This is a genomic window from Mesorhizobium waitakense, assembly GCF_056431085.1.
In genome coordinates this window covers 1-55587 of record NZ_JBWKME010000062.1, presented here as the reverse complement: position 1 = coordinate 55587, position 55587 = coordinate 1, and the positions used below count along the sequence as shown (strand labels likewise).

The 55587-nt window shown below is 64.2% G+C and carries 57 protein-coding genes and 2 pseudogenes (1 of these 59 only partly in view); 39 read left to right on the top strand and 20 right to left on the bottom strand.

What is annotated here, in order from left to right; genetic code table 11:
- From AC07FD_RS14725 to AC07FD_RS14660, 14 genes and pseudogenes are all read left to right on the top strand, one after another.
- On the top strand, positions 1-325 hold the 3' portion of the coding sequence (locus AC07FD_RS14725) for a glycosyltransferase family 4 protein (RefSeq protein WP_478350405.1). 845 nt of this gene lie to the left of the window's left edge; the window shows 325 of its 1170 coding nt (coding positions 846-1170); its start codon lies off the left edge, out of view; it ends in the stop codon at positions 323-325.
- A gap of 41 nt (positions 326-366) precedes the next feature.
- Positions 367-1635 carry an MATE family efflux transporter gene (locus AC07FD_RS14720; RefSeq protein ID WP_478350404.1) on the top strand — a complete coding sequence of 423 codons (1269 nt, stop codon included), beginning with the start codon at positions 367-369 and terminating at the stop codon, positions 1633-1635.
- Positions 1636-1638: 3 nt separating this feature from the next.
- Positions 1639-2883 carry a GNAT family N-acetyltransferase gene (locus AC07FD_RS14715; RefSeq protein ID WP_478350403.1) on the top strand — a complete coding sequence of 415 codons (1245 nt, stop codon included), beginning with the start codon at positions 1639-1641 and terminating at the stop codon, positions 2881-2883.
- 156 nt (positions 2884-3039) lie between these two features.
- Complete coding sequence (locus AC07FD_RS14710) at positions 3040-4257, top strand: GNAT family N-acetyltransferase (protein WP_478350402.1); 1218 nt, start codon at positions 3040-3042, stop codon at positions 4255-4257.
- A gap of 176 nt (positions 4258-4433) precedes the next feature.
- Positions 4434-4609: pseudogene (locus AC07FD_RS14705) on the top strand (Flp family type IVb pilin).
- A 123-nt stretch (positions 4610-4732) separates the two neighbouring features.
- On the top strand, positions 4733-4957 hold the full coding sequence (locus tag AC07FD_RS14700; protein WP_306280573.1) for a hypothetical protein: 225 nt from the start codon (positions 4733-4735) through the stop codon (positions 4955-4957).
- Between the two features lie 69 nt (positions 4958-5026).
- Positions 5027-7519 carry a DNA ligase D gene (ligD, locus tag AC07FD_RS14695; RefSeq protein WP_478350401.1) on the top strand — a complete coding sequence of 831 codons (2493 nt, stop codon included), beginning with the start codon at positions 5027-5029 and terminating at the stop codon, positions 7517-7519.
- Between the two features lie 203 nt (positions 7520-7722).
- Positions 7723-8631, top strand: a complete 909-nt coding sequence (gene ku / locus AC07FD_RS14690; protein WP_457152560.1) for a non-homologous end joining protein Ku — start codon at positions 7723-7725, stop codon at positions 8629-8631.
- Positions 8628-9740, top strand: a complete 1113-nt coding sequence (locus AC07FD_RS14685) for a tetratricopeptide repeat protein (protein ID WP_478350400.1) — start codon at positions 8628-8630, stop codon at positions 9738-9740. The genes ku and AC07FD_RS14685 overlap by 4 nt, the downstream gene beginning before the upstream one ends.
- A gap of 89 nt (positions 9741-9829) precedes the next feature.
- Positions 9830-10168 (top strand): hypothetical protein, encoded by a 339-nt coding sequence (locus AC07FD_RS14680; RefSeq protein ID WP_478350399.1) that lies wholly within the window; start codon positions 9830-9832, stop codon positions 10166-10168.
- Positions 10158-10805: an alpha/beta hydrolase family protein gene (locus tag AC07FD_RS14675; RefSeq protein ID WP_478350398.1), complete on the top strand. Its 648-nt coding sequence runs from the start codon at positions 10158-10160 to the stop codon at positions 10803-10805. Before AC07FD_RS14680 ends, AC07FD_RS14675 begins: the two co-directional genes overlap by 11 nt.
- 4 nt (positions 10806-10809) lie before the next feature.
- A complete protein-coding gene (locus tag AC07FD_RS14670) occupies positions 10810-11586 on the top strand; it encodes an exodeoxyribonuclease III (RefSeq protein WP_478350397.1) in 777 nt (258 codons plus the stop codon).
- A 121-nt stretch (positions 11587-11707) separates the two neighbouring features.
- Complete coding sequence (locus AC07FD_RS14665) at positions 11708-13306, top strand: WD40 repeat domain-containing protein (RefSeq protein WP_478350396.1); 1599 nt, start codon at positions 11708-11710, stop codon at positions 13304-13306.
- Positions 13307-13348: 42 nt separating this feature from the next.
- Positions 13349-13900: an isochorismatase family protein gene (locus tag AC07FD_RS14660; protein ID WP_478350395.1), complete on the top strand. Its 552-nt coding sequence runs from the start codon at positions 13349-13351 to the stop codon at positions 13898-13900.
- Positions 13901-14280: 380 nt separating this feature from the next.
- Here AC07FD_RS14660 and AC07FD_RS14655 read toward each other — a convergent pair whose 3' ends face one another.
- On the bottom strand, positions 14281-14487 hold the full coding sequence (locus AC07FD_RS14655) for a hypothetical protein (RefSeq protein ID WP_477226732.1): 207 nt from the start codon (positions 14485-14487) through the stop codon (positions 14281-14283).
- Positions 14488-15307: 820 nt separating this feature from the next.
- Here AC07FD_RS14655 and AC07FD_RS14650 point away from each other — a divergent pair.
- On the top strand, positions 15308-15610 hold the full coding sequence (locus AC07FD_RS14650; RefSeq protein ID WP_477226733.1) for a DUF1236 domain-containing protein: 303 nt from the start codon (positions 15308-15310) through the stop codon (positions 15608-15610).
- A 122-nt stretch (positions 15611-15732) separates the two neighbouring features.
- Here the strand turns inward: AC07FD_RS14650 and yghU are convergent, their stop codons facing one another.
- Positions 15733-16599, bottom strand: a complete 867-nt coding sequence (gene yghU / locus AC07FD_RS14645; RefSeq protein ID WP_478350394.1) for a glutathione-dependent disulfide-bond oxidoreductase — start codon at positions 16597-16599, stop codon at positions 15733-15735.
- A 241-nt stretch (positions 16600-16840) separates the two neighbouring features.
- Here yghU and AC07FD_RS14640 point away from each other — a divergent pair, with 241 nt between their 5' ends.
- Positions 16841-17746: a S1C family serine protease gene (locus AC07FD_RS14640; RefSeq protein ID WP_095091217.1), complete on the top strand. Its 906-nt coding sequence runs from the start codon at positions 16841-16843 to the stop codon at positions 17744-17746.
- A 19-nt stretch (positions 17747-17765) separates the two neighbouring features.
- Positions 17766-18722: a LysR family transcriptional regulator gene (locus tag AC07FD_RS14635; protein WP_478350393.1), complete on the top strand. Its 957-nt coding sequence runs from the start codon at positions 17766-17768 to the stop codon at positions 18720-18722.
- A gap of 25 nt (positions 18723-18747) precedes the next feature.
- On the opposite strand, the gene AC07FD_RS14630 is transcribed toward AC07FD_RS14635, so the two are convergent.
- Together AC07FD_RS14630 and AC07FD_RS14625 are read right to left on the bottom strand one after the other, a co-directional pair.
- Positions 18748-19476, bottom strand: a complete 729-nt coding sequence (locus AC07FD_RS14630; protein ID WP_478350392.1) for an SDR family oxidoreductase — start codon at positions 19474-19476, stop codon at positions 18748-18750.
- Positions 19477-19631: 155 nt separating this feature from the next.
- A complete protein-coding gene (locus AC07FD_RS14625; RefSeq protein WP_478350391.1) occupies positions 19632-20093 on the bottom strand; it encodes a MarR family winged helix-turn-helix transcriptional regulator in 462 nt (153 codons plus the stop codon).
- Between the two features lie 65 nt (positions 20094-20158).
- Here AC07FD_RS14625 and AC07FD_RS14620 point away from each other — a divergent pair, with 65 nt between their 5' ends.
- Positions 20159-20632, top strand: coding sequence for a cupin domain-containing protein (locus tag AC07FD_RS14620; protein ID WP_478350390.1), 474 nt, complete (start codon positions 20159-20161; stop codon positions 20630-20632).
- A 21-nt stretch (positions 20633-20653) separates the two neighbouring features.
- Here AC07FD_RS14620 and AC07FD_RS14615 read toward each other — a convergent pair whose 3' ends face one another.
- Both AC07FD_RS14615 and AC07FD_RS14610 read right to left on the bottom strand, forming a co-directional pair.
- Positions 20654-21265: a hypothetical protein gene (locus tag AC07FD_RS14615; protein WP_478350389.1), complete on the bottom strand. Its 612-nt coding sequence runs from the start codon at positions 21263-21265 to the stop codon at positions 20654-20656.
- 91 nt (positions 21266-21356) lie between these two features.
- A complete protein-coding gene (locus AC07FD_RS14610; protein WP_478350466.1) occupies positions 21357-21701 on the bottom strand; it encodes a VOC family protein in 345 nt (114 codons plus the stop codon).
- 204 nt (positions 21702-21905) lie between these two features.
- Between AC07FD_RS14610 and AC07FD_RS14605 the strand changes: the two genes are divergently transcribed.
- Positions 21906-22505: a YdeI/OmpD-associated family protein gene (locus tag AC07FD_RS14605; RefSeq protein ID WP_478350463.1), complete on the top strand. Its 600-nt coding sequence runs from the start codon at positions 21906-21908 to the stop codon at positions 22503-22505.
- A 138-nt stretch (positions 22506-22643) separates the two neighbouring features.
- Here the strand turns inward: AC07FD_RS14605 and AC07FD_RS14600 are convergent.
- A pseudogene (locus AC07FD_RS14600) lies at positions 22644-22739 on the bottom strand (helix-turn-helix domain-containing protein); the annotation flags it as partial.
- Positions 22740-22858: 119 nt separating this feature from the next.
- Here AC07FD_RS14600 and AC07FD_RS14595 point away from each other — a divergent pair.
- The 3 genes from AC07FD_RS14595 (at position 22859) to AC07FD_RS14585 (ending at position 24634) form a co-directional block, all read left to right on the top strand.
- The gene (locus AC07FD_RS14595; RefSeq protein ID WP_457152168.1) at positions 22859-23338 is read left to right on the top strand and encodes a carboxymuconolactone decarboxylase family protein; all 480 of its coding nucleotides are present in this window, start codon (positions 22859-22861) and stop codon (positions 23336-23338) included.
- A gap of 67 nt (positions 23339-23405) precedes the next feature.
- Entirely contained in the window at positions 23406-24158 is a 753-nt protein-coding gene (locus tag AC07FD_RS14590; RefSeq protein WP_095091224.1) for an SDR family oxidoreductase, read from the top strand.
- Positions 24159-24214: 56 nt separating this feature from the next.
- The gene (locus tag AC07FD_RS14585; protein WP_478350388.1) at positions 24215-24634 is read left to right on the top strand and encodes a cupin domain-containing protein; all 420 of its coding nucleotides are present in this window, start codon (positions 24215-24217) and stop codon (positions 24632-24634) included.
- Between the two features lie 172 nt (positions 24635-24806).
- Here AC07FD_RS14585 and AC07FD_RS14580 read toward each other — a convergent pair whose 3' ends face one another.
- Together AC07FD_RS14580 and AC07FD_RS14575 are read right to left on the bottom strand one after the other, a co-directional pair.
- The gene (locus tag AC07FD_RS14580; RefSeq protein WP_477301524.1) at positions 24807-25295 is read right to left on the bottom strand and encodes an RrF2 family transcriptional regulator; all 489 of its coding nucleotides are present in this window, start codon (positions 25293-25295) and stop codon (positions 24807-24809) included.
- Between the two features lie 106 nt (positions 25296-25401).
- A complete protein-coding gene (locus AC07FD_RS14575; protein WP_478350387.1) occupies positions 25402-26031 on the bottom strand; it encodes a glutathione S-transferase family protein in 630 nt (209 codons plus the stop codon).
- 161 nt (positions 26032-26192) lie between these two features.
- On the opposite strand from AC07FD_RS14575, the gene AC07FD_RS14570 reads away from it, so the two are divergent.
- Positions 26193-26891: an SDR family NAD(P)-dependent oxidoreductase gene (locus AC07FD_RS14570; protein WP_478350386.1), complete on the top strand. Its 699-nt coding sequence runs from the start codon at positions 26193-26195 to the stop codon at positions 26889-26891.
- 314 nt (positions 26892-27205) lie between these two features.
- Here AC07FD_RS14570 and AC07FD_RS14565 read toward each other — a convergent pair whose 3' ends face one another.
- Positions 27206-27505 carry a hypothetical protein gene (locus AC07FD_RS14565; protein ID WP_095091227.1) on the bottom strand — a complete coding sequence of 100 codons (300 nt, stop codon included), beginning with the start codon at positions 27503-27505 and terminating at the stop codon, positions 27206-27208.
- Positions 27506-27760: 255 nt separating this feature from the next.
- On the opposite strand from AC07FD_RS14565, the gene AC07FD_RS14560 reads away from it, so the two are divergent.
- On the top strand, positions 27761-29383 hold the full coding sequence (locus AC07FD_RS14560) for an ABC-F family ATP-binding cassette domain-containing protein (protein ID WP_478350385.1): 1623 nt from the start codon (positions 27761-27763) through the stop codon (positions 29381-29383).
- A gap of 12 nt (positions 29384-29395) precedes the next feature.
- Here AC07FD_RS14560 and AC07FD_RS14555 read toward each other — a convergent pair whose 3' ends face one another.
- Positions 29396-31936: a bifunctional diguanylate cyclase/phosphodiesterase gene (locus AC07FD_RS14555; protein ID WP_478350384.1), complete on the bottom strand. Its 2541-nt coding sequence runs from the start codon at positions 31934-31936 to the stop codon at positions 29396-29398.
- On the opposite strand from AC07FD_RS14555, the gene AC07FD_RS14550 reads away from it, so the two are divergent.
- Positions 31935-32216 carry a hypothetical protein gene (locus AC07FD_RS14550; protein WP_478350383.1) on the top strand — a complete coding sequence of 94 codons (282 nt, stop codon included), beginning with the start codon at positions 31935-31937 and terminating at the stop codon, positions 32214-32216. The genes AC07FD_RS14555 and AC07FD_RS14550 overlap by 2 nt on opposite strands.
- Here the strand turns inward: AC07FD_RS14550 and AC07FD_RS14545 are convergent.
- Entirely contained in the window at positions 32213-33106 is an 894-nt protein-coding gene (locus AC07FD_RS14545; protein WP_478350382.1) for a LysR family transcriptional regulator, read from the bottom strand. The two genes, AC07FD_RS14550 and AC07FD_RS14545, sit on opposite strands and share 4 nt — an antisense overlap.
- A gap of 103 nt (positions 33107-33209) precedes the next feature.
- Here AC07FD_RS14545 and AC07FD_RS14540 point away from each other — a divergent pair, with 103 nt between their 5' ends.
- The 3 genes from AC07FD_RS14540 to AC07FD_RS14530 are packed head-to-tail and all read left to right on the top strand — an operon-like array spanning position 33210 to position 35116.
- Positions 33210-33968 (top strand): SDR family oxidoreductase, encoded by a 759-nt coding sequence (locus tag AC07FD_RS14540; protein ID WP_478350381.1) that lies wholly within the window; start codon positions 33210-33212, stop codon positions 33966-33968.
- A 7-nt stretch (positions 33969-33975) separates the two neighbouring features.
- Positions 33976-34872, top strand: a complete 897-nt coding sequence (locus AC07FD_RS14535; RefSeq protein WP_478350462.1) for an SDR family oxidoreductase — start codon at positions 33976-33978, stop codon at positions 34870-34872.
- A 31-nt stretch (positions 34873-34903) separates the two neighbouring features.
- On the top strand, positions 34904-35116 hold the full coding sequence (locus AC07FD_RS14530; protein ID WP_127263805.1) for a tautomerase family protein: 213 nt from the start codon (positions 34904-34906) through the stop codon (positions 35114-35116).
- A 111-nt stretch (positions 35117-35227) separates the two neighbouring features.
- Here the strand turns inward: AC07FD_RS14530 and AC07FD_RS14525 are convergent, their stop codons facing one another.
- The 4 genes from AC07FD_RS14525 to AC07FD_RS14510 form a co-directional block, all read right to left on the bottom strand.
- Positions 35228-36121, bottom strand: coding sequence for a hypothetical protein (locus tag AC07FD_RS14525; protein WP_478350380.1), 894 nt, complete (start codon positions 36119-36121; stop codon positions 35228-35230).
- Positions 36122-36193: 72 nt separating this feature from the next.
- A complete protein-coding gene (locus tag AC07FD_RS14520) occupies positions 36194-37852 on the bottom strand; it encodes an acyl-CoA synthetase (protein WP_478350379.1) in 1659 nt (552 codons plus the stop codon).
- 194 nt (positions 37853-38046) lie between these two features.
- Positions 38047-39189: an NAD(P)/FAD-dependent oxidoreductase gene (locus AC07FD_RS14515; protein ID WP_478350378.1), complete on the bottom strand. Its 1143-nt coding sequence runs from the start codon at positions 39187-39189 to the stop codon at positions 38047-38049.
- Between the two features lie 116 nt (positions 39190-39305).
- Entirely contained in the window at positions 39306-39971 is a 666-nt protein-coding gene (locus tag AC07FD_RS14510; RefSeq protein ID WP_478350377.1) for a peroxiredoxin, read from the bottom strand.
- A 136-nt stretch (positions 39972-40107) separates the two neighbouring features.
- Here AC07FD_RS14510 and AC07FD_RS14505 point away from each other — a divergent pair, with 136 nt between their 5' ends.
- Together AC07FD_RS14505 and AC07FD_RS14500 are read left to right on the top strand one after the other, a co-directional pair.
- A complete protein-coding gene (locus AC07FD_RS14505) occupies positions 40108-41811 on the top strand; it encodes a BTAD domain-containing putative transcriptional regulator (protein WP_478350376.1) in 1704 nt (567 codons plus the stop codon).
- Between the two features lie 105 nt (positions 41812-41916).
- Positions 41917-43473: a serine hydrolase gene (locus AC07FD_RS14500; RefSeq protein WP_478350375.1), complete on the top strand. Its 1557-nt coding sequence runs from the start codon at positions 41917-41919 to the stop codon at positions 43471-43473.
- A 29-nt stretch (positions 43474-43502) separates the two neighbouring features.
- On the opposite strand, the gene AC07FD_RS14495 is transcribed toward AC07FD_RS14500, so the two are convergent.
- Positions 43503-44438, bottom strand: coding sequence for a hypothetical protein (locus tag AC07FD_RS14495; RefSeq protein ID WP_478350374.1), 936 nt, complete (start codon positions 44436-44438; stop codon positions 43503-43505).
- A gap of 163 nt (positions 44439-44601) precedes the next feature.
- Here AC07FD_RS14495 and AC07FD_RS14490 point away from each other — a divergent pair, with 163 nt between their 5' ends.
- The 8 genes from AC07FD_RS14490 (at position 44602) to AC07FD_RS14455 (ending at position 50031) form a co-directional block, all read left to right on the top strand.
- Positions 44602-45723, top strand: coding sequence for a KamA family radical SAM protein (locus AC07FD_RS14490; RefSeq protein WP_478350373.1), 1122 nt, complete (start codon positions 44602-44604; stop codon positions 45721-45723).
- A gap of 311 nt (positions 45724-46034) precedes the next feature.
- On the top strand, positions 46035-46277 hold the full coding sequence (locus AC07FD_RS14485) for a DUF680 domain-containing protein (RefSeq protein WP_478350372.1): 243 nt from the start codon (positions 46035-46037) through the stop codon (positions 46275-46277).
- 113 nt (positions 46278-46390) lie between these two features.
- Entirely contained in the window at positions 46391-47362 is a 972-nt protein-coding gene (locus AC07FD_RS14480; protein WP_478350371.1) for an MBL fold metallo-hydrolase, read from the top strand.
- A 174-nt stretch (positions 47363-47536) separates the two neighbouring features.
- Positions 47537-48016, top strand: a complete 480-nt coding sequence (locus tag AC07FD_RS14475) for a tetratricopeptide repeat protein (RefSeq protein ID WP_478350370.1) — start codon at positions 47537-47539, stop codon at positions 48014-48016.
- A gap of 257 nt (positions 48017-48273) precedes the next feature.
- Complete coding sequence (locus AC07FD_RS14470; RefSeq protein ID WP_478350369.1) at positions 48274-48792, top strand: DoxX family protein; 519 nt, start codon at positions 48274-48276, stop codon at positions 48790-48792.
- A gap of 244 nt (positions 48793-49036) precedes the next feature.
- Positions 49037-49531, top strand: a complete 495-nt coding sequence (locus AC07FD_RS14465; RefSeq protein ID WP_478350368.1) for a vWA domain-containing protein — start codon at positions 49037-49039, stop codon at positions 49529-49531.
- Between the two features lie 18 nt (positions 49532-49549).
- Positions 49550-49867, top strand: coding sequence for a DUF2934 domain-containing protein (locus tag AC07FD_RS14460; protein WP_478350367.1), 318 nt, complete (start codon positions 49550-49552; stop codon positions 49865-49867).
- A 14-nt stretch (positions 49868-49881) separates the two neighbouring features.
- Complete coding sequence (locus tag AC07FD_RS14455) at positions 49882-50031, top strand: hypothetical protein (RefSeq protein WP_023677295.1); 150 nt, start codon at positions 49882-49884, stop codon at positions 50029-50031.
- Between the two features lie 20 nt (positions 50032-50051).
- Here AC07FD_RS14455 and AC07FD_RS14450 read toward each other — a convergent pair whose 3' ends face one another.
- From AC07FD_RS14450 to AC07FD_RS14440, 3 genes are read right to left on the bottom strand one after another with little or no spacing between them, the layout of a single operon-like run.
- Positions 50052-50741 (bottom strand): 4'-phosphopantetheinyl transferase family protein, encoded by a 690-nt coding sequence (locus tag AC07FD_RS14450; protein WP_478350366.1) that lies wholly within the window; start codon positions 50739-50741, stop codon positions 50052-50054.
- Positions 50738-51199 carry a GNAT family N-acetyltransferase gene (locus AC07FD_RS14445; RefSeq protein WP_478350365.1) on the bottom strand — a complete coding sequence of 154 codons (462 nt, stop codon included), beginning with the start codon at positions 51197-51199 and terminating at the stop codon, positions 50738-50740. Before AC07FD_RS14445 ends, AC07FD_RS14450 begins: the two co-directional genes overlap by 4 nt.
- Positions 51196-55320 (bottom strand): Pls/PosA family non-ribosomal peptide synthetase, encoded by a 4125-nt coding sequence (locus AC07FD_RS14440; protein WP_478350364.1) that lies wholly within the window; start codon positions 55318-55320, stop codon positions 51196-51198. The genes AC07FD_RS14445 and AC07FD_RS14440 overlap by 4 nt, the downstream gene beginning before the upstream one ends.
- 62 nt (positions 55321-55382) lie before the next feature.
- On the opposite strand from AC07FD_RS14440, the gene AC07FD_RS14435 reads away from it, so the two are divergent.
- Positions 55383-55587: hypothetical protein (locus tag AC07FD_RS14435; protein ID WP_478350363.1), on the top strand; the 205-nt coding region annotated here is incomplete at its 3' end.

The window sequence follows — 55587 nt, the reverse complement described above, 5'->3', positions numbered from 1 at the left end:
CGTCGCCATCGAGGCGATGGCCTATGGCCGTCCGCCGCTGGTGTCTGCCATCGGCGGCCTGGTCGAAGTGGTCAGCGATGGCGAGACCGGCTGGCATGTTCCGCCCGGCGACCCGGCCGCCCTGGCCGACAAATTGCGGGAGATCGTCTTGCGGCCAGATGCCTGGCGTGGGTTCGTCGCCGCCGGACGGTTGCGATACGAGGAGATTTTCAGCGAGCCGGTGGCGGCGACGGCGATCGCGGCGATCGCTACCGACAAGTTGAGGGCGGCGCTGGCGAAGCCTGGCCGGGCGCATGCCGCCCGCGAAGCGGAGACCAGTCCGTGAAGTTCGTGTTTCCAGGCCATCTGCTGCGGCGCCTTGTGCTGATGATCGGCGGCGAGGCCATACAGAGCGGCTTTCACTTCGCGCTGAACATCGCCCTGCTGCACGAGCTGTCGGCGGAAGGCTACGGCATCTTCGCCATCGCGATGGTGATGGGGGGCGTTGGCCTGTCCTACATCAGATCACTGACCGCCGTCCCGGCCAGCATTTGGATGGGCAAGAGCACCAACAGGGCCGGCGTCGACGCGCACGACGTGACGTTTGGAGGGGCCGCGGTGGTCGTCGCGTCGATCATGGGCGCCGCGACCGCGCTGCTGATGCTGCTGTGGGGTGACGCGGGCAGTATCGCCGCCGGTTGCTTCATCGGGGCGTGGTCGCTGCGCAGCCATATGCGCACGGCATTCTTCGCGCGTCGCCAACAGATGGTCGTCAGCATAAGCGATTTCGCCTTCACGGTTGCCGGTGCCGCAATGGCCGCGCTGGCGATCTGGACGGCGCCGAACGTGCTGCAAATGGTGTTTTATGCCCTTGCAGCGGCCAATGTGATCGGCATGGCGGTGCTTGCTCGCCTGGCGCCCCGTCCGCTTCGCGTCAGTTTCCGAGCGCCCGTGCGGCGGCGCTATGCCAGGCTCTGGCGCCAACTGCGCTGGTCGGGATTCAGCGCGACGACCACCAACATCCAGGGTCAGTGCCTGGCGCTGCTGGTCGCGGGCATCGCCGGTCCGGCGGCCTATGCGCCCATCGCGGCGGTTATCGTCCTGTTTGCCCCACTGCGCATCGTCAGCCTGGCCTTTGTGAACATGCTGCAGCCCGAGCTTGCGAAGATGATGGGGAACAATGAAGTCAGGCGCGTGTGGATGCATGCCAAGCTATGGTCGCTTGTCATGGGGCTCGGCAGCCTGGTTTACGGAGCCTGCATCCTGTTTGTCCTGCCGACGATAAAATCCCAGTCGCTCGCGGGAGCTTCGGTCAGCGTCATTGGGCTTCTCGCCGTGGCGAACTTCGTACCGATCATGCTCTACATCATGCCGCGCATCGTCCTCGAGATACTCGGCGAATTCCGGGTCGTGGCGTTCATCACAACGGCCGGCGCGGTCGTTGGTCTGGTCTTGATCGCAATCCTGCTCGCTATCGCTTCCCCGTCATGGTCGCTTGCAGGTGCCGCGGTCTCCGAGACCGTCGTGCTCGTGGCCTCATGGTATTTCGCTCACCGCCACATACTCGCGCTTGAGGGCGCGGATGGCCGGCATGACAGCCAGCCGAAATCGTGGCGACGCACCGAACCCGCCCCGCTCGCCACGGGAAAAAGGTAGGAGATGGACGTGTCGATCCAGACGTTGACGACTGCGCCGCCCGATGCGCCGACCGCTGGAGCGCCAGTACCGGCCGGGCAAGCTATCGATGCTTCCCGAAGCATTGCGGGGGGAACCTACACGGCGCGGCTGCACACCAGTCTCGAGACCGTTAAGCCGCTCTGGCTTCAATGCCAGGCGAATGGGACGTGCTCCGCCCATCAGCTCCATGCATGGGTCGAGGGGATCGTCAAACGGCTGGTGCCCGACGGCGCAGAGCTGCTCATCGTCGAGGTGACCGACGCCGGGACCGGCGAATTCAAGATGCTGGTGCCGCTGATGCGGCGATCGAGGCTCGGACATCGGGTCATCGAATGGTTGAGCTGCGGCGTCTGCGATTATTCAGCGCCGCTTCTCTCGGACAGGAGCCAGTGGACCCCGCAGGCTGCCGAAGCCGCGTGGGCGGCGGTCCGATCCATCCTGCCGCGCGCGGACCGCATCCACATCACCGGAATTCCACGGCAAGTCTATGGAGTGCCCAATCCACTGGCGCTGCTGGCGGTCGCGCAAGAATCCAGCCTGATCACATCCGGCCTCGTGCTTGATGGCGACCCGGCGACCCTCATCAAGCGCCATGGCAGACCGTCCTTCGTCAAAACCTACTACAAGGACTGGCGCCGGCTCGAACGGCACGGCACCGTGGATATGATCGAGGCCAACACGCCGGCCTTGATAGAGCTCGTCTTCGGCGCCCTGGTCGAGATGCGGCTCAAGCGGTTTCGCCAACTGGGGCGTTTCGATCTCCTGGCGCAGCCGGCGGTTGTCGATTTCTACCGAAATGCAGCGCTCCAGGGCCTGTCCGACGGATCGGTGCGGATCTTCGGACTGCGGGTCGGCGAGGATTGGGTCTCTGTCCAGTATATGCTGGTCCGGCAAGGCACATTGCATGCCCTGCTGATCGGAATGGACCTGGAGGTGGTGCCCAACGCCTCACCGGGCCTGGGGCTCATGGGCGAACTGATGGGGTGGGGACTGCGGCAGGGGTTCGACTATTTCGACCTATCGGTGGGCAGCCAGCCTTATAAGGAACAGTTCGGCGCCGTGAGTTCGGTTTTGGCCAAGATCGACGAAACGCTGACGCCGCTCGGCAAGGGCGTAGCAGCCGTCGCTTCGCTTCGCGATCGGGCCGAGCTTTTCGTGCGGTCTCATCCGCGGCTGCTCAAAACCGCCCAGGGCGTAGTGCGTGGCTTGCGAAGGTCGAAGGGCTGAGGGCGGCCGCATTTTGAGCTTGTTCCATATCAACGAGGCTCGCGTTGATGCGCCTGTCTGGTCTGGAAGAACGCGGGTGGGCGGGGTCCATGCGGCTGAAAACAGGATCGCCGGCGACCGCGTCCGATCGCGGCGGGAGAAAGGTGGGAGGCAAATATGTCGAGCCAGGCAATGCGGATGGCACCGATATCGGCGGCGCAGCCTTCTGCTCCCGCCGCCAGCGCCGATACCTCCGAACGTGTCTACACGGCGCGGCTGCACACCAGCCTCGAGGCGGTCAAGCCGCTTTGGCTAGAGTGGCAGGCCAACGGCATCTGCACCGCCCATCAGCATTACGCCTGGGCCGAAGGGATCGCCACGCGGCTGATGCCCAAGAGTGCGGAACTGCTCGTCGTCGAGGTGAGCGATGCCGCGACCGGCGAGCCCAGAATGCTGGTGCCGCTGATGCGGCGCCGGGCCTACCGCCACTATGTGGTCGAATGGCTGAGCTGCGGCGTCTGCGACTATTCCGCGCCGCTGCTGGCGGATGCCAGCCCGTGGACCAGGCAGGGCGCTGAAGCCGCCTGGGCGGCGGTGTGTTCGGTGCTGCCGCCGGTGGATCGCATCCACATCGCCGGTATCCCGCAGCAGGTCTTTGGCGTGGCCAATCCGCTGGCTCTGCTTTCGGCGACGCGCGATTCCATCCAGGTTACCTCCGGCCTGGTCTTGCACGGCGACCCCGAGGGTCTCATCAAGCGCATCTGCAGGCCGTCCTTCGCCAAGGACTTCCGCAAGCACTGCCGCCGCTTTGAACAACTGGGCGGCCTCAGCCTGGTAGAGGCCGACACGCCCGCCCTGACGGAGGAGCTCTTCGGCACGCTGCTTGAGCTGCGGCTGAAGCGCTTTCGCGAGCTTGCGCGTTTCGATCTCCTGACGCGGCAATCGGCCGTCGATTTCTACCTGAACGCGGCCCTCCAGGGCCTGTCCGACGGATCGGTACGGCTCTTTGGACTGCGCGTCGGGCAAGCCTGGCTTGCCTCCATGCTCGTGCTGGCCAGAAAAGGCACTCTTCATGGCATCCTGCTTGCGATCGACAAGGATGCGGTCGCCAATGTGTCACCCGGCCTGACGACGATTGGCAAGCTGATGATGTGGGGGCGCGAGCGGGGATTCGATTACTTCGACCTGTCGGTCGGCGGTCAGGGCTACAAGGAACATATCGGTGCCGCGAATTCGGTTCTGTCCGAGATCTGCGAGCCGATGACACTGCGGGGCAGGGGGGCGAATGCCGCCATCCTGTTTCGCAGCCGGGCCGAGCGCTACGTGCGCTCGAGACCGCGGCTGCTCAAGACCATCCAAGGCGTGGCGCGCCGCCTGCGGCGATTGAAGGACTGAAGGCGGTTCTCCCGGGCGAGGGTTCGAGCGATGCCGTCTCCGGCAGCAGGCAGCCCACGGCCTGAGCCTTGATTCAAGCTGGGGTCCGAGCACCTTCGAAAGCTCGGTCAAATTTTAACCGAACTGCAATGTGTGGGGTTTATTAGATGCGGGAGGGATTAGAAGACAGGAATAATATACCGAAATTATTTTCCCGTTTCATCCGCGTTGAATCCGGGCGACCGCCATCGAGTATGGCCTGATCGCCGCGTTGATCGCGCTTGCCATCATCGCCGGCGCCGGCGCGCTCGGCAATGCGGTCAACACCAAATTCAAGGTGATCGGCAACGCGGTCAACAGCAGCGGGTCATAAGCCTCGGGCCAAGTCCCCGTCCCCGCCAAATTGACAGGACGGCGGGTCTCCATCATCCTTGAGCCCAGTCGCCAGGCTGCGGACCGCGGTCATGTGAGTGTCGGGGCGACCGAGGGCAGCGTCATGTTCAGTCCCGTCATTGGCCAGAATTCAAAGCGCGCCGCGGTGCGCAAGGCGCTCGACCGCCACAAGGTCTACATCACCGCGCAGAGTTTTTCGGCCGGCGCCTACCAGGCGCGCGTGCTGGTCGACGGCGAAGCCTACTGGGTCGACGAATTCCGGCTCGCCCAACTGCAGCAAGGTCTGTCGCCGGCCGAGCTCGAGTTGACGCCGGCCACCGACGATTGAGGGCGTGAGACTCAAAAGCAGCGCTTTGTCGGGACGCTTGCACTCGGCTGCCGCCCTTCGATCCACGCCATGACAACCCCACCCAAGCTCAAAGCATATCGCGCCAAGCGCGAGTTCTCGAAAACGCCGGAACCCGCCGGCGGGCTCGTCGCCGGCGAAGGCAACCGTTTCGTCGTCCACAAGCATCACGCCACAGCCGATCACTATGATCTCAGGCTGCAGGTCGGCGGCGTGCTGAAGAGCTGGGCGGTGCCGCGTGGGCCGTCACTCAATCCGGCAGATAAGCGGCTGGCGGTCGAGACCGAAGATCATCCGCTGGAATATATCGACTTCGAGGGCGTCATCCCAGAGGGCGAATATGGCGGCGGCCCCATGATCGTCTGGGACACCGGCAGCTGGGCGCCGATGGACGACGTCGAGAAGAGCCTGCGGACCGGCGCCTTCAAGTTTCGGCTGGCCGGTGAGAAGCTGAATGGCGGCTGGATGCTGACCAGGCTCAAACCAAAGCCCGGCGAGGACGAGAACAAGAAGAACTGGCTGCTGTTCAAGGAGCGCGACCTTGCCGCCGACGCCGCGCTCGACATTCTGGAAGCTCGGCCGGAAAGCGTGAAGTCCGGCAAGCGCATCGAGGAGCTGGTGGCGGCCGTTAAACCGGCGGCCAAGCCCAAGCCGGGTTCGCTGAAGCCGGGCACGCTGCCGGGCGCATTCAAGGCGCCGGCACTCGGCCGCATCGAGCCGCAGCTGGCTACGCAGGTGCCAAAGCCGCCCGATGGCGAGGACACCGGAGAGGTCTGGCTGCACGAGATCAAATTCGACGGCTACCGCACCATGGCGCATCTCACAGACGGCGTGGTCAGACTGATCACGCGCGGTGGCATCGACTGGACGAAGCGCTATGGCGACCTGCCACAGGCTTTCGCCAAACTGCCGTGCCGCGACGCCATCATCGACGGCGAAATCGTCGTGCTTGATGCCAAGGGCATCAGCCGCTTCGCGCTGTTGCAGGAAGCGCTGGCCGGAGGCGCCGGCAGCAGACTGCATTTCTATGCCTTCGATCTGCTTCATCTCGACGGCTGGGACCTGACCAAGGCGCCGCTGGTCCGGCGCAAGGCGCTGCTGGCACAGATGTTGTCCGGCCTCGGCGCCAATTCCGCCATCCAGTTCTCCGACCATGTCGAAGGCTCGGGCCAGGGGCTTTACGACCAGGCGTCGGAACTCGGGTTGGAGGGCGTGGTCTCCAAGCGCGCCACCGCGATCTACCAGAGCGGCCGCACCAAAAGCTGGACCAAGACCAAGGCGCTGGCGACCGGCGACTTCGTCATCGCCGGCTACACCACCTCCGCCGCGGCCGGGGGGCTGGCAGCCCTGGGGCTTGCCGAGTTCGAGGACGGCGAACTGCACTATCGCGGCAAGGTCGGCACCGGCTTCGATACCGGGACCGCCGCCGAATTGCTCGCCAGGCTGGGGCCGCTCACATCAGGCGCGACGGCGCCCGAAGGGGTGCCGCGCGAGATCATGCGCGAGATGCACTGGGTGCGTCCGCTGTTTTCGGCGCATATCCACTATGCCAACCGCACCGCGGACAATGCGCTGCGCCACGCGGTGTTTCGCGGCTTGAGGGATGTCGGCCTGTCGACGCCGGTATCGGCCAAACGCAAGCGGCTGATCTCGGAGGCCGACCTCGCCACCATCTGGGTGACCAACCCGACGCGGCGGCTGTTCGGCAAGACCGGGCCGACCAAGCTCGACATCGCCGTCTACTACGCGCTGGTCGGCGACTTCATGCTGCCGCACATTCTGGGCCGGCCGGTGTCGCTGGTGCGCTGCCCGACCGGCCTGCCGAAGGACTGCTTCTTCCAGCGCCATGCCTTCACCGGCATGCCGCCCTCGGTGGTGACCTTCGAGGCGACCAATTCCGAGGGCGAGACAAAGTCCTATCTCTCGGTCGAAGGCGCCAAGGGCTATCTGGCGCTGGCGCAGTTCGGCGTCGTCGAATTCCACACCTGGGGCACGCATCGCACCAGCCTCGACAAGCCCGACCAGATCGTCTTCGACCTCGACCCGGGCGAGGGGATTTCGTGGCGCGAGGTGGTCGAGGCGGCGGTGCATATCAAGGGCGAGCTCGAGGGGCTCGGGCTGGTGCCCTTCGCCAAGACCTCGGGCGGCAGCGGCATCCACATCACCGTGCCGGTGACGGGCAAGCAGAACTGGAAGAAGCTGCACCAGGCGACCAGCGCCATCGCCACGCATCTTGCGGCAACCGCGCCCGACACCTTCACCACCACCATGGGCAAGGACAACCGCAAGAAGCGCATCTTCATCGACTATCACCGCAATGCGCGCGGCCACACCTCGGCCGCTCCCTATTCGCTGCGAGCCCGCACCAATCTGCCGGCCTCGACACCGGTGAGCTGGGCGGATCTGGAGTCGATCGATGCACCGCAGGATTTGAACTATTCTTCGCTGCCGGGGCTCTTGGCGACATCCGGCGATCCATGGGCGGAGATCGATGAGTTCGCGCGGGATTTGCCCCTTCAGAAGTTGGGTTCCTCGCGCCCATGAAACGGGGCGAGGCACCCAAGTCCATCGACGGTCCCGACAATTTGAATTATTCTCCGCCCTCGACCCTGTGCCGACCTAAAAGAATTCGTCAGGGATTTGCCTGTATTGTGCGGGGTCGGTGTAGGATTTCAGTGGCGTCGCTCGTCCTTCGGACGAACAGCGCTGCACCGGTGTGACAGTGCATGGCCGCGTAGGAGTGTTTCATGGCGCCCAGGGCAAGTTGGAAAGGTTACCTCAAGCTCAGCCTCGTCAGCTGTCCGGTGCGGCTATACCCCGCCACCAGCGCGAGCGAACGCATCAGTTTCAACCAGCTGCACAAGAAGACCCACAACCGCATCAACATGAAGCCGGTCGATCCCGAACTGGGGCTGGTCGAGCGTTCGGATCTGGTCAAGGGCTACGAATACGAGGACAAGCAGTACATCATCATCGATGACGCAGACCTCGACGCGGTGCGCATCGAATCCAACCACACGATGAACATCGAGGCTTTTGTCGACGAGGGCGAGGTCGACGTCATCTATCAGGACGCGCCCTATTATCTGGCGCCGGATGGTGCGATGGCGGAGGAAACCTTCGCTGTGTTGCGCGAAGCGATGCGCAAATCCGGCAAGCTGGCGATCGCCCGGCTTGTGCTGTCCAGCCGCGAGCGCGTGGTCACGATCGGCGCGCGCGAGAACGGCATGTTCGTGTGTACCTTGAGAAACCCGAACGAAGTGCGTGGAACAGCTGAGTATTTCGGCAACATCCCGGCCGGAAAACCCGATGCGGAAATGCTGCAGCTGGCCGAGGCGCTGATCAAGCAGAAGGAAACCACCTTCGACCCGAAGAACTATGAGGATCGCTACGAGATCGCGCTGATGGCGATGATCCGCGAGAAGCTGAAGGGCCACAAGCCGATCATTGCGGCGGCTCCCGAGCGTGGCAATGTCATCAATTTGATGGACGCGCTGAAGGCCAGCCTGTCGCAGTCGAAGCCGCCCGCCAAGTCGAAGAGCAAGGCCGACGAGGTCGCCAAGCCGGCGGCCAAGGTCAAGGCGGCAGCGGGCGGTGCTGTTGAAAATCCGCTGAAGGCCAATCTGCTGAAGGCGGTCGGCAAGAGCAAGAAATGACGGCACAGGCCGGTTTGGTCCCGGGGGCCGTCTTCGGCACAATCGGCGCGCTGGCGGCGTTTCCGCTCAGGCTCGCGGCACGCGAGGTCGAGCGCCAGCACGGCCAGTTGCGGCGCGGGGTCACCAGGCGCACCACGCATGTCGTGTTCGGCCGGACCCATCTGGCAAAGACCGGCGATGCCGAGATCGAGCGCCGCGTCGCCGCCGAGCGCGCCGCCGGGCGCACGCCGATCAGCGAGAACGGATTCTTGCGCCTGCTCGGTCTGATGAAGGCGCCGGAGGCGTCCTCGCTCTCCAGGCAATCGCTGATCGAGCAGTCGCGGCTGGCCGGCGCCGACCTCGACCTGTTGTCGCTGTTCGATGCCTTCGAGCATGACGGCGAACCCTATTCCTTCCGCGACCTGATCCTGGCGCGCAAATATGCCGGGCTGGTGGCCGGGGGCGCGATCTGGGGCGCGATTGCGCGCTCCGTCCATCGCTCCGGCCCGGTGGCTTCGCTGACCGCCAAGTCGCTCAATGTCGGCTCGCAGCATGGGCGGCCCGACGCGATCTATCTCGAAGGCGGCCAGAGCGAGCTCGACGGGCAATTGCTGTTCGATCTGGGTAACGCCGGTTCAGAGGGCGACGACACACTGGAAGAGCTGTTCGCTGAGGCCGAAGCGGCGGAGGAGGGCGGCGACCATGACGCGGCGGCCGCGCTCTACCAGCGCTGTCTCGCCATCGACCCGAGCGATGCCATTGCCGCCTTCAACCGCGCCAACTGCCTGCGCGCCAGTGGCCACGGGAGGGAAGCGGTGCACGACTATGCCCGTGCGATAAAACTCGATCCGGCCTTCGTCGAGGCGTGGTTCAACCTCGCCGGGCTGATGAGCGAGCAAGGTCGCGAGGCTTCGGCGCGAAGGCACCTGCAGAAGGCGATCGCGCTCGACAAGACCTATGCCGATCCGGTGTTCAACCTCGCCCGTCTGGAATTCGACGCCGGCAATCTGCTGGAGGCGCGCCGCAACTGGGCGCGCTATCTCGAACTCGACGCGGATTCCGAATGGGCGCGCGTGGCGGCCAAGGGGGTGCAGTTCGTGGATCTGCAACTGGCGCGGACGGCGGGATAACAGGAGTTTGGTTGCTTGCCGAACTGTCTGGCTTGTCGGGTTGTCAAGAGCTATGAATTGCTGAAATTGGCAATAGGGAAGTATCTTCCGTGTGGGCATTGCTGGTCGCTTTTGTCGCGCTTCTCGTTTTCCTGCTGGCCGAACAGGCCCGCGAATTGCTTTTCTATGGGCGTTCTGGCTGGGATTTTTCGCGGGATATTAATATCCGCTGGCCAAATTATTATTGGGGAGAAGGATCGGATCCCGAAGACATGATGTCAAACAAGGAACGAGTCTTGTTTGGTAGGCCGTTGATCATCTTCGTTGTAGCGATCTTTTCTGTCGGTCTCACCTCCATCGTTCTTTACCCAGAGAACTGGGCGAAGGAGGCAAGCGGTAGCGGCATCACGTACCACTATCTTGGGAGCCCTAAGCCTGATGCCCACTAGCTTCCTCTTCGACGGCGACGACACTGCACCCACCACCATCCTGCTCGCGCATGGCGCCGGCGCGTCCATGGATTCTCCTTCGATGACCGCCACCGCCAAGGCGCTGGCCGCCGCGGGCTTCCAGGTAGCGCGCTTCGAATTCCACTATATGGCAGCCCGCCGCTACGGCCATCGCAAACCGCCGCCGCGGGCCGAGACGGTGAACCCGGAATACATCAAGGCGATCGCCGACCTCAGGGCGAAGGGCGTGACCGGACCGCTCATCATCGGCGGCAAGTCGATGGGTGGGCGCGTCGCCTCGATGATTGCCGACGAGATGTTTTCCAAGGGCGAGATTTCGGGCCTGCTTTGTCTGGGCTATCCCTTCCATCCGCCGGCCAAGCCTGAGCAGTTGCGGACCAAACACCTGGCCGATCTCAAGACGCCAACGCTGATCTTCCAAGGAACGCGCGACGAGTTTGGGACCAGGGACGAGGTTGCCGGTTATGCGCTCTCCGACAGCATCGAGATCCTGTGGCTGGAGGACGGCGATCATGACCTCAGGCCCCGCAAGAGCATTTCCGGCTTTTCCACCGCCGAACATTTGAAGACGCTGGCCGAAACGGTGAAGGCGTGGGCGGGCCGGGTCGTTTCCTGAGCCGATGAAGATCGCCTCCTTCAACATCAACAACATCAACAGCCGGCTGGACAATTTGCTGGCGTGGCTGGCGACGGCAAAACCCGATGTCGTGTGCGTGCAGGAGCTGAAGGCGCGCGACACGCAGTTTCCGCGTTCCGCATTGGCCGCGGCGGGCTATGGCGCGGTGTGGAAGGGCGAGCCGACCTGGAACGGCGTCGCCATCCTGGCGCGAGGCTCGGAACCGGTGCTGACCCGCGACGTGCTGCCCGGCGACGATACCGACAAACAGAGCCGTTACATCGAGGCGGCGGTGAACGGCATCGTCATCGCCTGCCTCTATGCGCCGAACGGCAACCCCCAGCCCGGCCCGAAATTCGCCTACAAGCTCGCCTGGCACGAACGGCTGGAGGCACACGCCGAACAGCTGCTCGACACCGGCCTGCCGGTGGTGCTGGCCGGCGACTACAACATCGTTCCCGAGCCGCGCGACATCTACGCCACCCGCTCCTATGACGACAATGCGCTGGTGCAGCCGGAAAGCCGGGCGTCCTTCGCCCGCCTCATCGAGCAGGGCTGGACGGATGCACTGCGCAAGAAGCACCCGAAGGAGACGCTCTACACATTCTGGGATTATCGCCGCAACCGCTGGCCGCGCGACGCGGGTTTGAGGCTCGACCACATCCTGCTGTCGAAGACACTGTCGCGCCGTCTCACCGCCGCCGGCATCGACCGCGAGGTGCGCGGGGGGGACGGCGCCAGCGACCACGCGCCGGTCTGGGTGGAGTTCAAGTCAGCTTGACGGGAGCCTCGACGCCGCCGCTTTCGCATGCGCCATTTTGCGAACACCTTTTCCACTGGTAATCTCGGGAACTGAACTTTGCGGCGTGGGGCGAAGCCTGCGATGGCGCCGAGGGGGGCCGATGAACAGAGTCGTCGACAGGCTGATTGCAATCATCCTGCTGGTGGTGGCCGTGGCTTGCGTCTGGCGCGCCTATCTGGTGCTTGGCGATGCCGTCGTCGTCTGGCGCGGTGTCTCGCCTTCCGCCGGGGCTTCCGCCTCCATCCGGTTGGCCGCATTGCTGGTGGTGGCACTCGCTTGCCTGATTGGCGCTCTGCTGTTCTGGGCAGGTCGTCTGCCGGGGCGCCCGAACCATCAGGCCGGCGCGCCGCTGTTCGGTCGGGCGGCGGAAGTGCAGGACACCGGCAGGCCCGGCCTGCGCAAGGTGTTTCTCGCCCTGCCATTGGTTGTGCTTGCGGTGCTGGCCGTCGACAGGTTCGGCCCCTGGCATGATCGCGGTGGCGAAATTGCCAGCCAGCCCGGCGAGCCCAAGCTCGCCGAGCCCAAGCAGAATGAACTCAAGCCTGCCGAGCCGAAGGGGCAGGACGTCGCCAGCGCGCCGCCGGTCCAGGAACCGGCAGTTCCACCGGCAGCCGCGCCGCCGGCCCCATCTCCGCCCGCCCCACCACTGGAAGCGGTCAACCCGCCGCCGACACCGCCTGCGCTCGCGCCGCCGACACTGCCTACGCCCGCCGTTCCGACACCGCCGGAGGTCGCTGTGATCCCGCCACCGACCGTCGCGCCTCTGCCCCCGCCTCCGCCACCGCTGCCGACCGAGCCCGAGGGTCATCGCGACGCTGTCGTCTGGCTGGCCGTGGCGACCGACGGGCACTCGATCATGAGCGCTTCCACCGACCACACGATCAAGCTCTGGGACATCGCCGGCAAGCATCTGATCCGCACCCTCGGCGCCCACAAGGATATGGTGCGCACGGCGCTGTTCATGCCCGATGGCGTCAGCGCGCTGACCGCCGGCGACGACGGCGAGATGGTGCAGCGGAAACTTTCCGATGGCGCTGTGCTGCATGTCTTTTCGGCGGGCGAGAATGGCGGTGTCAACAAGCTGGCGATCAGCCCCGACGGCAAGCGCGCTGTGACCGGCCACGAGACCGGCAACGTCATCGTCTGGGACCTGGAAAAGGGCACCGTGCTGCATGTGATGAGCGGGCACGACTGGTCGGTCAGCGCTGTCGCCGTCTCGCCCGACGGCACTCGCGCCGTCTCGGGCAGCATCGATGGCACGCTCAAACTCTGGGACATCGACAGCGGCAAGCAGCTGCGCAGCTGGCACGGGCATGAGCAAGGCACCTATGGCGCCGTGTTCACCGCCGACGGCCATCATCTGATCACCGGCAGTGGAGACTACACGATCAAGCTGTGGGATCTCGACAGCGGCCGCGAAGTGCGCCGCTTCGAGGGCCATGAGGGCACCGTCTACACGCTGGCGCTGTCGGTCGACGGCAAGCGCCTGGTCTCCGGTTCGCTCGACGGCACGGCGCGCCTGTGGGACATGGAAACGGGCAATCAGGTCGCCATGTTCGACAGCCAGACGGGCCCGATCTATGCGGTGGCCTTCGCCGCCGACGGCACGGTGCTGACCGGCGGCTACGACCGTACCATCCGCGACTGGCCGGCCGCAGGCGGCGACGGCGTGGTGCTGTTTGCAGGGGCGCCGGGGTGAATGGAATCTTGATCACCTTGCCCGCCGTGCTATGTAAAAACCATGTCAGCATCCAGCCTCGCGGACAAAGCGCCGCTCATCGTGATCGACCTGCAGACCGGCATGTTCGACGGCGTGCACGAGCCGCCGATCCATGACGCGTCAGCCATTGCCGAGCGTGCCCGGGCGGTGATCGACTGGGCGCGGCGCGGCGAGCGCAAGGTCGCCTTTGTCAGGCATGACGGACCGGCGGGCGATCCGCTGGCGCCGGGTGAACCGGGTTGGCCGGTGTGGCCCGCTCTCGGCCAGGCCGTGGACGAGCCGACTTTCGCCAAGAGCGTCGGCAATGCCTTCAGCAATGCAGCCCTTGGCGACTGGGTAGCCGGGCAGGGCGCCGGTGCTGTCGTGCTGCTGGGCGCGCAGACCGATTTTTGCGTGGCTGCGACCGTCAAGGGCGCGATGGCCAGAGGGCTCGGCGTCACCGTGGTCTCCGATGCGCACAGCACATTGGACAGCGCCAGTGAGAGCGCCCAGCAGATCATCGACCGCCACAATGATGAATTCGCCGAGGCCGGCGTCAATCTGGTGACGACCAAGGCGCTGGTCGGCGGCTGAAGCTGTAAGGAATTTGGCGGCAGGCTGATCGTCACTTCGCGCGACAACTTGTCCAGCACTGCGGACCGGACGAGACCGCCAAGCGCCTGCCGTGGTCGACGCGGACGGGGGGGCGCATTGTTGGGATGGCTCGGGCGCCCGCGTCAACCAGGGCGGCTCGTACCGCCGCATTGACATCATTGCACATCGCCCGCCGGCCGACACTTCCGCGAAAGCGGAATAGGCCGGGACTAAAGTGCAGATTCGGCGTCCTGGTCATCACGGCGCGAAACAGTTTTCTCTTTCGCCGCATCGGACGATTTTCCTCAACGCCAAACTGGCCGGCGGGTCGCTGTCGATTCGAAAAGGCGGCTGGATGTTCCGCCGAGCGCGCAGTCCGATCAGTTTGCCGCGTTGCGATCGGTCGCCTGAATCGATCGGGCGGGAAGGGACGACAGCGCACGTTGATCCGACGGCTGCTCGTTGAGGTAGAGCGCGCCGCCCAGGACGAGAAACACCATCCCCACCGCCATCAATCCCACCATCAGCACTGCAATCGCCGTGACCGGGCCGTTGCCTGTTTTGACGACGGTGGATCGATGCGGCATCGTTCTGTCCTCCCGATATGGATCCGGCGGCGCCGGCGACATCGCGACAAACGACAGCCAAAGCGAGATGTTCCCTTCTCCGGACGTCAATCCGGGCCACATCGGCCGTTTGCGTTTTCGTCTAGGACCAAGGTCTTAGGTGCCGGCCGCAAAGGTCCGGGGGGCCCTGTTCGGTTCCGGCAATGTGCATTGGACGTTCCGGTATTTTAGTCAAACGCGATATAATGACGCGGTCGTTTCGCGGGGTCAGGATCGGGAAAAAACTTAGCCGGCCAAGCGTCTTCGCCGCAATCGCGGCACCAAAAATAGCCCGCGCTGGCAGCCCTGACGTCGCAGGCACAGCGCGGCAACGGCCGCCACCACCGCCGCCACGGGGGCGCAGTATGCCAAGGCTGGAACCAAGCGCCAGCGCTTCGCGTTTTGAGTGTGACCTGTGAGGACTGCCACCTCCGGCCACACCGTCTAAGGCCCGCTTTGCTCCCAGCAAGGCGGGCCTCTTTCGTGCTTTCGGCGAAAACAAGCGGCTGGAACGACACGGTGCGCTCTACGTTGGCTAGGCAACGAAAATATTGAGGCCATGCGGCGTTCTCCGGTGACCCGTGTAGCTGTCGGCAGTTCTGTGTGCGATTCAGCACCGATCTGCATAATTTATCTACGAACTCCGGAAGCTTTTGTGCCTCTTAGACCGATAGCTAGGTCAACAAGCGTTAATATCAGGCGATTTCGTGATGCTTTCAATTCGGGAATTGAAATGGAACCTCACGGTGGCGGCGGAGTTTTCATCCAGGGCGGAGTTCCGATGAATACAATGGAGGTTATGATGAAACATTATCTTTCGAGTGCTGCGGCCGCGATCGTCCTGATGGGCGGCATTGGCGTGGCGATGGCGGAAAACGTCGTCGTCGTCCAGCCGGAGCAGGAGACTGTCGTTCGCCAATACATCAAGAAGGAGCCGCTTGCGTCGGTGAACCTGCTGGGCGTCGAACTCAAGCTTGGCTCGTCGGTGCCCGACACGGTCGAATTGCGTCAGGTGCCCGACGTCAAATATCGCGTCGCCGTGATCAATGACCAGACCGTTCTGGTCGATCCAGAGACACGCCAGATCGTCGAAGTCCTGCACTGAGTGGGGCCCGACGCATGGGCCGACACACCGGGATTGCCCGCGTTGGGTTGTCTTGGGAGGAGCCCGTCACCCGACATTCGCGTCGGTGGCGGGCTTTCCTTTGAGGCAGGCTTTGCCGTGGTCTATTCGGCGGCCAGCTTGTCCTGCGTGTTCGTCTCAAAGTCGCGGGCGTCGTGGCGCTCATGCAGCTGCATGGCGGGTTCACCGAAGGCGCGATTGACCATGCGGCCGCGCTTGACCGCCGGGCGTGCGTCGATCGCCTTGGCCCAGCGCTGAACGTGCTTATACGCCTGCACGGACAGAAACTCGCCGGAATCATTGTACATGCGGCCGAGCGCCAGCCCGCCATACCAGGGCCAAACCGCCATGTCGGCGATGCTGTAGTCCTTGCCACCGAGATATTCGGACTCGGCCAGCCGACGGTCGAGCACGTCCATCTGGCGCTTTACCTCCATCGAGAAGCGGTCGATGGCATATTCGAACTTCTCCGGCGCATAGGCGTAGAAATGGCCGAAGCCGCCGCCCAGATAAGGTGCCGAACCCATCTGCCAGAATAGCCAGGACAGCACCTCGGCGCGGGCCGGCTGTTCGGTCGGCAGGAATTCGCCGAATTTTTCGGCGAGATAGACGAGGATCGAGCCGGATTCGAAGATGCGCACCGGGGTCTTGCCACTGCGGTCCATCAAGGCGGGAATCTTTGAATTGGGATTGACCTCGACGAAGCCGCTGCCGAACTGGTCGCCATCGTTGATGCGGATCAGCCAGGCATCATATTCGGCGCCCTGGTGGCCGCGGGCCAGAAGTTCCTCCAGCATGACGGTCACCTTGACGCCGTTCGGCGTCGCCAGTGAATAGAGCTGTAGCGGGTGCTTGCCGACTGGCAGGTCCTTGTCGTGCGTCGGCCCGGCGATCGGCCGGTTGATGCTGGCAAAGGCGCCGCCATTCGCCTTGCTCCAGGTCCATACTTTCGGCGGGGTGTAGTCGGTCATCTCGGGGCCTCGTGGGGAAGGATGGGCAGGTCGCCCTACAACTAGGGTTTCAGAGGGGGAAGTTCAACTTGCGTTGAACTATTGTTGACGGAGGCTCCGTTTTCCCTTCCCCTGGTGGGGTGATCAGCCGGATCGCGAAGCGAATTCATCATGCCAGTGGCCGCGCGAACCGCTTCTCACCCCTTGCACCATCTCCCTTGCGGCATACCTATAGAATTATCACCTATCCAGGAATGACAGCATGACCATCAATCCCAATCCGCGCTCGGTCGTTGCCGTGCGGGCCACCGTTCCGGAGGATGCCTTTACGGCGGGTGCTCTGGGCACGCTCAGGGAAGGCAGCGGTGTCGTCATCCGCAACGACGGGCTGGTGCTGACCATCGGCTATCTCATCACCGAAGCGGAAGAGGTCTGGCTGACCAGTCATGACGGCCGCGTCATCCCGGCGCACGCGCTGGCCTATGACCAGGAATCGGGCTTCGGCCTGGTGCAGGCGCTGGCGCCGCTCGGCCTGCCGGCGGTGGCGCTCGGCGATGCCGGCAAGGCCAGGATCGGCGACGCAGTCGTGCTGGCCGACGGCGTCGGCCAGTCGGTGCAGGCCAGGATCGTCACCAAGCAGGAATTCGCGGGCTATTGGGAGTATCTGCTCGACGAGGCGATCTTCATCGCGCCCGCGCATCCGTCCTGGGGTGGCGCCGGGTTGTTCGGCGCCGACGGCTCGCTGCTCGGCATCGGTTCGCTGCGCCTGCAGATGAGCCGCAACGGCGAGGTCGCCGACATCAATATGGTGGTGCCGATCGACCTTTTGCCGCCCATTCTCGACGATCTCTTGACGCGCGGCCATGTGGCCAGGCCGCCGCGCCCGTGGCTCGGCGCCTTGTCGGCCGAAAGCGACGGCAAGGTGGTGGTGATGAGCGTTACCGAAGGCGGCCCGGCCGCCAAAGCCGGCCTGCGGCAGGGCGACATCATTTCCGACATCCGTGACGGCGCGGTCGATGGGCTGGCCGATTTCTATCGCAAGCTGTGGGAGAGCGGCTCGGCCGGCGCGGAGATCCCGATGCGGGTGCTGCGCGATGGCCGCGAAACCTGGCTGCGCGTCAAATCGGCCGACCGCGGCAGTTTCCTCAAGAAGCCGCAGCTGCAGTAGGCATCGGCCGGGGCAATTCGTGCATCCCAGATTGCTCAAGACCTTCCTCGCGGTGGCGCGGAGCCGCAACGTCACGCGCGCCGCCGAGGCGGTTCATCTGGCGCAATCGAGTGTCAGCGACCAGATCCAGTCGCTCGAGGCCGAGCTTGGCGCTGCCCTGTTCACGCGCTCGAAATCGGGTCTCGACCTGACATTGGCGGGACTGGCGCTGAAGCCCATTGCCGAAGACCTGTTGCGGCTCGATGGCGAGGCGCGCGCGGCCGTGCAGGCGGCGGCCGGACAGACCAGCGGGGCACTGACCATTGGCGCGCTGGAGACGATTGCGTCGGCCCGGCTGTCGCCATGGCTGGCCGGGTTTCAGGCCCGCCATCCCGACATCGCCGTGCGGATGAAGGTGGCGGACAGCGGCGCGCTCCGGCATTTGCTGGAGGATGGCGACATCGACGTCGCCTTCTGCTTCGACCGTCGCGACGCGGGCGGCTCCAGTGACCATTTCGTCAGACGCACGATCGTGGCCGAACCGCTGGTGCTTGTCGCGGCCCCGGGGCAGGGTCCAGCGCCATGCGACCTGGCCGCGCTTGCGACGTTGCGCTTCGTGGCAACGGAGCCCGGCTGCATCTACCGGCACATGTTCGACACCGCCTTCGCCGAGGCGAACATCGCCGCGCCCAGGCTTGCCGCAGAGGTCGGCAGCATCGGCACCATCGCACGGCTTGTGGCGGCCGGCGCGGGGCTGGGCCTCGTGCCGCGCCTTGCCGTGAGCGAGGCGCTGGCGCGTGGCGACCTCGTCGAAATGTCGTGGCCCGGCCAGATGCGGACGGCGCCGCTGGCGATGATCTGGCGGCGTCGGCGCGTTCAGCCGCCGGCGCTCAGGCAGCTTCTTGCCGCCGCGCGGGACACGCTAGCGCCTGCTACGGAACGCTCTCAAATCAGTTCAGAGCCTGAATCGGCGAACTGCTTCAAAGCCTTGCTTTAAAAGAAATTCCTCGCACTGGGCCATCCTAGACAAGACGGTGGCCGCCCTCGACATGCAGCGTCGTTCCCGTGGTGAAACCATTGCCGATCAGGAAGAAGATGGCGTCGGCGATATCGGCGGGTTGGCCGACCCTGCCGACCGGCAGCCGTTCGGCCATCGCGGCCAGCGTCTCGGCCTTTCTGTCACCGGCGACCTGCGCCCAGATCGTGGTGTCGACCCAGCCGGGTGACACGGCGTTGACGCGGATTGGCGCCAGCTCCACGGCGAGCGCCCGCACCAGCCCTTCGAGCGCCGCGTTGACGGCGGCAACAACGGAGCCGCGTGCTGCCGGCCGATAGGCGGCGATGCCGGAGACGAAGGTCATCGACCCTGTGGGGCCAAGCCGTGGTGCGCCATGCTTGGCGAGCAGCAGCGGGCCGTAAAGCTTGCTCTCCACCACCCTTTGCGCTGCCTTCAGGTCAAGCGCCGGCAACAGCCGGTAGGCGCCTTCGATGTCGGCGGCGGTGCTGACGACGTGGTCGAGCCCGCCGATCCGCGCGAACAGCCCAGCCACCTGGTCTTCCCGCGCGATGTCGACAGCGGCCACCTCAAGGCCGGCAGGGTTGCCCAGCGCCTTGCATGCCTGCCGCAGCCGGTCCTCGTCGCGCCCGGCGATGACGATCTCGGCACCGGCCTCGACGCATCGCCGCGCCAGCGCCAGACCCATGCCGGAGCCGCCGCCGACGATCAGGATTTTCTGATTTGAAATGCTCATTTCGCTCTGCCTTTGTTTGGATGGACAAGGGCAGGGATTGGCAGTTCGGTGAGGCGCGGGGAAACGGAAGAACCCGATGGCGCTATCGGAAATGCCGATGGACCTTAGTCCGTGAGCAATGGAAGCTCGACCACGCAGAGTCGGCTGGTGGCCGCTCACCGCGCCAGCGGGCTGTCCCAGACGACAAACAACAGCGCTTTCAGCTGGGCAAAGCGTTCCGGTCCGAGCTCGGTGCGCCACTCTTCCTCGATGTCGCGCAGGATATCGACCATTTTCCAGAATGCGGCGTGTCCGCGTTCGGTGGACCGCACCACGCGCGCACTGCCTTCGCCCGGAATGTCGGAGCGCATGAGATAACCGTAACCTTCGAGACTGCTGAGCAGCTGGTTGATGGCCTGCTTGCTCATGCCTGCGCGCTCGGCGATGGTGCCCGGGCGCGCGCCGTCCGGCCCGGGAAACTGCAGCACCGCCATATGCGGCAGGCGCAATTCGTCGAAGCCGGCGGCGTTGAGCTCCTTGATCAGCCGGCGCTGGATCGCCTGCGCCGGCACGCGCAGCAGCGCGCCGATCAGCAGGTCCTCGGTCCTGGTCTGCAAAACTTCAGCGGATGTGGCCATTGACGATCCGGTAAATTCAGTTTACTCATAGGTGGTAAATGTAATTTACTCCGGGAGCTTATGCAATGCCAGCCTTGGATCTTCAGGTCAATCCAGCCAACGAAACCATCGGTACCAAGGGGCTGTCGGTTCGCTTCCTGGTGTCAGGCGACAGTTCGAACGGCAGCGTCGCCGCCTTCGAATTGATGGTGCCCGGCGCGCAGCGGCTGCCGGCGCCGGCGCACAGCCACGACCACTACGAAGAGACGATCTACGGCGTAGACGGGGTGTTGACCTGGACCGTCGACGGCAAGGCGATCGAGGTCGGGCCAGGGGAGGCGCTGTGCATTCCACGCGGCGCCGTACACCGGTTTGACAACAATGGCACCAGGGATGCCAAGGCGCTTTGCGTCATCACGCCGGCGGCGATCGGCCCGGACTATTTTCGCGAGGCCTTTGCGGTGCTCAACGCTGCCGCCGGCGGCCCGCCGGACAAGCTCAAAATGATGGACATCATGCGCCGGCACGGATTGACGCCGACAGCGCCGCCACCGAACTGAAGCCGGTCAAAGAGACGCCGGTCACCCGTCGCAAGCGCTGAAATCAGCACCCGGGTTCCAGTCCTTGAAGGCGACGGTCCGGCCTTCCACCGAGACAGTCCTGTGCTTCGAGCTGCCGTCAGGCTGCGTCTTGCTGCTGGTGCCCTTGCCGGTCAGCACGTTGTACTCACAGGCGCTGGCGACATTATCCTGCTGGAAGTCCTCGTAGTCATAGGCAAAACCGGCGACGATGAAGGCACCGTTGCGCCAGGCGATGGTCAGCGTCATGTTGGTCCGCTGGCCGCCGATCGGCATCGCCGGCAGATAGAACTTGATCGACCCGTTCGGCAGCATCGTCAGTTCCGGCTCGGTGTCTGAATTTTCGTAGCCCGGCCGGTCGTAACCGTTCCATTCGCCGAGGATCTGCTCGTGCACGATTTCGACGGGCTTGAGGTAATTGTGCTCCTTGTCCCTGAGGAAGAAGTGGATGTCCATCGGATTGCCGGGCTGGGTCTCGACGACCATGGCAAGGTCGACGGCGCCGTCGCCGTTGAAGTCGCCGGTCACCGCCGTGATGATTTTCAGGGTGTCGATCGGTTCGCCGAGGGCAGCTGTGGGCAACAGCATCGCCAGGGCGAAGAGCAGAGATTTCATGATGTGTTCCCAAGCGTGTGGAACAGGACCATCGCAGGTCTGCGAGATTTCGACAGCGGGTGGAGGAAAATATTTTCGGCCGAGGGGCGGCCTAGTCGCGTTGCGCACTCGCAAACACCACCAGGTTCCCGTCGGGGTCGCGCAGGCGCATGATGTAGAAATCGTCGGCTTCCTCGATCGGGCCGGGCTCGAGGCCTGCATCCATCAGCCGCTGCCGCTCGGGCGCCAGCGGCAGCACGCCGAGCGTCAGCGTGCTGGTACCGGCCTTGTCCCTGTCCTCGAAGAGCTGCACCTCAGCGCTGTCGCTGAACTGCCATTCGGCCAAGCCCGGCATCGGCCGGCGCAACGGCGCCTTGCCGAACAGCTTTGCATACCAGCCGATGCTCGATTCGAGGTCGGCGCAGCTGACATGGGCGAAAATGGTCTGGATTGTCATCGGGAACCTCCATCCGGCGGTTGCACTGAAGCCGGAACGCGGCGATGGGTGGTGCGTTCCATCGTCATCCGCCAGCAGGCTTTGCTGCTGCCGAAAACTGACAGGGGCCCATATCACGATGCTGACGGATGATGTTTGGCACGATGCTGGAGGCAAGATGAGGGTGATCCGAGCGACAAGCGCAGCGAGCGGGCAGGCCGGCTGATGGCGCCGGTCAAGGTCGATCCCGACAAGGTCAGGGAGTTCCCGGACGCGGCCAGCTTCCACGCCTGGCTCGGCAAGCACCACGCTGCGGAAACCGAGGTGTGGATCAAGATCCACAAGGTGGGGTCGGGGCTGAAGTCGATCACGCCGAAGGAGGCCATCGACGTGGTGCTGTGCTTCGGCTGGATCGACGCGGTGCGCAAGGGGCTCGACGACAACAGTTTCTTGCAGCGCTACACGCCGCGCGGCAGGAAGAGCATCTGGAGCCTGATCAACATCGACAATGTCGCGCGGCTGGTCGAGGAGGGTCGCATGACCGAGCATGGGCTGAGACAGGTCGAGGGAGCCAAGGCCGATGGCCGCTGGGCGCGCGCCTACGGCAGCGGCAAGGAGATGAAAATCCCCGATGACCTGCAGGCAGCCATAGATGCCGAACCCAAGGCGAAAGAGATGCTGGCAAAGCTCAGCGCACAGAACCGCTTCGCGCTTGCCTTCCGGACCCACAACATGAAGACCGAAGCTGGCCGCAAGAAGAAGATCGAGACCTTCGTCGCGATGCTGAAGCGCGGCGAGACGATCCATCCGCAGGGCAAGAAGTAATCCTTTCAGGCGCCGCACTGCCGGCGCTTTGCGTTTAGCCGCACCCGTTTCGCACTTTCTCGGAATTGCTCCAGCCACGGTGGGTATTGGCCGCCTCGGGCTTTCGGGTGCCATGCAGTCGATCAAGGCGCTGATTAAGGCCGGCTGCGTCAGATCGAGATCATTCGCCGCCGCCGAGAAGGACCCTGTCTCCGCCACTCGCGGGAACGTTCGCAATCCCGATACGATGTCCACTCTCACCCATACTATTCGACATAAACCTTATGTCCCGCATCCCAGGCGGGAGGCGCTTTACAGGATTATGGATATCATATATCCTTAAGGATATTAAATGTCCTCAAAAGGAGAGAGCAGTGACACAGCGCCTGAACGTCGCCCAACAATCGCCTGAGCTATTCAAGAAGTTTCTCGACTTCAGCATGGCCGAGGCGCGCAGCGTGATCGAAGAGAAGATCCGCGATCTGGTCCATATCCGGGCGTCCCAGATCAATGGCTGCGCCTTCTGCCTCGACATGCATGTCAAGGAAGCAAAGATCCACGGCGAGAGCGAGTTGCGGCTCTACCATGTCGCCATCTGGCGTGAATCAAACCTTTTCATTCCTCGTGAACGCGCCGCCCTTGCCTGGACTGAAGCCGTCACGAAGCTCCCCGAGGGCGGTATTCCGGACGAACTCTACGAGCGGGTGCGTGGGCAGCTTTCGGAAAAGGAAATCTCCGACCTGACCTTCTCGATCATGGCCATCAACGCCTGGAACCGTGCTAACGTCGCCTTCAAGACCGTGCCCGGCTCTGCGGATAAACTCTACCGCCTCGACAAGGCAGGCCTGAACTAACCCCGCCCTTCTGGCATTCCCATCAATCGATGCGGCGCGACGTGGCGGCCGCTAACGGAGAAGTCTTATGAAAATCGTCATCATCGGGGGCACCGGCCTCATCGGTTCCAAGACAGTCGAACGCCTGCGCAAGCAGGGCTGCGAGGTGATCGCCGCCTCCCCGAATACCGGTGTCAACACCATCACCGGCGAAGGTCTGAAGGAAGCGCTCGCGGGCGCCGAGGTCGTGATCGACCTCGCCAACTCACCCTCTTTCGAGGACAAGGCCGCGATGGAGTTCTTCGAGACGTCGGGCCGCAATCTGCTCGCGGCGGACAAGGCTGCCGGCGTCAAGCATCACATCGCGCTCTCGGTCGTCGGAACCGAACGCCTGCAGGACGTCGGCTATTTCCGTGCCAAACTCGCCCAGGAAAAGCTGATCAAGGCGTCCGGCATTCCCTACACCATCGTTCACTCCACGCAGTTCATGGAGTTCCTGGCTGGCATCGCCCAATCGGGTACGGTCGGCGACGCCGTGCATCTGTCGCCGGCCTATGTACAACCCATCGCGTCCGATGACGTCGCCGACGTCATGGCCGGTATCGCGCTCGCCGCGCCGATCAACGGCATGATCGAGATTTCCGGTCCGGAGCGTGTGCGAATGAGCGAGCTCGTCGCCCGCTACCTGAAGGCTGCCGGCGATCCTCGCACGGTCGTGACTGATCCGGATGCGCTCTATTTCGGCGCGAGGCTGAACGACACGTCGCTCGTCTCCGACAACAATCCCCGTCTCGGCCGCATCACCTTCGAGCAGTGGTTTGCCACCTCGGCGCGGAAATGACCGTCACGATGCGCCGCAGCGCAGCGTTCCACTCAACGCATGAAAGGAGTTTCGAAATGATCAAATCAATCGTCGCCGCCCTTATCGTCACGGCTGCCTTGGCAAGCCCGGCCGCAGCCGAGGAGACAGGCGGGAAGGCCGCGAAAGTCACGCTCGTCTATGAGCATGAACTGCCGAATGTCCCCGGCAAGAGCATCAAGGGCATTCTGGTCGAATATGGTCCCGGCGGTCACTCGGAAGCGCACACCCATCCGACCTCCGCCTTCATCTATGCGACGGTTCTGGAAGGCTCCATCCGCAGCCAGGTCAATGATGGCCCGGTCAAGGTCTACAAGGCCGGCGAGAGCTTTTCGGAGCTGCCGGGTGACCGCCACAGTGTGAGCGAGAACGGCAGCAAGACCAAGCCAGCGAAACTACTGGCAGTCTTCGTGGTCGACACCAACCAGAAAGAACTGACCTATCCGGTCAAGAAGTAGACCGACCAGACAAGTAGGCCGAAGAGGCCGGGCACCTGGTGTCCGGCCGTTCCGGTAGACGGAAATCATGTCGGCGAGGCCATGTTGGGTGCGTGGCATCCTCAGGGTGCCCGATGGCCCGCCTGTTGTCTGTAAGAAGGACTAGCCATCCGTCACGATCTGCCATTTCCATTCATCCGGCGCGCTCCAGCACCCATTCAAAGCTGCTCTTCCAGAGTTCGGCTGGGATCTCCTGCGCCAGGGCCTCGGTGAGATCGGAAAGCTTGACGCTGCGCAATTTTGCACGCCATGCCTCGTCGGCTTCCCACATGATGCGCGACACCGCGCAAGGGCTGCTTTCGCAATAGCCCTGCGGACGACACGGGTTGTTTGCTCGGATGTTGTTGCACACGAACGTCGGCGACTTGCCCTCTACCGCTTCGACAATATCCAGGAAGGTCAGTTCGGCCGGTGTCCGCGCCAATCGATATCCACCTGACGGACCCAGCGTCGTATGCACCAGGCCCGCCTGCGACAGGCTTTGCAGGGCCTTGGATAGATACTCCTTGGGAAGGCCGTGGAACTCGGCAAGAGCTTTTGTCGAGAGATAGCGGCCGGCAGGCAGGCCTGCGAGAATAGCGCAGCAGTGCAGCGCCCATTCGACTTGGCTTTTCAGGATCATCAATGAATTCCGGGGTCGATACTGACCGAGCTTTATTAAGGATATAAAATATCCCTATTCTACTGCGGTGTAAACAGACAGGTCCCCGGCTCCGCCGGAGTGGCTTTCAGGCCCCGGAATATGGGTCAACGCTGTAGGGATGGACCGGATAGCCGGGACCGATGGCGTCGCGCACGCGGCCAACCCACCCCATGAGCGCTGGATAGTCGCCCAGTGAGAAGCCGCAATCCTCGGCGCGATGGCTGTAGGCATAGACAGCGATATCGGCGATCTTGAAATCGTTTCCGATGAGAAACGGGCTGTCGCCAAGGCTGCGGTTCAAGGCGGCGAGTGTCCGGGCTCCGGCTTCGCGCTTGCCTGCAACCATGCCCTGGTTGCGCTCGAGGCGTCCGGTCAAGGTCCAGAAGCGCAGCGAGCCGATGACCGGTTCGACGTTGTACTGTTCGAAGAACAGCCACTGCATGACTTTGGCGCGCTGATAGCGGTCCGCCGGCAGAAGGGGCGTCCCTTCGGCGAGGTAAGTCAGGATCGAATTGGATTCGGCGATGGCGCTGCCGTCTTCGAGCTGAAGCACCGGTACGGCACCGGCAGGATTGAGTTCAAGGAAGGCGTCGGTGTGGCTCTCGCCCTCGAAAATCGAGACCATGCGTCTGTCATAGGGGATATTGAGCAGCCCGAGCAGAACCCGGACCTTCCAGCCATTCTGCGATGGCAGATAATCATGAAGCGTGAGCATGGCTGGTCCTCGTGATGGATCAACCATCGCATGGCGCGCCGCCAGGCCACCACCCGATTCCTGCACGCCATCGCATGAAGACTGCGATCCCCGCCACCTAATAGATCACTTCCGCTCGTGCCATCTTTCTCGCGAAGCAATCGAGATCCCGGGAGCAGCACGTGAACACGCAATCCAACAAAGTCGCGCTGGTTACCGGCGCCAATCGCGGCATCGGGCTCGAGACCGGGCGCCAGTTGGCGAAGCTCGGCTTCACCGTTCTGCTCGGCGTGCGCGACCTCGCCAAAGGCGAAGCGGCGGCACGAGGGCTCGATGGCCATGTCGAGGCTATCGCGTTCGATGTCGCGGCGCCCGACGCGGCAGTACGGGCGGCGGCGGATGTCGAGCGCCGGTTCGGCCGTCTCGACGTGCTGATCAACAACGCCGCGATCCATTACGACGCCGGTTCGCGGGCCTTGCTGCCGGACTGGACTGACATCCGCGAAGCGTTTGAGACCAATGTCTTTGGCGCCTGGCGGGCCGCGTCCGCCTTCGCGCCGCTGCTCAAGGCCGGTGGCCATGGCAGGCTGGTCAACGTTTCTTCCGAGGGTGGTTCGCTGGCCTCGATGGGGGCGGGGGCGCCGGCCTATTCGACATCGAAGGCCACCCTCAACGCGCTGACCTGCGTGCTGGCGGCCGAACTGCGCGGCGCCGGCGTGCTGGTCAACGCCGTCTGCCCGGGCTGGGTCGCCACCGACATGGGCGGGCCGGGCGGGCGCCCGGTGGCGCAAGGAGCAGCGGGCATCGTCTGGGCGGCGACCTTGGCGGATGACGGTCCGACCGGCGGTTTCTTTCGCGACGGCAAAAGGCTGCCGTGGTGAGGATCCCGGACGCGGGCATGATCGGCGGAGCACAGATTCAACCGCTGTCTGGTTTCGGACGGCTCACTTGTTGAATCGTTGAACCGCTGTAAGGTCTTGATTTCACGCAGTTCTGGGCGGAATGCCAGCTTTCGAAAAACCGCGCAAGAAAAAAGCCGCCCTCGCTTTTGCGAGTGGCGGCCTTTCCCTGGGAGGAAGTCAGAGAGAAGGGCGATCAATAAGCCTTGGCGAGCTTGCTGCCGTCCTTCTTGTGGGGGGTGCTTCTTGACGTGTTGAAAGCCTGGGCTTCAAAAACTGGTTTCATAGATCTGGTCTCACTCAGCCTCATCGTCCGGCGTCACCCCAAGCAGCTCCAGAGCGTTGGCCAGCGTCCTGATGCCTTGCGCCTGCTTGCGCTCGGCACAGAAGCGGATGGCTGTCTTCTGCAGTGTCGTTGCCTCGGCGACCTCGGCTGTCTCGGCTTTGGTCTGGATGACTTCGTCGAGTTGATGACTGAGCCGGTCGCAGTGCTCGCTGCGGGTGATGGCGGCTTTTGCTTCCGACGGTCCGATCGCGGTGACGGCAAGCGACATGCCGAGCAGGGCACCCGTCCATCCGTTCAAACCTCGTTGCATTGCCGGTGACATCCGTTGGCGTTGTGCCGCGACCATTCCGGCCGCCGCGGGATGCTTATGCCAGCCGATCTTTTCGCCAGTTTTTCCGAACTGTTGAATCTTGTTTCTGGATTGTGTCCGGGGACGGTCTTGGTTTCTCCCACAAGAAGGAGGGAAGTGCTGCCGCTGCGGCGCTTGCGCCTCTTCCTCTGGCGCCCGCCATCGCGTATGGCCCCGGGGAAAATCCTTCCAAGTTCCAAGCCCCCCGGAAATCGCATGATCAGACTGGAAAGCATCAGCAAGCAGAATGGCCGTCAGCTTGTCTTCATCGAAGCGTCGGCGGCGCTGCAGAAGGGCGAGAAGGTCGGCCTCGTCGGCCCCAACGGCGCCGGCAAGACGACGCTGTTTCGCATGATCACCGGGCAGGAACAGCCCGACGAAGGCCAGGTGCAGGTCGATCGCGGTGTCACCATCGGTTATTTCAGCCAGGATGTCGGCGACATGGAAGGCCACAGCGCTGTGGCCGAAGTGATGAACGGCGCCGGGCCGGTGAGCGACGTGGCGGCCGAGATGGCCGCACTCGAGGCCGCCATGGCCGACCCCGACCAGGCCGACCAGATGGACGACATCATCGCCAGATATGGCGAGGCGCAGCACCGTTTCGAGGAGCTCGATGGCTATGCGCTGGACGGCCGCGCGCGTGAGGTGCTCGATGGCCTGGGTTTCAGCCAGGAGATGATGGACGGCGATGTCGGCAAACTCTCCGGCGGCTGGAAGATGCGCGTGGCGCTGGCCCGCATTCTTCTGATGCGGCCCGACGCCATGCTGCTCGACGAGCCGAGCAACCATCTCGACCTCGAAAGCCTGATCTGGCTGGAATCTTTCCTGAAGAACTATGATGGCGCATTGCTGATGACCTCGCACGACCGCGAGTTCATGAACCGCATCGTCAACAAGGTGGTCGAGATCGACGCCGGTTCGCTGACCGCCTATTCCGGCAATTACGAATTCTACCAGCAGCAGCGGGCGATCGCCGACAAACAGCAGCTGGCGCAGTTCGAGCGCCAGCAGGCGATGCTGGCCAAGGAGATCGCCTTCATCGAGCGCTTCAAGGCGCGAGCCTCGCACGCCGCCCAGGTGCAGAGCCGGGTGAAGAAGCTCGACAAGATCGACCGCGTCGAGCCGCCCAAGCGCCGCCAGACGGTGTCGTTCGACTTCCAGCCGGCGCCCCGCTGTGGCGAGGATGTCGTGACGCTGAAGAGCGTCCACAAGGGTTATGGCAGCCGCAGCATCTATGAAGGGCTGGATTTCCAGGTCCGCCGCCGCGAGCGCTGGTGCATCATGGGCGTCAATGGCGCCGGCAAGTCGACGCTGTTGAAGCTCGTTGCCGGTGCTTCCGAGCCCGACGCCGGCACCGTGGCGCGCGGCCCAAGCGTCAAGATGGGCTATTTCGCCCAGCACGCCATGGAATTGCTGGAAGGCGAGCGCACCGTGTTCCAGACGCTGGAGGACGCGTTCCCGCAGGCCGGCCAGGCGCCGCTCAGGGCACTCGCCGGCTGCTTCGGCTTTTCCGGCGACGAAATCGAGAAGAAATGCCGGGTGCTGTCAGGCGGCGAGAAGGCACGGCTGGTGATGGCTTTGATGCTGTTCGACCCGCCCAATCTCCTGGTGCTGGATGAGCCGACCAACCACCTCGACATCGCCACCAAGGAGATGCTGATCACGGCGCTTTCGCAGTACGAAGGCACCATGCTGTTCGTCTCGCACGACCGGCATTTCCTGGCGGCACTTTCCAACCGCGTGCTGGAGCTGACGCCAGAAGGCATCCACACCTATGGCGGCGGCTATACCGAATATGTCGAGCGGACGGGGCATGAGGCGCCGGGGCTAAGGAGCTAGGGCGCCTGGGCACTACCCCGCGGCCAGCCATTTGCGCGACTGGGCAAAGGTCTTGAAGGCCTTCGCCTCCATCGGGCGGCCAAGAAAGTAGCCTTGCAGGATATCGCAGCCGAGCTCCTTCAGGATGCGCGCATGCTCCATCGTCTCGACGCCCTCGGCAACCACTTCGATGCCGAGCGATTTGCCGATTTCGATGATCGACGACACCAGCTGTCGCTGCGCCGTTGAGCCGGTAATGGGCGTGACCAGTTGGCGGTCGATCTTGAGGCGACGCGGCTGCAGCTTGAGCAGGGAGACGATCGAGGCATAGCCGGTGCCAAAATCGTCGATCTCGATGTCGATGCCGAGCTCCTTGATGTGCTCGATGTTCCAGGTGACCAGATCGTCGTTCTCGTCGAGGAAGATGGACTCCACCAGTTCGAACGACACGGTTCCTTGCTTGATGGCGAGCTCGCGCAAACCCTTGATCAGGTCCTTGTCCTCCAGGCGCCTGGCCGAGACGTTGACCGAGACGCGCGGGATGTTGAGATGGCTGTGCGACCAGCGCTCGAAATTCTCCAGCGCATCTTTGAGTACGATGCGGTCGATCAGCGCCACGACATTGAGCTCTTCGGCCACCTTGAGATAGGCGTCGGGGGTCAGGATGCCGCGTCGCGGATGCTTCCAGCGCGACAACGCTTCGACGCCGACGATCTCGAGCGTCTTGGCGTCGAACTGCGGCTGGTAGTAGGCGACGAATTCATCCCGCTCCAGCCCGCCCAGGATCTCGTCGGCGACCTGCTTGGTCCGCACGATCTCGCTCTGCAGTTCCTCGTTGAAGAACTCGTAGCGGTTGCGGCCACGGCCTTTCGCCCGGTAAAGCGCGAGATCGGCGTTGACGAGCAACTGCTTTGCGTCGACGCCGCTGTTGGCGGCAATGCCGATGCTGACGCCGAACCGGCACTGATGGCCCCGATAATAAACAGGCTGGCGCATCTCCTCGATGATGCGGTCGGCGAGTGCCGCGAGTTCGTCATCGTCACGCCCATGGCTCACCACAATGAACTCGTCGCCGCCGATGCGCGCAACGAAATCCGCTGAGCCGGCATTGGCCGTGATGACCCTCGAGGCATGCATCAGCATGGCGTCGCCCGCTGCGTGGCCGAGCGTGTCATTGATCTGCTTGAAGCGGTCGAGGTCGAGATGCAGCAGCGCCATGCGGTCGTGTTGGCCGGCTTCAGCCAGCATCTCGTCGAGATAGCGGCGGTTGGGCAGGCCGGTGAGCGAATCGTGCAGCGCCACATGCTCGATACGCGCCTTGGCGAGCTTCAGCTCGGCGTTCTTCGATTCCGACAGCTGGCGCTCGCGAATGAGGTTCTCATTGAGCAGGACGTCGCTGGTCACGTCCCATTCGGCGCCGATCAGCTTGGGCGTGCCGCCGATGTCCTGGAAGAAACTTGCGCGCGTGCGCACATGACGGATGGCGCCGTCGGGGCGCAGGAGCCGGTATTGCGAGAAGTAGGGGCCTTTTGTCGCGGCCGCCGAATCGAAGTCCTGCTTTGCCCGCTCGATGTCCTCGGGGTGGATCGCCAGCGCCCAGTCGCTATAGCCGCGTGGCTTGCCGTCGGCTGGCTTGCCATAGATTTCGTTGACGCGGTCGTCCCACAGCAGTTCGTTGGTGACGAGATCGTGCTCCCAAACGCCGATGCCCGAGGCTTCCAGGGCCAGCTCCAGGCGGCCGGACAGGCGCCTCAACTCGGCGTAGTTCCTTTGCCTTTCGCCAAATAGCCGGCCGGCCACCAGGATCGGCAACACCACCAGCGCGCCGGCAAGTGCCATGAGCGCGCGCAAGGTCCATTGATTTTTCGGAGCCGCTGGCCAGCCACCCTTGGGAATGGCAGAAATCTGCCAGGAACCCGAAGGCAGCTGCACATCGGCCGACACGGGATTGCCGGCGACGACCGTGGCGTTGCCGAAGAAACGTTCGCCCCCGCCGCCCAGCGCATCCTTGCCGGTGAGCGCGACATCGATATCGAGATCGGGGTCGGCCAGACCGCTCGCCGCGTAGAGCCGGTCGACATCGACGACTGCCGAGACAATGCCCCAGAAGCGCTCGCCGCCTCCCGCCGTCGGCACGAAGACCGGGATGCGGCCGATGAAGCCGCGCCCGCCTTGCGCCAGCTTGACCGGCCCGGCAAATACCAGCACGCGCTGGTCGCGCGCCCGAAGCGCTGCCAGGCGTTGCTCCTCGTTCTTGCGGTAATCGAGCCCGATTGCCTTCTCGTTGCCTTCCATCGGGTACATCAGTGAGATGACCAGGTCGGGCGCGCCGGCGATGTTGTGCAATTGCGATTTCTGCTCGAACAGATTGCCTGCGAGCGACGCAAATCTCTGCTGGCCCATGTAGGGCTCTGTAACGATGGCCGAGACGAGCCCCTGAACAAGCTGAAGATTGCCGTTTATGTTGCCTTCGAGCTTGGCGCGGATGACGTTGACCTTGGCCAGCACATCGGCGCGCGCCAGCTGATCGGAGACCTTCCTGTTCTGCTGGTCGGCAACGACGGCGCAGACCATGAGCACAACAAAGGCTATTACCGCCGGCAAGTTGGCGGAAGAAAAAACGGCCTGTCTCAAGCGGCCGAGACTGTATCGCGTTGTGGCCAATTCGACCCGGGTACCTTTGCTGGACAATAGCTCGTTGGTCGATCCTAGTAGCAAACGCTTAAATTTAACCTTCCAGACCAGCCTGAAGTTTCAGCATCGTGCCGATGCCGGCATTTCAGCCCGCAGGCTGAACCAATGCATAGCGGGCTGGCGCCGTTTGGACTTCTTCACAGTCGATGCCGGCCGCTAAAGGTTCGCATCTGCGAAGATGCGCGATGCCCAGTCGAGGAAGACGCGAAGCCGCGGCGAGAGCTGCCTGTTTTGCGGGTAAAGCGCTGACAGCGGTGTCGGCGAGGGCGGGTAGTCGGCCAGCACCTCGACGAGCGTCCCATCGGCAAGGTCCTTCTCGAAGCGATAGCGCGGTGCCTGGATGAGGCCAAGTCCAAGCCGTGCCAGATCGGCGGCGGTGTCGGAATTGTTGGCCGCAACGCGGCCCGGCAACCGGACCTCGCGGGCCTTGCCGGCGACGGTGAATTCGAATGGCAGGGTCTCGCCTGTGCGCGACGAGACGAAGCCCACTGCCTGGTGACCATCCAACGCATCGGGGGAGATCGGCATGCCGTGGCGTTCGAGATAGGCCGGACTGGCGCAGGTGATCTCGCGGATCATCGCCAGGCGCCGCATGATCATGCCGCTGTCGGGCGGCTCGCCGACGCGTATCACGCAGTCGACGCCCTCGCGCACGAGATCGACCAGCCTGTCGCTCTGGCCGATCTGCAGGTCGATGCGGGAATAGCGCGCGAGAAACTCGGGCAGGCGCGGCAACAGGAATGTGCGGGTGAGCAGCGTGCTGGCGTCGATGCGCAGCAGCCCGTAGGGCTCGGCATTGCGGAAGGCGGCCTCGGCATCCTCGATCTCGGCGAGGATGGACAGGCAGCGCCGATAATAGGCCTCGCCGTCCTGCGTGGCGTTCACCTGCCGCGTCGTTCGCTCCAGCAGGCGCGCGCCGAGATGCTCTTCGAGCCGCCGGATCGCTTCCGTCGCGGTTGAGCGCGGCAGGCCGAGATCTGCCGCGGCGGCGGTGAAGCTGCGCCGCTCCAGAACGCGAACGAAGAGCCGCATGGTGTCCAGACGATCCATGGTCTTTGTTCGCAGTTTCCGAATAGTCATGTCAATAGGCGGCTGATTATCCGGAAGATGGCTTGGCCTATATCCGTGTCACCAACAACGCGGAGACACTTCCATGACAAATCAGCAGACAGATACAGGCACTCAAACCAGAACGGCGATCGTGACCGGCGCCTCCAAGGGCATCGGTGCCGCCATCGCGCGGCGGCTCGCCGGCGACGGTGTCGCTGTCGTCGTCAACTATGCGCGGGGACGCGCGGAGGCCGAAGAGCTTGTCCGGGCGATCGAAGCCGGCGGCGGCAAGGCGATCGCCGTGCAGGCCGATATCGCCGATCCGGCGGGCCTCACCGGGCTGTTCGATGCCGGCGAGAAGGCGTTCGGCGGCATCGACATCCTCGTCAACAATGCCGGCATCATGAAGACGTCGCCGATCGCCGAGACCGATGATGCCTTGTTCGACATGCAGGTCGCGATCAATCTCGGCGGTGTGTTCTGCGGCATGCGGGAAGGTGCTCGTCGACTTCGCGACGGCGGTCGTATCATCAACTTCTCAAGCAGCGTCGTCGGCCTCTACCAGCCGGGTTACGGCGTCTACGCCGCCACCAAGGCGGGCGTCGAGGCGATGACCCACATCCTGGCCAAGGAGCTTGGCGCGCGCCGCGTCACCGTCAACGCGGTGGCGCCCGGACCGATCGAGACCGCCCTGTTCACGGACGGCAAGAGCCAGGCGCAAATCGAGGCCATCGGCAAGATGATCCCGCTCGGCCGGCTCGGCCAGCCCGAAGACATCGCCGGGCTGGTGTCGTTCCTGGCCGGGCCGGATAGCGGTTGGGTCAACGGGCAAATCATCCGCGCCAATGGCGGCGTGGTCTGAGGAGGCAATCATGCAACAGACAATCTTGATCACAGGTGCTTCCAGCGGCTTCGGCGCGATGACCGCGCGGGCGCTCGCAAGGGTGGGCCACACGGTCTACGCATCGATGCGCGACCCGGCGGCGCGCGGCGGTACTGCGGCCGCCGAGATGGAAAAATTTGCTCGTGATGAGGGCGTGGCGCTCTACCCCATCGCTCTCGATGTGACCTCAGACGCCTCGGCAGAGGCGGCGGTCCGGCTGATCGTCGGCGAGGCCGGCCGGCTCGACGTGCTGATCCACAATGCCGGACATATGGGGTTCGGACCGACCGAGGCTTTCGCGCCCGAACAGCTGGCGCAGCTCTATGATGTCAACGTCGTCGGCACACAGCGCGTCAACCGTGCGGCCTTGCCGCATATGCGCTCTCTTGGCAGGGGCCAGATGATCTGGGTCGGCTCGAGCAGCACGCGGGGCGGCACGCCGCCCTTCCTCGCGGCCTATTTCGCGGCTAAGGCCGGCATGGATGCACTGGCGCAGAGCTATGCGCTGGAACTCGCCCGCTTCGGCATCGAGACGACCATCGTCGTGCCGGGCGCCTTCACCAAGGGCACCGAGCACTTTCATCATGCGGCAGCGCCGGCGGATGCAGAGCGCGCCGCGCTCTACTGGTCCGGCCCTTACGCCGGCGTCGATCAGCAGGTGCTGAAGGGGCTGACCGCACTTGAGCCGGCGGATGCCGACCCGGCTGATATCGCGGCGGCCATCGTCGACCTCGTGGCGATGCCGCACGGAAGGCGCCCGCTGCGCGTGCACATCGACCCCGCGGACGATGGTGCGGCGGTCGTCAATGGGGTCGCCGATCGCGTTCGCGCGCAACTCATGGAACGGATCGGGCTTGCCGACCTGCTCCATCCCCAAGCCTGAAATCCACCCTCAAAGACCAAGGAAAACGATCATGCCATTCGCCAACATCAAGATGCCGCAAGCGGCTCTTTCCAAGGCGCAGAAGGAAGACCTCATCCATCGAACCACGGCAATGTTCGTCGACTTTTTCGGCGAAGGCGTCCGGCCCTACACGATGGTGCTGGTGGAGGAAGTCGCCGACGGCGGCTATGGCCGGGCCGACGAAGTGTTCGTCGTGCCGGAGGCCTATCGCGCGAAGGAGTAGCGCCCGAACCGAGCCTTACCTTGGGCACGTGCCCGGGTCACGGTTGAAGCCATGGCCGGCGCAACGGGCCGGCGGGCCTGGGGAGGCGCTGGCCCGACGCGTCGGGTGGGCCTACTTGCCAGCCATGTGATCGGCAAGCTCCTGGGCTTGGGCGAGAAGCGCCGGGAAGACCGGCTCGCCCGGCAGGTGCTGGCCCATGCAGGCACGATAGTCGGCGTCACCTTTCTCCCAGGCGGCATTGGCGGCATCATAAGCCTTTTGGTCCTTGAGGTCCGAGGCTTGGTAGGCCTCCTGGAACTTCTGGGCGGCGGCATCCGCCGAGGCCCACAAGGCGTCGCAGGCTGCGATCTTTGGAACAGGCGGTGCTGCGGGGGCCGAGGCGATCATGACGCTGTTGCCCCTGACGAGCGTGACGATGACCTGCTGGTCGGGGTTCGGTCCTATGTCCTGCGCCCAGCCGCCGAGCCGCGCAAAGGCGATGTCGGCGCCTTCAGGCTTCTTCAGCGGGAAGTCGAGCGTCCCCGTGAACGCGGCGTCGCTGTTGATCGCCTGGGTGTAGAAGGCATCGAGCTTCAGTGCCGCATCGATACCCGTGGGCAGTCTGAAGCTCGCGTCCATCTCGGCGGCTTTGGACTGGAGCCAGCGCGCGAGAAGCCCCCGCGTCGTTGCCACAAGGCTCGGGCCGTCGTCGCCTTTGGTGTAGCGCAACCCGTCCAGCATGCCGAACCCGATATCGGCATCGCTAAGGCTTTCGAGATTGATCGTGCCGGTTGCCGGAAAACCTGAAACCGCCAAGGGGCCGAGAAGGGCTGAAAGCCGCTTTTCGAGATCGGCCAGCGCTTTCGTCCCGGCGGCATCGAGCGTTTCCACGGGTTCGTTCGCGCTTTCCAGCGCTGCGATAGCGGAAATCGCCTTATCGCGTGCGGCGATATAGTCGTCCTCCGGCGAGGCGGCGAAAGCCGCTCCGGTCGCGAGTGCGAACACGATCATCCAGACCAACCGCATGACATAACCCCCTGTGGCGATCGACAAGATTGGGAGCCATCAAGCAGCTTTGCGGCTATTGCGCGGCACGCCTCACCCCTTCCGCTTCTCCACCTCCGCCTTCCGAAGCAAGAAGCGCTGGATCTTGCCGCTCGGCGTCTTCGGCAATTCGGTGACGAAGTCGATTTCGCGCGGATAGGCGTGGGCCGAGAGCCGCTTGCGGACATGCTGCGCCAGTTCCTCGGCCAGTTCCGGGCTGCCGCGAAACGAAGATGCCAGGATGACGAAGGCCTTGACGATCTCGGTGCGCTGCGGGTCGGGCACGCCGACAACCGCTGCCTCGTTGACCGCCGGGTGTTCAATGAGCGCGCTTTCGACGTCGAACGGGCCGATGCGATAGCCCGACGAGGTGATGACGTCGTCGGCGCGGCCGATGAAGCTGATCGAGCCGTCCGGCTCGAACTCGACCGTGTCGCCGCTGCGGTAATAGCCGCCCGAAATCGCCGGAGTTTCCGCCTGGTGATAACCGTCGAACCAGCGCAGCGGCGAGTTGGCGATGTCGACGGCGAGAATGCCGGGCTGGTTGGGGCCGAGCTCCCGGCCAGCGTCGTCCAGCACGACGATGCGGTAGCCCGGCATGGCAAAGCCGGCCGAGCCGGGGCGCACCGGGTGCGACAGGCCGTGATGGTTGTTGACCATCATGCCGTTCTCGGTCTGGCCGTAGTGGTCATGGATCGGCACGCCAAGATGGGCGTCGAACCAGCGGATGACTTCCGGGTTGAGCGGCTCGCCGGCGCTGCTCACCACGCGCAGCCGGCCCTTGATGCGGGCGGCGGGCGCCGCGCCTTCGGCCAGCAGCAGGCGGAAGGCGGTCGGCGAACCGGCGAGGCTGGTGACACCGAGGCGCTCGATGATGTCGTAGGTGCTTTTGGCGGTGAAGGCGCCCTCGTTGAAGGTGGTGGCGATGCCGAGCAGCAAGGGGCCGGTGATCGCGTAATACAGGCCGTAGGCCCAGCCGGGATCGGCGATGTTCCAGAAGACGTCGTCGGGCCGCAAACCGATCGCATCGCGCATATAGGCGCCGAAGGCCAGCAGAGCGCGAAGCGGCACCGGCACGCCCTTGGGCAGGCCCGTCGTGCCCGAAGTCGACATCATCATGAACAGGTCGTCGCCTTTGCGCAGGATCGGCTCGCAGGACGTCGAGGCGGCGGCAAACGCGGCGCGGAAATCGATGTCGCCCGCCGGCAAGGCTTCGCCCGGGGCAAGGATGGTCGCCACGCGGGGGCAGTCCTCCACCTCGTCGAGCTTGCCGCGATTGGCGGTGTTGGTGACGACGAGTTTTGCGCCGCTGGTCTTCAGCCGGTGCTCGATAGCTTTCGGGCCGAAGGCGGTGAAGAGAGGCTGGTAGACCGCGCCGATGCGCCAGGTGCCGAGGATAAGCGCCACCAGTTCGGGAATGCGCGGCAGCATGCCGGCGACGACATCACCGGGGCCGACGCCGGCCACCTTCAGCATATTGCCGACGCGCGCCGACATATCGCGAAGATCATCGAAGCTGAATTCCCGCAGCTCGCCATTGGCGGAGATCGCGCGCAGCGCCAGTCGGTTTTGCCCGGCGTGGCGATCGCAGCATTCGACGCAGGCATTGATGCCGGTCGAGGGGTCGCCATGAAGGCGCGCGAATTCATCCTCGATACGAAAGCGCTGAACGGCATCCGCGTAGCGCGGCAAGCCGGCCGAAGCTCCAACCATCGCAGCATCCCTCCGTGGCGGCGTCCTCGTGGACCATCGTCATTGCCGACAGGATAGCCAAGATCGCAGTCACGGTCGATGAGGTGATCGCCGCGAGGCTTGGTGCAAACGGGGTAGGGCCTCGCCTGCCCGCTTCGGACGCCAGGACCGCGCCGGGGGGTATCCGGCCCCCAAGCGCTCTTCATCCTCTGGCCCTAGAGGCCGAACCAGCGCGAGCGGCGGCTCGATCCAAAAGTCTCCTTGTCAGCGCGCAGCGCGACCGAGGGCTCGTAGTAGGTGCCGGTTGGTGCTGGGCCTGAGAAGAAATCGACCTCGACCTTGCCAATGAGGCCGCCGCCGAACTCGATATAGCAGGTGCCGAAGCCGTCATAGAGCGAGCCGCTGCCGCTCTGGCGTAGTTTTGCGATGAGCGCGGTAGCAACGGCGCGCGCCGCGCCCTCGGCGAACACACCGGCCTTGGGCGTGCCGGTGTTGGCGCCGTCGCCTACGGCATAGACATTCTCGTATCTTGTTTCGAGCGTACGCGGATTGACCGGGATCCAGCCGTTCTCGGCCATGCCGCTTTCCAGCACCACTGGAGGCACGCGATGCTTGGGAACACCCAGGAAGAGATCGAACGGCATTTCCGTGCCGTCGTCGAGCACCGCCACATTGCGGGCATTGTCGACGGAGGCGACGCGCCTGCCGGGGACGAACTTGATGTCGCGTTCGGCAAAGGCCGCCAGCAGCGCTCGCGAGGTGTCGGGCGAGGGTGGTACCGGGCTGCCAAGCGGCAGCACCAGGGCGATCTCGCAGGCCTCGCGCACGCCCTGACTGACCAGATAGTCGTGCAGCATCAGCACACATTCGCTGGGCGCCGGTGGGCACTTGTAGGGCGCCCCGCAGACGCCGACCATCGCCTTGCCTTTTCTGAAGGTTGGCAGGACGTCGCGCAGCCGCTCCGCTCCCGCCACGGTGTAGAACTCGTTGGTTCTCGAAAGCCCTGGCGTGGCGTCGAAATCATATTCGGCACCCAGCGTGACGACGAGGTGGTCGGCGTCGAACACGCCGTCATTGGTGGTCACCCGGCGCCTTTCGGGGTCGATCGAGGTTATCGTGCGCTTCAGCATCCTGACGCCGGGCTTGGCGTAGCTTTTGTAGGGCAGGCGCACGGCCTGCGGCGTCTTCAGGCCGAACATCACGTCCAGCTTGGAAAAGCCGAACACGAAGGAATCGCTCTGGTCGATCAGCGTCACGTCGATGCTGTCGCCCATCGCTTCGGAAAGCAGCGTCGTCAGTTCCAGGCCGCCGAAACCAGCTCCCAGCACGACGATACGCGGTTTGCTTGCAGTGCTCATCTTTGTTCCCCACCAATATTTCCCGGTTGATCGATCATTCCCGTCGTGGCGGCGGGACTTCCCGTGTCCTCGCCGCCCAAATGTTGGCCGTCCAAGTCCAGGTAGGTTGGTCGAAGTCAGGTCAGGACTGGCTGCGGCACGATGCGGATGTAGGGCTTCGGCTCCTTCCAACCCTGAGGGTAGAGTTGCTTCGCTTCGTCGTTCGACACCGATCCTGCGATGATGACGTCGTCGCCTGGCTTCCAGTTGACCGGCGTCGCCAGGCGGTGCTTGGCCGTCAGCTGCAGGGAGTCCACCACGCGCAGTACCTCGTCGAAGTTGCGGCCCGTCGTCATCGGGTAGGATATCACCAGCTTGATCTTCTTGTCCGGGCCGATGACATAGACGTTGCGCACCGTCTGGTTGTCGGCGGCGGTGCGTCCGTCGGCGCTGTTGCCGGCCGACGCCGGCAACATGTCGTAGAGCTGCGAGATGGCGAGCGTCGGGTCGCCGATCATCGGGAAGTTCGGCGCCATGCCTTGCGTCTCGGCGATGTCCTTGGCCCAGCCGGCGTGCTTCTCGACCGGGTCGACGGAGAGACCGATGACCTTGACGCCGCGCTTGTCGAACTCGGGCTTGAGGCGCGCCATGTAGCCGAGTTCGGTCGTGCACACGGGCGTGTAGTCCTTGGGGTGGGAGAACAGGATGCCCCAGCTTTTGCCCAGCCATTCGTGGAAGCTGATCGTGCCTTCGGTGGTCTCGGCGGTGAAGTCGGGGGCGATGTCTGCGATACGGAGTGACATGGTTGCTTTCCTTTCCGGTTGGAATTCGATTGCGGGGACAAATTAGGAAATCTATGTTCCGCGAGCGTTCCCCGACGCTCCCTGGCTGGTGACGGCTCTGGCGCTCCCAGGGTCCGGTTTTCCTGATGGTGCCCGTATGCGCGTTTCGATCCATCTGCTCGGCCGCTTCGCCGTCAGCGTCGATGGCCGCCCGATCCCGGCGGCCGACTGGCGGCGCGACCGCGCCTCGGCCCTGGTCAAGCTGCTGGCGCTCAGGTCTGCGCACCGCATCCACCGCGAGCAGGCCATGGAAATTTTCTGGCCCGACGCCGATCCCGAGGCGGCCGGCGCCAATCTGCGCAAGGCCATTCATTTCGCGCGCCGCGCGCTGGGGGCCCACGACCTGATCGAGGTGAGCAACGACATCGTCTCGCTTGCCCCGCATGCCGAGCTCGAGATCGACGCCGAAGCCTTCGAGGCCGCCGCGAAGGCGGCGCTACGCGGTGGTGACCGGATCGCCTATGAGCGCGCCGCCGACCTTTATGGTGGCAGGCTTTTGCCGGACGATCTTTTCGTCGAGTGGCTCGACACACCGCGCGCGCAATCGCAGCAGCGCTACAGCGATCTTTTGCGTGCCGGCGGCCTATGGCAGCGCCTGATCGCGCTCGACCCCGCCGACGAGCAGGCCCAGTGCGCGCTGATGCAGGCGGCACTCGATGCCGGCAACCGTGTCGAGGCCATCCGCCAGTTCAACCAGCTGCGCGACAACCTGCACGCCGAACTCGGCGTTGGGCCGAGTGCGGCGACCATTGCCCTTTACGAGAAGGCGCTGGCACTCTCCGGCGCCGCGACCGTCAACCCGTCGGAGCGCATCCGCACGTCGCTCGCCTGGGGCCTGGTGCATTTGCAAAGCGGCGAGTTCGACAAGGCAAGCGAGATCGCCAGGCACACCCGCGACCTGGCGCTCGGCGCCGACCTGCCGCGCGAAGTCGGCGAGGCGAGCGCGCTGCTCGGCCTCGCCTCGATGATGCGGGCGCAGTGGCCGCAACTGTTCCGCTCCGAATTCATCGAATGGGTTCGCGCCAAACCGGCTTTCGTGCAGCATGTCTTCGATGGCCACCTTTGCCTGTCCGAATTCTGCCTCTGCAGCGCCTCGGGCCATGCCGAAGTCGCAGGCCTTGCCCGCGAACTGCTCACCGTCGCCGAGGAGGCCGGATCGAGTGCCGGTCGCGGGCTTGCCTGCCTGCTTCTGGGTGAGGCGGCGCTGTTTTCGGGCGACCTCGACGAGGCCGAGCGCCACCTGACCGAGGCCGAGCGGCTGCTGCTTGAGGCGGACGCGGTGGCCGGGCGCGTGCTCGCCATAGAGCGGCTGGCCGAGATCGCGCTGGAGCGCGGCCAGAAATGGCGCGCCAGCCGACTCATCCAACGCGGTCTCACCGACGCCGAACGCTCATGGCTGTCGCCGCACCTGATCATGCGCATGCAGGCGCTGGCCGTGCGGGCGGCGGCGACACCCAAGATGGTGGCGCAGGAGATCCTCGCCGGCGACCGGCTGTTGACCCACGGCGCCTGCCAGCCCTGTTCGATGGCGCTGCGCACGGCCTCTGCGATCGCGCTTGCCGAGGCGGGCGAACTGGACCAGGTCGACCGCCGCCTGAACGACGCCGAGCGCATCGCCGGCATGTGGCATGGCGGCCCCTGGGCGGCCGCCCTCTGGGAAGCGCGCGGTGTGCAGCGGCGGGCGCAGAACCACGAGATCCGCGCGCTCGCCGCCTTCGACGAGGCGGCCTCGCGCTATCAGGAACTCGGCCGCCCGCGCGACCAGGCCCGCTGCCTTGCCCGCATGGGCTCCGAGGGTTGACGGCAAGGAATCGGTTCCTCGCCCCATGACGGATGGCGCCTGGGCTGGTCTCACCCGCGCGGGCCTGTATGATCGCAACGGGAATGCGTGGGAGGAGGCTCGCTCATGCGGCTGGATCGGATTCTCCGCCATAGGTGGATTTGGGCACTCATCGCCGCCATGGTGCTTTGGCCCCAGGCGGCGCCGGCCGACGGCATCACGCCGGAGCGGATCACGGCTGCCCTGCCCAAGCTTGAAGCGCTCGCCGAAGCGGCCGTCGCGGAGGGTGCCGTACCCGGCCTCGCCATCGCCGTCGTGCACGATGACCAGGTGATCTTCCTTAAGGGGTTCGGCCATCGCGAGGCCGGCAAGCCCGAGGTCGTCGACACCGACACGGTGTTCCAGATCGCATCGCTTTCCAAGCCGGTCTCCGGCACCGTCGTGGCGGCGTTGGTCAGCGACGGGATCGTGTCCTGGGATTCGAAGATCGCCGACCTCGATCCGGCCTTCCGGCTGGCCGATCCCTATCCAACCAGCCAACTCACCGTCCGCGACCTGTTTTCGCATCGCAGCGGGCTCCCGGGCACCGCCGGCGACGACCTCGAGGACATTGGCTACGACCGCGCCGAAATCCTGCATCGCCTGCGGTTCGTGCCGCCATCGTCGAGCTTTCGCGCCGGGTATTCCTACAGCAATTTCGGATTGACGGAGGGTGCCGTGGCGGCCGCGACGCCGACAGGCAAGCCGTGGGAGGAGGTCGCCGAGGAGAAGCTCTACCGTCCGCTTGGCACGGCCTCGACCAGTTCGCGCCATTCGGACTTCGTCAAGCACGCGAACCGCGCGGCGCTTCATGTCAAGGTCGATGGCGCCTGGGCCGCGAAGATAGAGCGCGATCCGGATGCGCAGGCGCCCGCCGGCGGCGTCAGTTCCACGGCACGTGACCTCTCGCAATGGGTGCGCCTCATCATCGGCAACGGCGTCTATGCCGGCAAGACACTGATTGCCGCCGATGCGCTGGACCAGACGCATGTTCCGCTGATGGCGCGTGGCAACAATCCCGTCTCTGGGGGTGCCTCGTTCTACGGCCTCGGCTGGAATGTCGAATTCGGCCGGCACGGCCTGAGCTGGGGCCACGCCGGCGCCTTCAGCGTCGGCGCGCGCACCCTGGTTACAGTCTTCCCGAAGGAGAAGCTTGGCATCGTCATCATCACCAACGCCTTTCCGACAGGCCTGCCGGAGGGATTGTCCGACAGCTTCGCCGATCTCGTCTTCGACGGCACGGTCGAGAAGGACTGGGTCAAGGCGTGGGACGATATCTATGCAGGCCTGTTCGGCCCAGCGGTGGCGGCAGCCAAGGCCACCTATGCAGCGCCACCTTCCCCGGCGAGACCGGCCGGACCGGCCAGCGCCTATGCCGGCCGCTACGCCAACGACTTCATCGGCGACGCAATCGTATCGAAAGCGGGAGACGACCTCGTGCTGAAGGTGGGCCCGGCTGCAGCCCGGTCCTACTCATTGACCCATTTCGACGGCGACATTTTCCTGACCTTTCCAGATGCCGAGACCCCGGACAGACCAACCGGCGTGAGCTTCGTCGTCGGCCCGGACGGCAAGGCGTCGGCCATGACCATAGGCTTCCTCGACGACAATCATCTCGGCACGCTGCGGCGCGTGGGCGACTGACCGTCAAATCGAACAGTGCCGGCGACAGCTCAAGGCGACGGGCCGTACTGGAGCAGTTTGAAGCAATCACCGTTGCCCGACTTCGCCTGCATCAGGAACGGTTTCGACCGGTCTATCCATTCCTGATGCGAGCTCGCATCGGCTTCGATCGCATCGACCGGTGCAAGGCCAACGAAGCTGCGCCCGTGGCTGAAGAGCCAGCACGCACGGCCGAGAAACCGCCTGCTGCGCTGGCGCAGGAGATCGGCATCGTAGAAGACGTCAAGCACCTCGTGCTTGATCTTGCGCCCCGTTTCAGGATTGGCCATCGCAAGCTCGACCGGCTGGCCGCCGATCGCATCCTGCAGGTCCTTGTAGTCGAGGGCGAGCTGGGTGGTGGCATATTTGATCTCGCTCTCGTCGCGCACGATGTCGAACCATAGTGTCGGATCGAGTTCGTTGACGACGAACGACGATTCGAAATCGCGCGACAGGTTGAGGACGTCGAAGTCCCGGACGTCGATGTCACGCTCGACCAGCGCGATCTCGCCGACCTGCTTGCCGAGCTCCGTCCCCTGCGCGCCGGTCGCGGCGTTGGTTCCACCAAGTTCGGGGCTGACATAGGCCCCGCCTTCATCCAGCAGAGCGTCGAATTGGCCAAGCGATCCGACGATGGGGGCGCCGTGGGCGATGCGTGCCGCCAGCTTGGCCAGAACTTGCTGGAGTTCCGCTTCGCGTTTGCGCTGGTCCTGGTAATTCTGCTGGAAAAAGAAGATGAACAGCGACACGCCGATGCCGATCAGGATCACGCCCAGCTGCGAAAAGATGTTGCGGTAGTATTCCAGCAGCTTTTCGCGGTGGCGCACGTCGTCGCGCACGCTGTGGGCGACGCGCAGATTGACGATCAGCGACAGGATCAGCAGGCCGGCGCCAACCAGGATGAGGCCGCCGATGAGCAGGTAGCCATGGCCCGTATTGAAGTCCATCTGTTTTCCCTGAAACCCCCGGACTGCGCAGAATACCGCGCAGAATAGTGCCATTTTGCTTAAATACCTATGGGCTCGCTTCGACGGGCCTGCGGCATGCAGGTGGTTGACCCGCCTGGCCATCCGGCCGATAGCTCCGCCAGAAATTACCCCGAGATATCAGATGACTTCAGACGCCAACCTCTCCGATGCAATCGAGCGCATCGACACCTCCGACGCCACTTGGCAGACCGACGTCCGCGCCGGCGTGCGCCATGTGCGCGACCTCGCGTCCCTGCCGCTGTCGCCGGGCGAACGCGCGGCGGCGCAAGCCGCGGCCGCGAACCACAAGGTGCGCATCCCCAAAACCTATCTCGACCTGATCGATTGGAACGACCCCGCCGATCCGATCCGGGCGCAGGTCATCCCGTCGCCGGACGAACTCGTGGAGCAGGAGGGCGAGCTCGACGATCCGATCGCCGACCACGCGTTCAGCCCGGTGCTGCGGCTGACGCATCGCCATGCCGACCGGGTGCTGTTGTTCCCGACCTATCAATGCGCGGTCTATTGCCGGTTCTGCTTTCGCAAGGAGTCGCTGACCTCGATCGGCCGCGGCTATACGCGCGAGGCGCTGGAGCCGGCCTTGGCCTACATCGCCGATCACCCCGAAATCCGCGAGGTCATCCTGACCGGCGGCGATCCGCTGTCGCTGCCGGACAAGGCGCTGGCTGAAATCCGCGCCCGCATCGAGGCCATCGCTCATGTGCGGCTGTTGCGCATCCACACGCGCGTGCCGGTGGCGCTGCCCTCGCGCATCACGTCAGGGCTGGTCACGGCCCTGCAGGGCCGGCTGATGGTCACGGTCGTCACCCATTTCAACCATCCCCGGGAGATCACCGAGGCCACCGAAGCTGCCTGCCGCACCTTGCGGCAAGCCGGCTTCGTGCTGCTCAACCAGAGCGTACTCTTGAAAGGCGTCAACGACACGGTCGAGGTGCTGGAGGAGCTCTGCCGCGAGCTGATGTACCGGCTCGGCGTCAAACCCTACTACCTGCACCATGGCGACCTCGCGCGCGGCATGGCCCACCGCCGCACCACCATCGCGCAAGGCCAGGCGCTGGCCGCCGCGCTGCGCGCCCGCCTGTCGGGCATCTGCAACCCCGTCTATGTGCTCGACCTGCCGGAAGGTGGTGGCAAGGTGCCGATCGGGCCGTGTTATGTCGAGGGACGCGACGGGGAGAGCTGGCGGCTGCGCGGGCTGGATGGCGAGGTGAGGGGCTATGCGGAGGTGGTTGGCGGCCCCTAAGCTTGGGTTCCTCGCCCCCCACGGAGCGGGGGGGAAAGGTGGCCGCGAAGCGGCCGGTGAGGAGGCCTGGTGGAGCCCTGCCTTCTCAAGTCGACACCATTCCCCTCTGCGGTTCGGCTTCGCCGAGCCACCTCTCACCCATGACATGGGGGCGAGGAACCCAAGCCTTGTGGCCACTGAGCACTTGAATTCGATTCTTTCATAAAAATCTTGCCGCACCGGGAATAAAGGCCCGCCCTGCCGGGTCTTCCCTTCAGCGAGGCCATTCGCCCGGCCCGCAACCCGAAGAAACGAAACAAGGACCTACGATAATGACCAAGCTCGCTCTCAGCGTGGCTGCCATGCTGCTTGCCTCGAGCGCTGCCTTTGCCGGCAGTGACCACGGCGCAAACAACGCCAATTCACTGGTCGCTTCCGTCGACACCAACGCCACCGCCTCGATCCCCTACATCGCACCTACAGACGGCGTCGACACCAAGGTCACGACAGGGCCGCGGCACGCGACGACGCAATCGAATGCGAGCGAACCAGGCCAAGGCATCTGGGGCCGTTGAGTTCGCCAGGGGTCAAGACCCGAATCCCAACGGTCGGACCTCAACCGCATCGGGATGGCCCCGGACTTGGCCCTCCATCATCCCTTCCGCACCCACCAACAGAGGAGACCACCATGTTCAGCATGACACGACGCACACTGCTTGGATCCGCCGCTGCCGCTGCCGCCTTCGGCATTACCGGCAAGCTCGAATTCACCCGGCCGGCCTTTGCAGAAACGCCGGTGGAGCCGACAGTCGGCTTCTACAAATACAAGGTCGGCGACATTGAGATCACCGCCATCTACGATGGCATCTGGCGCAAGCCGCATGACCCGGCCTTCATCAAGGATGTTTCGGTCGACGATACCAAGGCAGTACTCGCCAAGGCGGGGCTGCCCACCGACTTCATGCCCATCCCGCTCACCGTCGTCGTGCTCAAGATGAACGGTAAGCTGATCATGATGGATGCCGGCTCTGGCGTCGGCCAGTGGCAGACCAACGCCACCCACCTGCCGGCCAACATGGCCGCAGCCGGTATCGACTACAAGGCGATCGACACCATCATGATTTCGCATTTCCACCCCGACCATGTCTGGGGCCTGATGGAAAAGGGCACCAACGCGCCGGTTTTCCCGAATGCCGAGCTCATCGTAAACGCCACCGAATACAATTGGTGGACCGATCCCAGCCGGTTGGCCAAGCTGCCCGAGGGCCGCAAGCCGGCGGGCAAGCGCATCGCCGAAACCTTCCCGAAATGGAAAAACTGGAAGCTGGTCGAGGACGGCGCCGAGGTGGCGCCCGGCATCCACATCATCGCCGCGCCCGGCCATACGCCCGGCCACTCGGTCTACCTGGCCAACTCCGGCAAGGAGCAGATCATGATCTCGGCCGACACCATGTATGTGCCCGCCCTTCTGGCGCCGCATCCAGAATGGCAGGGCAGCTACGACCAGGACGGGCCGACGGCAATCACTACGCGCCACAAGATCATCGACCGCGTGATTGCCGACAACATCCGCATCTCGGGCTCGCACTTTCCATTCCCGGGCACCGGCGTCTTCGTCAAGGACGGCAACGCCTACGGCTTCACTCCGGTCCAGATCTGAGGCCGTTTGGAAACTCTACTCTGGCGGCCATCTGAAGGCGTTTTCTGCACTTCCGTTGCTCACGGACGGACGTCCGCTGCGCTACGGTTCTCGAAACCACCATCAGCTGACTCGCCAGAGCGAATTTCGAAACGGTCTTCTCAACGCTAGCACTCAACCCAAGCGAGAAAGACAATGAAACATTCTGTTTTTGGCAAACATGCCCTGTTCGGCCTGCTCGGCGCCGTTGCGGTGCTGACCGTGGTTCCGGTCGCGACCATCATGCCCGCCTATGCCGTCGACGACATCGAGGGCGCTGACGCGCCTGACCTCACCGCCGTCAAGGCCAAGATCGAGGCCAAGGACTATACTGGCGCGCTGGCCCAGCTGCGCGACCTGGCGCAGGACACACAGCAGCCCGACGTCTACAATCTGCTCGGCTTCACGCTGCGCAAGACCGGCGACTACAAGACCGCTCTGACCTACTACACCAAGGCGCTGGAGCTGAAGCCCGATCACAAGGCCGCCCGCGAATATCTGGGCGAGCTCTATGTCGAGACCGGCGACATGGCCAAGGCCAACGAACAGCTGGCGTCGCTGGAAAAACTCTGTCCGGCCGGCTGCGAGGAACTGTCGGACCTGCAGAAGGCCATCGACACCAAGTTGACGAAGTAAGGCCCAGAGGGCTGTTCCTCGCCCCCACGAATGTGGGGAGAGGTGGCTCGGCGAAGCCGAGACGGAGAGGGGGCTTGGCGCCGCGCCATCCCTCTTCAGCACCATAGTTTGGGCGCTCGTGGCTGGCGCCCATTGCCGGAGCCGGCATCCCCTCCCTTGCGCTGGCTCCGGCCTTTTTCAATCAGACGCTTGGCAGCGCCATTGCGCCTGTCCGACCGGACGCGGCGCCTGCCTGTTAGAAAAATTGGAGCCCGACCATGACACCGACTGAACTTGCCGCGAAGCTGCACCTCCTCGCCACGAAGCTATACGCTGGGGATGTGACCCTCCTTGCCGGCCGCCTGCTGCTTTCCCTGCTCTTCCTGCATGAAGGCCTGACACTGGCCACCCATTTCGACGGCGCCGCCAAGGCGATGGCCGCGCTGGGCGTCAGCCTGCCGCTGTTTGTTGCCACGGTTGCGCTGCAGTTGGGGGCAGGGCTCTCGGTCGGGCTGGGCCTTTTGACGCGGCTGGGCGCCATCGGTCTCGGCCTGTTCTGCCTGGCAACGGCGACACTCTTCCACACTAACTTCGCCAACCAGAACGAATTGCTGCATTTCGAAAAGGATCTCGCCATTGCAGGTGGCATGTTCGTGCTGGCCATATCAGGCGCCGGCAGGATTTCGCTGGACAGGGTGCTCACTGGTTTCGTGAAGCCCCGGCGTGGCGACAAAGACACGGTCGACGCACTCATGGCGGCCTATCCCCAGCACGGCGAGACCAGCCTGCCGATCTGAAAGTGCCATGGCATTGTGCTCCCGGGCAGCGTCCGACGCGCTCTGCTGCTGCATTCAACGCAAAATTCCACGCCTGTGGTGGTTGGTACCACGCGCCGTCCCACGCCGGTGCAAACACCACGCCCCTATGAATAGGCCAACAGCGCAGGAAGGACCAACACGACCGTACGCTGAACCTGCCGCCGCAAATCCGTAGGCATCGCGCTTGGCTGGTTTCGCCCGAGAGCAATCAAGGGACGGCCTCATGAACGCGGTGCGGCGGCGCGTGGTGGCCGAATGTCAACTTTCAAAGATGGAGCTTGAAATGAAAAAGATCGTTTTGGCCATTGCCACGGTTTTGCTTGCCTCCAGCACGGCCTTTGCCGGTAGCGACAACTATGGCACGGACTACATCCCTGGCCCCGACGCCTATCCGAGCAGCAGCGTCTACCATTCGATGGGGTCCGATGGCGCCAATGCGCTCGACCTCAGCGGCACGAAGAGCATCGGCACTGCCAACAGCGCACCGGCCCCGGGAGGAAGTGCGAACTCCGACATGTCAGCCGGCTATGGCCAGGGAATCTGGGGCACTGACAACAAGGCCGGCCGGGAACGGCCGACATCCAGGCGGTGGGCTCGCCCGCCGTCTGGAATGACCGCGTGGCCAGCGCTGCCCAGCGCCTCGCACCATCCCAGCAAAATGACCCACGATCACGCAGATTTTTTGGATCGTTCGGGTCGGCGAGGCGTTCTTCCCTGACGCAACGGAGGAATGATCATGGGCGACGAACGGCATGAGAAGATCCAGCAGCGAGCATACCAGATCTGGGAACGCGAAGGCGGCGGCGATCCCGAGCGGCACTGGCATCAGGCCGCGGCCGAGACCGACCGGGAGGCGGCGCTGCCGCTGACGGCCGGCGATGCGCTGCCGGAGACAAGCGAGATCGCCAGCTCCGACGTCCTGGCGGTCGAGGCGCTGGCAATGCGCACCGGTATATCGGGTGACGAGGCGCAGGAACTGATCGACAGGCTGGGCCACGACCGCGCGGCGGTCGAGCAAGCCGCGCGCAACCTCAAGGGCAAACGGCGGTCCTAAGCTGGGAGAGCCAGATGATCAGAAAACTCAAGGACGGAAAATACCGCCTCTATTCGCGCAAGAAAGATGAAAAGACCGGCAAGCGCCGCAACCTCGGCACGTTTGATACGCGGGAGGCTGCGGAGAAGCATGAGCGCGAGGTGCAGTATTTCAAGCGGCACTGAGGGGTGGCGGGTCACGATTGTCACCCATTTCCACCGTCCGCGCGAGACCTAAACCGCCCCCGGTCAACAAACGCCAGGACGACCACGCGCGGGGCAACGCAGTAGGCGAGGGTGAGCTTGCGGCCGCCTTTGGTCGTCGCTCGGCCTGCGTTGAGGTCCACTTCTATGTCCTCGTAGCCCAGGACCTGCCGATCGAGCGGATAGACCGCCTTGTAGACCGCTTCCTTGGCGCAAAACAGCACGCGACCGGCAAGATGCCGGTCCGCTGCGTCTGTCCGGTCCGCACGGGTCGCAACGAGCGCGAGGATATCGTCGGGCAAGGGTTGCGCGGGCTCGACATCGATGCCCAGGGCGCCGATGTCGGCAACAGGCGCAACCGCCGCTACGGCCATTTCGTCGTCATGAGCGAGCGAACCGGTTATCCCGTCTGGCCAGACCGGCGTGCCGGATGGCGCGCGCAGGATGGCGAAATCGTTGACACCAATATCCGCCAGCAGCCCGTGTGCGATCCAGCGCGCCGCTCCGCTCGCGCGCCGCATGGCCGGCTGGCGCGCGGTGATGGAACGCGCTTCCTCGGGCAGCAGGAGGGCCTCGTCGCCGTCGCCTATCACCCGGCATCCGATCCGGACACTTTTGGGCGATATGGCGACCATCGCCTGCAGCAGGGACGCTTGCGCTAGGGCGCTTTCAGGGGAGGGCGGCCGCGTCAACGATCATCCGCCGCGAAGGCGAGGTCGGCGATCATTTCTCCATCCTCGTCGAGCCCTTGTTCCACGAAACCGGTGGCACTGTAGAGCTGTCGTGCTGCTTCATTGTGGGGTTCGTAGCAGATTGAAACGTGCCTGATGTGGCCGACCTTTCTGATTTCGTCCAGCACTTCACGCAACGCAGCCTTGCCGTAGCCTCTGCCCTGCCACGTGCGGTCGATCATGAAGCGGTAGATCCGTGCTTCGTCGTCATCCTGCGGCGCCTCGTACATCAGGAAGCCGACGACACGATCCCCAGCCATCACGACGCGGGGCCGCGCGTCCCTGTCAGACCTGGCTTCGTCCAGGGACTCCGCATTGCTGGCGACGAAATCCATCTGGTCGGGGGCCAGTTGCAGGGACGTGACCAAGGCCCGGTTGGCCTTGGTCACGGAGGCGAGACGGATTTCTCCGGCCTTCAAGCCGATGCCCTGGAGCCATCGTCCGTGACCGGCTCCACGAACCGATGCAGTTTGGCCGGGTTGCCTCGCCATATGGAGTTGGGCTCCAGCTCTTCGCCCTTCATCACGAAGGAATCGACATCGACCACCGATCCTTCGCCCATCACGACGCCGTAGTGGACGAATGCGGAAGGTCCAAGCGTGCAGCCTTTGCCGATGCGGATGTAATCGGACTTGAACGCGCCTTCTTCCAGCGAATGGGCCTGGATGACGCAGCCTTCATTGAGCGTGACGTCATCGCCGATCTCGACCAGCGAACGCTCGGTCAGGTTGCTGCCGCCGTCATAGACCCGCTTGCCGACCTTGACGCCCAACATGCGCAGGATCATCGGCCGGAACGGCGTGCCGGCAAACAAGCGCACGATCGGCGAATCCGCAAGCTTCCAGTGGCGTTCATGGCGCCAGAAGGCGACGTCGTAGATCGTCGTCATCTGCGGCTTCAGCCTGCGAAAACCAAGGCTTGCCCGCTCGACAAGGATGTAGAACGGAATGGTGATCGCGGACGTCAAAAGCACGGCGACGAAGAGGGCGACCTCCGCCCATTCGGTATAGTAGTTCAGCGCGCGGTCCCAGATCGCCAGTGTGGCGAACAGCATGACCCATTGCGTTGCCACGAACAGCAGGATCGTCACCATGTTGTGGCGGTTCTTGAGCGGGATGCGCCGGCGGCGGTCGTCCTCGTCGACGCCGGCGATGAGTTCCTTGTCGCGGTTGACCATGCGCGGGATTTCAAAGGACGGCGAACCGAGCAGGCCGACATTCTCGCGCAACGGCCCGTCGATGGGGATCATCACCTTGGTGCCGAGCAGGACGTTGTCGCCCGTGCGCCCATCCGGCGGGTAATAGATGTTGTTGCCGAGATAGTTGCGCTCGCCTATCCGCGTCGGCTCGAGCCTGAATGCGGAGGCGGACTTGTGCATGTTGATCATGAAAAGGCCGTCCGACACCATGGTCTCGGAGCCGATCTCGCACAGGAGCGGGTTTTCGTGCTGCTGGTTGCTGCCGAAATTGGAACCGGTCTGCACCACCTTGTTGAGGTTCCAGCCGATGGCGCGCATGTAGTGCACGATTGCCGAACTGTCGCCGAACAGCAGGCCCAGGACACGGGAGTTGCTCGAGAATTCGGCGACCGTCTGCAGCCAGTAACGGAAGCCGTAAAGCGTGTAGGTGCGGCCGGGCTTCAGGATCAGGCTGAACAGGCGCGGCACCAGCGTTGCCGCGAGAAAGGCCACGGCGATGTACCCGAAAAGCGTGACCGTGGTGCCGATCGCGACAATGCCGATGGTCTCCTGATAGTCATCGCCGACGTTCTCCCAATAGCTGTGGAACAGGAGCGGCAGCGGGGTGACGATGGCAAACAGGCCAATCAGCTGGACCGCTTCGAAGAGGAAGCGCCGGATGTTGGACGGATCGACATTGCGTACCTTGCAATAGTCCGCCGTGGTCGGCACGGCTGGCGATCCATGCCAGCGTTCGCCGTCGGGGATGCTTTGCCCGCGGTGCAGCGAGGACGAATGGCCGAGCTGGGCCCCGTCGCCGATCCTGGTGTCGATGTCGAGGGTTGAGCCGACGCCGACGAAGGCATCGCGGCCGATGGTCAACGGGCCGGTGTGGATGTAGCCGGACTGGGCCCTGAAGCCGAGGATCATCGATTCCTTGCGCAGGATGGTGTTGGCGCCGATCGAAATGAGGTCGGTGCAGACGGGCACCGATTTCGATTCGATGACGGCGTTCTTGCCGAGTTTGGTGCCGAGAAGCTGTAGATAGAAACTGTAGAGCGGGCTGCCCCGGAACAGCACGACGGGTGCGGTTCGGATCAATGTCTTGACGACCCAGAAGCGGTAGTAGCGCAGGCCCCAGATGGGAAACGCCTCCGCCTTCCAGCGGCCGATGAGGACCCATTTCGCGATGACGGCGAAGCCCGACATGCCGAAGAACACGGCGGCCGAAAGCGCCACGCAGCGCAAATAGAGCTGCAGCGGATTGTCGAGCGCGTCATACATCCAGTTGAGGCCGTCATTGAACGCCCACAGCGCCACATAGCTGTAGAGTCCGTAGAACAGGAGCTGCGCCGCGCCGCAGGTCCAGTAGGCAAAATTCGACGCCTTGCGGGTGAGAACGCGCTCATTGGTGGCCGTCGTCATCCCCTCCGCCACGCTTAGGTGTTTCGCGAGGCGCGCCACGGTCGGATAGAGATAGATGTCGCGCATCGACGTCGTCGCCCATTCCTTCCTGGTGCGCACGCGCGCGCAGAAATGGGCCATCAGCAGCGAATTGGCGCCGAGATCGTCGAAGAAGTTGTCCTCGACGGACACTTCGTCGAATTTCAGCACCGCGGCCAATGCGTCGGCCAGGAAACGCTCGTCGTCATTGCCGGGCGGCACCATCGCGCGATCGGCCGAAAGCCGAAGGCTTGTCGGTTTCGGCAGCTGGCGAAGGTCGACCTTGTTGGAGACCGTCATCGGGATCGCCGGCAGTTCCTCCAGGTAGGAGGGCACCATGTAATCCGGCAGGCGTCGCTTCATCACCTGGGCGAGATCCGCGCGGGAAATCGCCGGCAGGCCTGGTTTTGGCGCGTAGTAGGCAACGAGTTCGACGCGACCGGGCTCGATCTCCCAGGTGGTGACGGCAGCCTGCGCGATCTCAGGCTGGTCCAGCAGCACCGCCTCGATCTCGCCGAGTTCGATGCGATAGCCGCGGATCTTCACCTGGGTGTCGATGCGCCCGTTATACTCGATCTCGCCCTTGTCGTTGATGCGGCCAAGGTCGCCCGTCCGGTAGATGCGCTGCGACGGGTTGTTCGGCAGGCCGACGAAATCGGCGATGAATTTCTGGTGCGTCAGATCCGGCCGGTTGAGATAGCCGACCGCAAGCCCGATGCCGGCGATGCCGATCTCACCCAGTTCACCCGGCTCGGCAAGCTGCGGCAGCGAAGCATCGAGAATGACGATCGAGTAGGTCGGCAACGGCGCGCCGATCGTCACCGGACTGTCGGGCGTCAGCACGCTCATGGTTGCCGTGACGGTCGCTTCGGTCGGGCCATAGGTGTTGAGAATCTGCCGCCCCGGCTTCGACCAGCGCACCACCAGATTGTGCGGGCAGGCCTCGCCGCCCACCAGCAGCGTGCGCAGGCTGGGCACGTCGCTCGCCATGGACGACAACAGGGTCGGGCTGCAGGCCATGCAGGTGATGTCATGGAGCCGCAGGAAATCCGCCAGTTCCTCGCCGACGAGAGGCATCTGGCCTGGCGCCGGCACGACCGTCGCGCCGGCGACAAACGGCACCCAGATCTCTTCGGAGGAAAAGTCGAAGGCGATGGTCATGCCCTGGTAGACACGATCGCCCGGCCGGTATCCGTAGGATGCGGCGGCGACGCGGATGAAGTTGACGAAGCTCTGGTGCTTGATGACCACGCCCTTGGGTTTGCCGGTGGTGCCCGAGGTGTAGAGGATGTAGCAGGTGTCGTCCGATACAGCGGTCCTCGCATCCGGCTTCAGCGGCGCGCTGGACTGTTTGGAGATCTCGGTGGCGGCGCTGTCGATCAGCAGGTGGGGAACGGGCAGTTGATCGGCTCGCGACGCGTAGGCGGCGATGGTGACGATCAGGCTGACGCTGGCGTCTTCGATGATGAGCGTCATCCGCTCCTGGGGAAACGCGGTGGCCAGCGGCACGAAGGCCGCGCCTGCCTTCATAACCGCCAGCACGGCAACATAGGTCTCCGCCGACCGGTCGAGAATGAGCCCAACCCGATCACCCCTTCGCACGCCTCGCTTGACCAGCAGGCGGGCGAACTGGTTGGCACGGTTGTCCAGCTCCTGATACGTCCACACACGCCCGTCGGAGATCACCGCCGGCAACGCGGCAAATGTCTCGGCGAGCTCTTCGAAGACGGTATCGAGCCGCTCACCGGGTTGCCCCTGCCGGGCAAAGTCGGCGCCCGTCAGGATCTGGCTGCGCGCGCGCCTTCCGGAGCCGTGAGCGGCCTCCACGAGCGCATCGACGATTGCCAGGCCAGTTTCCGGCTGGCTGTCCGGTCTTGCCGCGTCCAGTTCGGCGATATCGAAACCGTGGTCCATTTCCATTCTTTCCCGTCTTGGCCGGGCAACGCCCAGCGCGGCCAATTTCCGGCCGCCGCGGGATGGTTATGCCATCCGATCTTTTCGCCAGTTTTTCCGAACTGTTGAATATTGTTTCTGAAGTGTGTCTGGGCGCTCTTCTGACCCTCGCCCTGTTGGCCGTTGCGGGGGGAGGAAATGCCGCCGCGCCTACTGGCGACCTCGCACGCGTCTTAGCTGTGAGCTTTCAGGAGGTTGTCCATTCGGACCGGACCGGGGAGACTGGAGTTACCA

Excerpts from the sequence above, each read along its gene's own strand:
- AC07FD_RS14610 (WP_478350466.1), bottom strand. The coding sequence starts at position 21,701 with ATGACAATCCAGACCATTTTCGCCCATGTCAGCTGCGCCGACCTCGAA.
- AC07FD_RS14700 (WP_306280573.1), top strand. The coding sequence starts at position 4,733 with ATGTTCAGTCCCGTCATTGGCCAGAATTCAAAGCGCGCCGCGGTGCGC.
- AC07FD_RS14490 (WP_478350373.1), top strand. The coding sequence starts at position 44,602 with ATGACTTCAGACGCCAACCTCTCCGATGCAATCGAGCGCATCGACACC.
- AC07FD_RS14460 (WP_478350367.1), top strand. The coding sequence starts at position 49,550 with ATGGGCGACGAACGGCATGAGAAGATCCAGCAGCGAGCATACCAGATC.
- AC07FD_RS14560 (WP_478350385.1), top strand. The coding sequence starts at position 27,761 with ATGATCAGACTGGAAAGCATCAGCAAGCAGAATGGCCGTCAGCTTGTC.
- AC07FD_RS14620 (WP_478350390.1), top strand. The coding sequence starts at position 20,159 with ATGCCAGCCTTGGATCTTCAGGTCAATCCAGCCAACGAAACCATCGGT.
- AC07FD_RS14640 (WP_095091217.1), top strand. The coding sequence starts at position 16,841 with ATGACCATCAATCCCAATCCGCGCTCGGTCGTTGCCGTGCGGGCCACC.
- AC07FD_RS14510 (WP_478350377.1), bottom strand. The coding sequence starts at position 39,971 with ATGTCACTCCGTATCGCAGACATCGCCCCCGACTTCACCGCCGAGACC.
- AC07FD_RS14720 (WP_478350404.1), top strand. The coding sequence starts at position 367 with ATGATCGGCGGCGAGGCCATACAGAGCGGCTTTCACTTCGCGCTGAAC.
- yghU (WP_478350394.1), bottom strand. The coding sequence starts at position 16,599 with ATGACCGACTACACCCCGCCGAAAGTATGGACCTGGAGCAAGGCGAAT.
- AC07FD_RS14465 (WP_478350368.1), top strand. The coding sequence starts at position 49,037 with ATGAACGCGGTGCGGCGGCGCGTGGTGGCCGAATGTCAACTTTCAAAG.
- ligD (WP_478350401.1), top strand. The coding sequence starts at position 5,027 with ATGACAACCCCACCCAAGCTCAAAGCATATCGCGCCAAGCGCGAGTTC.
- AC07FD_RS14590 (WP_095091224.1), top strand. The coding sequence starts at position 23,406 with ATGAAAATCGTCATCATCGGGGGCACCGGCCTCATCGGTTCCAAGACA.
- AC07FD_RS14530 (WP_127263805.1), top strand. The coding sequence starts at position 34,904 with ATGCCATTCGCCAACATCAAGATGCCGCAAGCGGCTCTTTCCAAGGCG.
- ku (WP_457152560.1), top strand. The coding sequence starts at position 7,723 with ATGGCGCCCAGGGCAAGTTGGAAAGGTTACCTCAAGCTCAGCCTCGTC.
- AC07FD_RS14605 (WP_478350463.1), top strand. The coding sequence starts at position 21,906 with ATGGCGCCGGTCAAGGTCGATCCCGACAAGGTCAGGGAGTTCCCGGAC.
- AC07FD_RS14655 (WP_477226732.1), bottom strand. The coding sequence starts at position 14,487 with ATGCCGCATCGATCCACCGTCGTCAAAACAGGCAACGGCCCGGTCACG.
- AC07FD_RS14475 (WP_478350370.1), top strand. The coding sequence starts at position 47,537 with ATGAAACATTCTGTTTTTGGCAAACATGCCCTGTTCGGCCTGCTCGGC.
- AC07FD_RS14455 (WP_023677295.1), top strand. The coding sequence starts at position 49,882 with ATGATCAGAAAACTCAAGGACGGAAAATACCGCCTCTATTCGCGCAAG.
- AC07FD_RS14675 (WP_478350398.1), top strand. The coding sequence starts at position 10,158 with ATGCCCACTAGCTTCCTCTTCGACGGCGACGACACTGCACCCACCACC.
- AC07FD_RS14565 (WP_095091227.1), bottom strand. The coding sequence starts at position 27,505 with ATGCAACGAGGTTTGAACGGATGGACGGGTGCCCTGCTCGGCATGTCG.
- AC07FD_RS14480 (WP_478350371.1), top strand. The coding sequence starts at position 46,391 with ATGTTCAGCATGACACGACGCACACTGCTTGGATCCGCCGCTGCCGCT.
- AC07FD_RS14525 (WP_478350380.1), bottom strand. The coding sequence starts at position 36,121 with ATGCGGTTGGTCTGGATGATCGTGTTCGCACTCGCGACCGGAGCGGCT.
- AC07FD_RS14440 (WP_478350364.1), bottom strand. The coding sequence starts at position 55,320 with ATGGAAATGGACCACGGTTTCGATATCGCCGAACTGGACGCGGCAAGA.
- AC07FD_RS14555 (WP_478350384.1), bottom strand. The coding sequence starts at position 31,936 with ATGGTCTGCGCCGTCGTTGCCGACCAGCAGAACAGGAAGGTCTCCGAT.
- AC07FD_RS14710 (WP_478350402.1), top strand. The coding sequence starts at position 3,040 with ATGTCGAGCCAGGCAATGCGGATGGCACCGATATCGGCGGCGCAGCCT.
- AC07FD_RS14685 (WP_478350400.1), top strand. The coding sequence starts at position 8,628 with ATGACGGCACAGGCCGGTTTGGTCCCGGGGGCCGTCTTCGGCACAATC.
- AC07FD_RS14585 (WP_478350388.1), top strand. The coding sequence starts at position 24,215 with ATGATCAAATCAATCGTCGCCGCCCTTATCGTCACGGCTGCCTTGGCA.
- AC07FD_RS14495 (WP_478350374.1), bottom strand. The coding sequence starts at position 44,438 with ATGGACTTCAATACGGGCCATGGCTACCTGCTCATCGGCGGCCTCATC.
- AC07FD_RS14540 (WP_478350381.1), top strand. The coding sequence starts at position 33,210 with ATGACAAATCAGCAGACAGATACAGGCACTCAAACCAGAACGGCGATC.
- AC07FD_RS14520 (WP_478350379.1), bottom strand. The coding sequence starts at position 37,852 with ATGGTTGGAGCTTCGGCCGGCTTGCCGCGCTACGCGGATGCCGTTCAG.
- AC07FD_RS14650 (WP_477226733.1), top strand. The coding sequence starts at position 15,308 with ATGAAACATTATCTTTCGAGTGCTGCGGCCGCGATCGTCCTGATGGGC.
- AC07FD_RS14505 (WP_478350376.1), top strand. The coding sequence starts at position 40,108 with ATGCGCGTTTCGATCCATCTGCTCGGCCGCTTCGCCGTCAGCGTCGAT.
- AC07FD_RS14715 (WP_478350403.1), top strand. The coding sequence starts at position 1,639 with ATGGACGTGTCGATCCAGACGTTGACGACTGCGCCGCCCGATGCGCCG.
- AC07FD_RS14485 (WP_478350372.1), top strand. The coding sequence starts at position 46,035 with ATGACCAAGCTCGCTCTCAGCGTGGCTGCCATGCTGCTTGCCTCGAGC.
- AC07FD_RS14625 (WP_478350391.1), bottom strand. The coding sequence starts at position 20,093 with ATGGCCACATCCGCTGAAGTTTTGCAGACCAGGACCGAGGACCTGCTG.
- AC07FD_RS14580 (WP_477301524.1), bottom strand. The coding sequence starts at position 25,295 with ATGATCCTGAAAAGCCAAGTCGAATGGGCGCTGCACTGCTGCGCTATT.
- AC07FD_RS14630 (WP_478350392.1), bottom strand. The coding sequence starts at position 19,476 with ATGAGCATTTCAAATCAGAAAATCCTGATCGTCGGCGGCGGCTCCGGC.
- AC07FD_RS14575 (WP_478350387.1), bottom strand. The coding sequence starts at position 26,031 with ATGCTCACGCTTCATGATTATCTGCCATCGCAGAATGGCTGGAAGGTC.
- AC07FD_RS14470 (WP_478350369.1), top strand. The coding sequence starts at position 48,274 with ATGACACCGACTGAACTTGCCGCGAAGCTGCACCTCCTCGCCACGAAG.
- AC07FD_RS14550 (WP_478350383.1), top strand. The coding sequence starts at position 31,935 with ATGAGCACAACAAAGGCTATTACCGCCGGCAAGTTGGCGGAAGAAAAA.
- AC07FD_RS14660 (WP_478350395.1), top strand. The coding sequence starts at position 13,349 with ATGTCAGCATCCAGCCTCGCGGACAAAGCGCCGCTCATCGTGATCGAC.
- AC07FD_RS14670 (WP_478350397.1), top strand. The coding sequence starts at position 10,810 with ATGAAGATCGCCTCCTTCAACATCAACAACATCAACAGCCGGCTGGAC.
- AC07FD_RS14515 (WP_478350378.1), bottom strand. The coding sequence starts at position 39,189 with ATGAGCACTGCAAGCAAACCGCGTATCGTCGTGCTGGGAGCTGGTTTC.
- AC07FD_RS14500 (WP_478350375.1), top strand. The coding sequence starts at position 41,917 with ATGCGGCTGGATCGGATTCTCCGCCATAGGTGGATTTGGGCACTCATC.
- AC07FD_RS14615 (WP_478350389.1), bottom strand. The coding sequence starts at position 21,265 with ATGAAATCTCTGCTCTTCGCCCTGGCGATGCTGTTGCCCACAGCTGCC.
- AC07FD_RS14545 (WP_478350382.1), bottom strand. The coding sequence starts at position 33,106 with ATGGATCGTCTGGACACCATGCGGCTCTTCGTTCGCGTTCTGGAGCGG.
- AC07FD_RS14665 (WP_478350396.1), top strand. The coding sequence starts at position 11,708 with ATGAACAGAGTCGTCGACAGGCTGATTGCAATCATCCTGCTGGTGGTG.